We start from the raw sequence: 57,274 nt of genomic DNA, 5'->3' as shown, positions 1-57,274 counted from the left end.
ACGCTGGAGTTCCGGCACGGTCCGAAGTCGATCGTCGAGCCGGGTACGCTCGTCTGTCTGCTCGTCTCCGAGCAGGCTCGGTCCTATGAGCTGAAGGTGGCGGAGGAGATGAAAGGCTACGGCGCATTCGTGCTGCTCGTTACGACGGAGAAAGGCGAGGATACCGCCTTCGCCGACGCGGTGTTCGAGCTCGGCGGAGGCTCGCTGAGCGACGAGGCGCGCGCGGTGCTCTACTTGCCGGTGCTGCAGTACTTCGGATTCTACACGGCGATGAAGCGGGGCGTCGATCCCGACCATCCGAGAAATTTGACGCAAGTCGTGACGATATAATCCAGCGAAGGAGCCGGGCAATGACGCGCAACAAATCCGAAAGGCAGGAGCAGGTGCTCGCCTACCTGGAACGATACGGCAGCATCACCTTGCAGGAGATGACGGACAATTTCGAATGCTCCGAAGCGACCGCCAGACGCGACCTTGACGACCTCGAGAAAGCGGGCAAGGTGATCCGCACGATGGGCGGAGGGGCCAAGTACGCCGGGAGCGGCTTGATCCGCGAAGTTCCTTTTCGCGAGAAGCAGCAGGCGCTGTACCGGGAGAAGGAAGCGATCGCCCGGCTGGCGGCGTCCCTGGTCGAGGAAGGCGACGTGATCGGGCTGACCGGGGGGACGACGACGTTCCTGATCGCCAAGGCGCTGAAAAAAAGGCGCAACATCACCGTCGTCACCAACGCCGTCAACATTGCGATGGAGCTGGCCGACTGCGAGGAGCTGCAGATCGTGCTGACCGGCGGCGTGCTCCGCAACCGCAGCTTCGAGCTGTGCGGGCCGCTGGCGGAGCAGACGGTCAAGGCGCTGAACATCCATAAGATGTTCATGGGCGTCGACGGCGTAACGGAGCAGGGCGTTAGCACCTATTCGGAGCTGGAGGCGAATATCGCCAACCTGCTCATGCAGCGGTCGAAGCTGACGCTCGCCGTGTTCGATCATACGAAGGTCGGCAAGTCGTCGCTCTTTCATGTGGCCGCGCTAAGCGAGCTGCATGCCTGCATTACGGACAGACGGCCTGCCGAATCGGGAGACGGGGCGGCATTGGCCGGCGTCAAGGTGTATGCTGCAGAGGACGACACCGCTTCGGAGAAGGAGAGGTAGACCGGTCATGAACATGACGATCGGAGTGGACGTAGGCGGTACGAATATCGTATGCGGAGCGACGGACGGCCAGGGGCGGGTGCTGCGCAAGCTTAAGCGCCAGACGGAGGCTTGGGCCGGCCATGAGGCGGTGCTGGCGCGAATTGCGGATATGGTCGAGGAAATACGCGAGGCTTTGGGCAATGATTACCGCGCCGTCGGAGTCGGCGTGGGAGTGCCGGGGCTGGTTGATCCCCTCGCAGGGGTGTCGAAGTTCGCCGGCAATTTGAAGTGGCGCGACGTTCCGGTTGCAAGCCTGCTCGAGCGTCGGATCGGCCTGCCGGTATTTATTGATAACGACGTCCGGATGTACGTCTACGGAGAGGCGGTTTCGGGCGCCGGCCGAGGCTACCGCCACGTGCTCGGCATTACGATAGGCACCGGCATCGCCGCCGCCATCGTGAACGGCGGCGAGCTGTACTACGGACATCAAGCGATGGCCGGAGAGATCGGGCACGTCCGGATGGACGGCGTAGAAGAACAATGCGCCTGCGGGCTCAGCGGCTGTCTCGAGACGGTCGCCTCGGCTTCCGGCATGGTCCGGCAGGCGAAGAAGGCGCTCCGCGCCGGCCGGGAGAGCCTGCTGGCCGAGCGGTTCCCGGGTGACGAGCTCGAGAAGCTGACGGCGGCCGATCTGTCGCAGGCGATGGACGACGGAGACGCGCTGGCGTCCGAAATTCTCGTTCGCGCCGGAAGGCTGACCGGCCGCGCTCTGGCCGCCGCTGCTATGGTGCTCAGCCCCGACGCGATTATCGTCGGAGGGGGCGGCGCCTTGGCCGGCGAACGTCTGCTGGGTCCGCTCCGCGAGGAGCTGTACGGGCTGCTGCTGCCCGATTTTCGCGAAGGGCTCCGGGTCGTGACCGCGGAGCACAACGACGATGCGGGCATTATCGGAAGCTCGCTGTATGCCGCTTACCGGAACGGAGCTTGACGGAACGAACGGTTGAACAGATTTCATAAAAACGGAGGAACTCATCATGGCACTGGTATCGTCGACGCCGCTGCTGCAAGCGGCAAGGGAAGGCGGATATTGCATCGGGGCGTTTAACGTCCATACGCTGGAAATGCTTCAGTCGGTCGTCGAGGCGGCCGAAGAAACGAGATCGCCGCTTATTATTCAATCGACCGTAGGAACGGTCAAGCACCTGGGGCCGGATTATATTGCGGCTGCGGCTACGGTCGCGGCCAATCGCAGCTCCGTGCCGATCGCGCTTCATCTGGATCACTGCTCGGATTTCGGCATCATAATGCAGTGCATACGGGCGGGATATACTTCCGTCATGATCGACGCGTCCCACGACCCGTTCGAACAGAACGTCGCGCAAACCCGCAAAGTGGTGGAAGCGGCATCCGCGGTAGGCGTTAACGTCGAGGCCGAGCTGGGCCGAGTCGGCGGCGTCGAGGACGACATCGTCGTCGACGATGCCGACGCGCTGCTGGCCGATCCGGACGAATGCGCCAAGTTCGTCGAGCTGACCGGGGTGCACACGCTCGCTCCGGCGATCGGAACCGCTCACGGCATCTACAAGGGAGATCCGAACATCGACTTCGACCGGATCGGGCGCATCGCGTCCAAGGTGGCTGTCCCTCTCGTGCTTCACGGCGGCTCGGGCATACCCGAGGAGCAGGTGAAGCGGGCGGTTTCCCTCGGCATGTCCAAGATGAACGTCGCGACCGAGCTGCGCATCGTGTTCTCCGACGCGATCAAGGAAGTGTTCGCCCGGAATCCGGACGAGAACGATCCGAGGAAATATATGGTGCCGGCGAAGCAGGCGCTGAAGGCGGCGGCGATCGAGAAGATGCGTCTGTGCGGCTCGATCGGCAAAGCTTGAGCGAAGCGGGGGAACGACCGGTGACGAAGGCGAAAGCGACCATCACGACCGTGACCTTAAATGCGGCCATCGACAAGACGTATTATGTTCCCGTCTTCGACAAGGGCAAAGTGTCGCGAGCGGAGAAGGTGCTGGCTACGGCGGGTGGCAAAGGACTGAACGTGGCCCGGGTGCTGAAGCAGCTCGGTCATGAGGAAGTAACCGCGACCGGCTTCGCGGGCGGCTATAACGGTCAGTTCATTACGAGCCGGGTGAAGGAGGCGGGCATCCGCTCGGAATTCGTCGAGATTCCGGGCGAATCGCGGCTTTGCCTGAACTTTATCGACGGCAGGGACGGCTCTTCCACGGAAGTGCTCGAGCCCGGACCGGTCGTCGGGGAGGCGCATGTTGAAGCGTTTAAGCAAAGGCTGAGGAAGCTTAGCGAGCAGTCCGCGCTTGTCGTCTTCTCCGGCAGCCTGCCCGGCGGAGCGGCTCCGGAGCTGTACGCGGAGCTGATCGCCTTAGCGCGAGCCGCGGGAGCGGACGTCTTCCTGGACTCCAGCGGCGCGGCGCTCGTGCGAGGCGTCGAGGCCGGGCCGTCGTTCATCAAGCCGAATGAGGACGAGATCGTCTCTCTCCTGCCGGAGGCGGGAAACGGCGACGTTCGCGAGGGGATCCGGCGGCTGATGGCGCAAGGCATTCCGGTCGTGGCGGCGACGCTTGGAGCGGACGGGGCTATTGCCGGCGCGGGGGGACGCATCTATCGCGTGCGAATCCCGAGGATCGAGCCGGTCAACACGGTCGGCAGCGGCGATTCGTTCGTCGCCGGTTACGCCTACGGCCATGTCAGAGGCTGGCCGGTCGAGCAGTGCTTGCGATACGCCGCTGCCGCCGGCAGCGCCAACGCGCTGTCCGAGACGACGGGGGACGTCGACCCTGCCCTGCACCGCAAGCTGCTTGACGACATCGCGGTCGAAGCTTGGCCGGACTAATTCGGCCGCAGCAGAGGGCGGGGATTCCCGCCCGATTCATTCGCCCAGAAGCTCGGCGTAGATACGCCGGGCGGTCTGGGCTTCTTCCGTTCCGATGACGAGGGCCCGGCCGTCCTCGAACAGCACGAACGTGACGCCCCCGGGCAGCTGCAGCCGCAAGGAATAGGCGGTCAGCTCGGCGCTGCCGGCTCTGCGAAGCCGCGGCTCCAGCGCCTGGAGATCCAGCGCCAGCGGCCTTCCCGGCATCACCTGCACGGTGCTCCGCCCGCACAGCGAGACGGCCGCAGCCCCGTCGTCCTCCGCCTCTCCCTCCAGCGCCTCGAACTCCCGCCGGCCGCATACCGGGCAGTCGGGATCGCGCGCGCCGCCGACGGCGAGCGATTGCCACTGGCTGCTCCAGAGATCGATCTGCAGCAGCGAGCCGTGCAGCGCATCGGACCGGCCGGACAGCAGCTTGATCGCTTCCATCGCTTGCACGGAAGCGATCGTGTCCACGATCGGAGCGAGCACGCCGGCCGTCTCGCACGTATCCAGCGCGCCTCCCGGCGGCGCGGAGGGGAACAGGCAGCGCAGGCACGGCGTCGCTTCGGGGACGACCGTCAGCGTCATCCCCGAAGCGCCGACCGCCCCGCCGTACACCCAGGGCACGCCGTGCTTGACGCTGAACTCGTTAATCAGATAGCGCGCGCTGAAGTTATCGGTTCCGTCGAGCACGATATCGGCGTCCTCCAGCAGCCGCTCCGCGTTAAAGGCGTTCAAGTCCGCGATGCGCGGAGTGATCGAGATGCCGCCGTTCACGGCGGCGAGTCGGCCCGCCGCCGCCGCCGCTTTAGGCGTGCCGGCCGCGGCGTCGGCCTCGTCGAACAGCATCTGCCGCTGCAGATTGCTTCGATCGACGATGTCGCGGTCGATCAGCGTCAGGCTGCCGACGCCGGCGCGGGCCAGATGGTTCGCGATCGCGCAGCCCAGCGCTCCGACGCCGACGACGGCGGCTCGCGCTTGCAGCAGCCGTCGCTGGCCCTCCGCGCCGATCGCGGAGAAGCGGGCTTGCCGGGCGTAGCGGACATCCAGATCGCCGCCGCCCGTCATCTTCCGCCGCTCCCCGGCTCCGCCAGCGGGTCCCAAGGTCCGAGCTGGTGGCCCTTCCACTCCGTGCCGTCCTCGTAGACTTCCTTTTTCCAGATCGGCACAACCTGCTTCAGACGCTCGATCGCGTATCGGCTGGCCTCGTAGGCGTCTGCCCGGTGCGCGGAAGAGACGGCGATCACCACGCTGATCTCCCCGATGCCGACCGTGCCGATGCGGTGGCTGATCGCGGCAAGCGAGCCCGGCCATCGGGCGGCTATTTCATCTCCGATCGAAGCGAGCGAAGCCTCGGCCATCGGCGCATAAGCTTCGTATTCCAGCGTGACCGTCCGCTTGCCCGCCGTCCATTCGCGCGTCGTCCCGACGAAGGCGATGGCGGCGCCGTGATCCGGATGGGAGACGAGGGACAGCGTCCGTCCGACGTCCAGCGGCCGGCTCGTAATCTCGTATCTCGGCGGCGCGGCGTCGGCCCCGCCGCCCAGCGGCTCCTCCGATGCGCCGCCGGACACCGGCGGCAGGAGGGCGAGCTCGTCGCTCCGCCGCACGGTCGCCGAGTCATGCGCGTAAGCGCGGTTGCGCGCCACGAAGCAAACCGACAGCAGCGCGGCGTGCTCCGGATAGAGCTCGGCCAGCCGCTGCTTGATCCGGCCCGCGGTCAGCTCCTCCTCCTCCCAATTCGGCTGCAGCGAGCGCAGCTCCAGCCTTTCTGCCAGGCCGGCGAACAGTTGGATGTTCCATGAAGAACTCATTGATCCATCTTCCTTCCCCAGACGATAACATTCGCTTCCGCAAGCATACCATATCCCCATTGAAAATGTTATGCTAGAGGGACACGAGAATGGGTGGAAGGGAGAGGTCGGCAGTGGCGGAATTGGTGGACAGATTCGGGCGGAAGCATACGTACTTGCGGATATCCGTAACCGATCGATGTAACTTGCGGTGTCTGTACTGCATGCCGGAAGAAGGGATGACGTTCATGGAGCAGGATCGGCTGCTGTCTTATTCGCAGATCGTCGAGGTGGCTGCGGCCGCCGTTCGGCTGGGCATACGCAAGTTCAGAATTACGGGAGGCGAACCGCTCGTGCGTCCCGGCCTGGACGAATTGATCGGAGGTCTATCCGCACTGCCCGGCGTCGAGGACATTTCCCTGACGACCAACGGACTGCTGCTGAAAAACCAAGCCCGAAAGCTCCAGGCCGCGGGACTGAAAAGGGTGAACATCAGCCTGGATACGATGGACGACGCCCGCTTTCGCTTCATCGCCCGGCGCGGAGAGCTGAGAAAGGTTTGGGAGGGGATCGAGGCGGCCGCGGAAGCGGGACTTGGGCCGATCAAGCTGAACTGCGTGCTGCTGAAGGGAGTCAACGAGGACGAGATCGGCCGCTTCCTGGAGCTGTCGCAGACGAGGCCGGTTCACGTCCGGTTCATCGAGTATATGCCGATCGGACACGACGACGCCGGATGGCGCAGCCACTATCTGCCTCTGGAGCGGGTATTGGAGGAGGTCGACCGGCTGGGCTTCGCGCTCAAGAAGGAGGAGGGACCGCAGGGCAGCGGACCTTCGGAAAATTGGCGAATCGAAGGAGGCGCAGGGACGTTCGGACTGATCCATCCGGTGAGCGACCATTTCTGCAAGAGCTGCAACCGTCTGCGTCTGACCGCCGACGGTCATCTGAAGCCTTGCCTGTACTGGATGGACGAATTGAACGTCAAGCCGGCGCTCGGTTCCCCCGCCGCCCTTGAGAAGCTGTTCCTGAAGGCGATGGATAGGAAACCGGAAAATCACGAGATGGCCGCCGTGCTGGCCGGGGCTCCGCTGAGCCATGAGCCGACGGAGCGGCGCATGTCGCAAATTGGCGGTTAGGAGAGCTTCGATGAACAAGGTAACGGTGACACTGCTGCATACGAACGATCTGCACAGCCATCTCGAAGAAACGTCCAAAATCGCCGGATACGTTGCGGAGGTGCGGGCCCGAACCGATCCGAACGCGCTGATCGTCGTCGACAGCGGCGATTTTCTGGACCGGGCGAGACTGGAGACGGAAGGGACGATGGCCGCCGTCAACCGGGCCGCCATGGAGCAAATCGGCTACGATGCGGTACTGCTCGGCAACAACGAAGGACTGAGCTATACGCCCGACGAATTGGAGCGCATTTTCGGCGGGATGTTCATCCCGTTCGTCTGCGCGAACATGACGCTGTCGGAGACGGGCCGTCCTCCGTCTTGGATGGTGCCTTCGCTAATTTTGGAGAGAGCGGGGCTGCGCATCGGCCTGATCGGATTGACCGCTCCTTTTACCGACTATTACAGGCTGCTGGGCTGGGAAGCCGGAGACCCGGCCGCCGCCCTGAGGGCCGAAGTTGAGCGGCTAAAGCCGGAGACCGACGCCATTGTCCTGCTGTCCCATCTCGGCTTGGGCAACGACGAACGAATCGCGGCGTCCGTGCAGGGCGTCGATCTCATTTTGGGCGGTCATACTCACCATTTGCTCGAGGTGCCGCTGATCGTATCGGACGTGGCGATAGGCGCGGCCGGCAAGTTCGGCGCCTATATCGGCCATCTGGAGCTCGACTTCGGCGCAGACCGCAAGCTCGTCCGGGTGTCCGGCGGCTGTCTGCCGACGGAAGGCATGACGCCCAGCGCGGATATGGAGCGGCTGGTCGCGGCGCATCGCGAGCAGGCCAAGAGCAGAATGGGCCGCCGGCTCGCCAGGCTGAGAGAGCCGCTCCCGTGGCGCCACGATCGGGAGTCGCCGCTGCCGACATTGCTCGCTTCGGCGATTCGGTCGATGACGGGCGCGGAGATCGCTCTTGTGAACGCCGGCCAATTGCTCGAAGGCCTGCCGGCGGGCGATGTCACTGAGGAGAAGATCCATGCGATCTGCCCGTCTCCGATCAACCCGTGCGTCATGCGCCTGCCTGGCCGCCTCCTCCTGAAATCGCTCGAGGAGTGCCTGCTGCCGGAATTTCAGGATTTGGACATTCGCGGGTTCGGGTTTCGCGGCCGGGTGCTGGGAACGTTGTGTCTGGACGGCATGGAGGTGCGGGCGGACCTGCGCCGACCGCCTTATGACCGCATTCTGGACGTGCGGATCGGCGGGGCGGCTCTGGACGAACGAAGGGAGTACACCGTCGCCACGCTGGACATGTTCACCTTCGGAGTCGGATACGTCGCCTTGAAGGAAGGCCGCGACGTTCGCTATTATTTGCCGGAGTTTATCCGCGACGTGCTGGCCCGATCGTTGAACGACGACGGGCTGGTCGCCCGGTCCAAAGAGCCGAGATGGCGGTATAGCGCCGCGCCTTGATCGGCTTCGCTGGCCGGGCTTTTGCAACCGCCTTGTCATTTTAGTCGGGGAGTGATCGTGAAGCATGCTTCATTGGTTCGATTCCATTATTTTGGGGATTATTGAGGGGTTAACGGAATTTCTTCCGGTCTCCTCGACCGGACATATGATTTTGGCGAATAAGCTGCTCGGTTACGAGGAAGCGCCGGAGCAGCTCAAGACGTTCGAGATCGTCATCCAATTCGCGGCCATTCTGGCCATTGCGATCGTCTATCGGGGCAAAATTTTGCAGGTTTTCGGCGTGGGCCGGAAGGAGTCGGTGCGCGGGCTGTCGGTGGACGCCTTCCCAAAGCGCAGGCTGAATCTGATTCATGTCGCGCTGGGCATTGTGCCGCCGCTTGGCGTCGCTTATCTGTTCCGGGACTATATTAAGGAAATCGGCTTTCACGCCGCACCGGTGCTGTGGGCGCTTGTTGCGGGCGGGATATACATGTGGGTGGCGGAGGCGCTATACGATTCCGGCAAAATCAAAAGAACGGCGGAGACGATGGACGATATCTCGTACAAGCAGGCTCTGCTGATCGGCGTGCTGCAGTGCGTGTCCGCCGTCTGGCCGGGCTTCTCCCGCTCGGGATCGACGATCGCCGCCGGCATGCTCGGCGGAGTCAGCTATCGGGCTTCCGCGGATTTCAGCTTTTTTATCGCCATTCCGATTATGACGGTGGCCACCGGATATGAGCTGCTGAGCAACATCGACAACTTTCGATCCGGCCATATCGACGTCGGCTTCCTGCTGACCGGCTTCGTCGTGTCCTTCCTCGTCGCCTGGCTCGTCGTTGTCGTTTTCCTGAAAGGGCTGCAGAGGTTTAAGCTGAAGTATTTCGCCTGGTACCGCTTCGCCTTGGCGGCTCTGTTTTACCTGTTTATCATGAGGTGATCGCCTTCTCCCCGGTGCGGAACAGTGTCGAAGCCTGAAGAATAAGCGAAGTTTCTCCTTGCAGGTCTATTCAATAATAGGAATGGAATACCGATGTAATGAGAAGAGAAATTTTGCCTTCTTGACCGATTTCGATTGCAGAAGGAGGAAGATGACGAAATGCGCATGATGCCGATTTCTCTATGTCGGCCGGGAATGAGACTGGCGAAGCGAATCTATTCCGATGACGGCATCGTGCTGTTAGCCGAAGGAGTCGAGCTTACTTCCAAATTGATCCGGCGATTGGGGGAATCCGGGATCAGTTTTGTTTACATCCAGGATTCAAGGACGGACGATCTGTCCGTTCCCGAATTGCTCAGCGACGAGACGCAGAGACGGACGCTGCAGACGATCCGTACAGTGTTTCGGGAATTCGGAAACTCCTCCGGCCCAAATAAATCCGGCACGTATCCGTATGTCGGACGCAAAATGAAAGAGCTGATGAACCTGATCATGGAAGACCTGGGGCGCAACCAGGACGCTATGATTATGCTGATGAACCTGCATACGGTCGATCATTATTTGTACATGCATTCGATGAACGTATGCGTGTATACGACGCTGCTTGGCATGGCGAGCGGCTACAGCCACGACGAGCTCGTCACGCTGGGCATCGGGGCGCTGCTTCACGATGTGGGCAAAACCCAAATCTCCATGCAGGTGCTGCTCAAGCCCGGAGCGCTGACGGCCAATGAGTTCGACGAGATGAAGCGGCATACGGAGCGGGGCTTTTACCTGCTGAAGGACGAGCCGAACATTCCGATTCTGGCCGCGCACTGCGCCTACCAGCATCATGAGAGGCTGAACGGATCGGGCTATCCGCGAGGCATTAAGGGAGACGAGATTCACGACTTTGCCAAATGGATCGGAATCGTCGATTCCTACGACGCGATGACCAGCAACCGGGTGTACCGCGACGCGATGCTTCCGCATCAGGCGGTGGAAATGCTCTATTCGGGAAGCGGCACGCTGTACGATATGTCTAAGCTGCAGCTGTTCCGCGACAAGGTGGCGATCTATCCGATCGGCCTCACCGTCAAGCTGAACACCGGACAGAGCGCGGTCGTCTGCGACATTAATTCGACGTGCGCCCACCGGCCGATCATTCGGGTGCTGACCGACGAGGAGGGCGTCGAGCTGCAAACGCCGTTCGATATGGATCTGTCCAAGCATCTGAACGTTCTCATCTCCAAAATCGAGCTGAATGCGGAAAAAATAAATACGATGCCGGCATAGTCTCGACAAGGCTGCCCCGCGCGCGGACGATCCGCGTGTCGGGCAGTTTGTTTTTATCGGCCTCGACTATTACAATAAAAGTAATGTAAAGAAAGACAGGAGCATGAACGATGCAGCAAGCGTTATCCCGATCGGCCGCGGCGGCGCCTTACGCCGCCCCTTCCGATCTGCCCTTATTGTCCCCGGATTACGATCCGTGGGATCCGATCCGTTCCCTGCAGCTGTACGGCAGGCACAAGCTGACGAGCGTGGAGCTGACCGTCACCCATCTGTGCAATATGAGGTGCGAGCATTGCGCCGTCGGAGACAGTCTGACGATGAGCGAGGCGCCTCATCTTCCGCTGGATCTTCTCTTTCGCAGGCTGGACGAGGTCCGTCATCTGGAGACGATCAGCATGACGGGAGGAGAGCCGACGTTCCGAATGGAGACGGTCCGCAACGTGCTGCTGCCGGTCTTGAAGTACGCTCGGGAACGGGGAATCCGCACGCAGTTGAACTCCAACGTGACGATGGACTTCGAACGTTATGAGCTAATCGCCCCGTATTTGGACGTCATGCACATCTCTTTTAACTACACGCAGGCCGACGACTTTCACCGGGTCGGCTTTGCCCGCACCGGACGCAGCGTGCGGCCCGAGACGACGGCCAAGCTGTACGACAGAATGATCGACAACGCGAGAAAGCTTGCGCAGGGCGGCTTGCTCGTATCCGCCGAATCGATGATCAACTACCGCACGCATGAGCGCATCGCGGACATCCATCGGCTGATCGTCGAGATGGGCTGCTGGCGGCACGAGGTGCATCCGATGTATCCGAGCTCCTTCGCTTCCTCGCTCCCGGCCATTACCCGGCGGCAGATGATGGACGCGGTTAAGACGCTGCTCGACGCCCGTCACCCCGACGTGTGGATGCTGTTCGGAACGCTGCCTTTTTTCGCCTGCAGCGAAAACGAGGAGGAGCGCCGGCTGATCGCCAGGTTAAGAGACGAGCCTAACGTGACCGTGCGCAACGATCCGGACGGACGCAATCGGGTGAACGTCAACCTGTTCAGCGGCGACGTCTACGTCACCGACTTCGCTTCGATCCCCCCGTTCGGCAATATTCGCACCGAGAAGCTCGACGACGTGTTCGCCAAATGGCAGAACCATCCGATGCAGCAGGCGGTCGGCTGCCATTGTCCCGCAGCCGGCTGCTGCGGCCCCAATCTGCTCGTCCAAGACATGTATTACCGGGACGTGGACTTTACGAAAAGACGGGCGATCCTGTAACGATAACGGGCGCAGAGCGGAACGCTCCCGCGAGAAGATGAGGAGGAGGAGTTCGTTCACTTGGAACCCCAGTGGGATTTGATTTTCTGGAACGTCGTTCTCGTCTTGTTTCTGGTTTTTCTTAACGGTTTCTTCGTGGCGTCCGAGTTCGCCCTCGTCAAGGTGCGGCAAAGCCGGCTTACGCAGCTAAGCAACGAAGGCAACGTGCGGGCAAAGTACGCTCTGAAGGTCAACCAGAGACTCGACGCGTATCTGTCGGCGACCCAGTTGGGCATTACGCTGGCTTCTCTCGGCCTGGGCTGGGTCGGAGAGCCTGCGATCGCCGATCTGATTATCGCTCCTCTGCTGCACGAATTCGGAGTCAGCGACGAGAGGGTCATTCATTCCATTGCGTTCGCCATCGCGTTCTGCATCATTACGTTTCTTCACATCGTCCTCGGGGAGCTGGCGCCGAAATCGCTGGCCATCCAGCGGTCCGTGGGCGTATCGCTCTGGCTGAGCTGGCCGCTGCTGATGTTCTACCGGCTGTTCCTTCCGTTCATCTGGTTTCTGAACGGAGCGGCGAACCGTCTGTTGAAGCTGATCGGCGTCGAGCCCGTCAGCGAGCACGACGCGGCCCATACCGAGGAAGAAATTCGCATTTTGATGGACCAGAGCGCCAAGAGCGGAATTATCGACAAGGACGAGATGACGCTGTTCGACAACGTGTTCGAATTCGCGGATCGTGTCGCCCGCGAAGTCATGCTGCCGAGAACGGATATGGACTGCCTGTTCAAGAACGTTTCGTACGCCGACAACATGAAGCTGGTCTACGCGACCAAGCATACCCGCTATCCGGTCGGAGTCGAGGACAAGGACCAGATTATCGGGTTCGTACATATTACCGATCTGCTGACCGCCGACCCGGACGAGGAGCACGACCTCGAAGAATTCCTGCGGCCGATTCTGAGCGTGCCGGAGTCGATGGAGATCAGCAAGGTGCTCAAGCTGATGCAGCACAGAAAATCCCAGGTCGCAATCGTTATCGACGAGTACGGGGGAACGGCCGGGATGCTGACGGCCGAGACGATTCTCGAGGAGCTCGTCGGCGAGATGCAGGACGAGTTCGACAACGAGATGCCGTCCGTCGTGGTGAAAGGGGAATTAACTTCCGTGGACGGGCGTATGCTGATAGAGGACGTGAACGATCTGTTCGGCCTCCAGATCGAAGACGAAGAAGTCGATTCGATCGGCGGCTGGCTGTTCAACCATCTGGAGGGCAACATTGCCAAGGGGAAGAAGGTCGTCCACGGCGGTTACGTGTTCGAGATTGCGCAGACGGAAAGGCTCCGCGTGCAGCGCGTCCATATCTACAAAAACAAAATCGCATTGGTCGAGCCGCCCGAGAAGGGGACGCGTTCGACCGAAGACAGTCAGTAGCGGCGGGGGAGTCCGGGAAGAGGGGAAAAGGCCGTGCCGATTCGAACCATTGTTCTGATGGCTGCATCGCTCCTTTTTTTGTATCTGCTGTTTACGGTGGGGGCGCCGTTCCTGCTTGCTCTTGTCGTGGCTATATTTCTGGAGCCGCTTACCCTTCTGTTCGTGAACGGGGCGAGGATGAACCGGCTGGCCGCCTCGACGTTGTCCAGCACGCTGTTCACCGTCGTTCTGCTGGGCCTGCTGGGCTTGCTCGGCATGAAGCTGGTCAGCGAGCTCAGAGCCTTCCTGGACAAAATGCCGAGCATGCTGGAGAACGCCAACGCCTACATTCTCAGCTTGATCGAGAGGGCGCAGACGTATTCGAACGGCGGAGTCGCGCCTCTGCCCGATCAGTTGGAAAACTGGGTCGCCAATATGACGGCCGCGCTCAGCCAGCTGTCCACGAAGCTGTCCGGGGTGCTGTTCAGCTTCGCTTCGGGCATTCCGGATTTCTTTATTTTCTTTATCGTCTTCCTGGTAGCCGTCTACCTGTTCTCGCTGAGCCTGCCGACGATGAAGAGCTCCTTCCTGTCTCTGTTCGAGGAAAAATCGAAGCTTCAGGTAGAGGAGGTGCTGGCCAGCCTGCGCAGATCGGTGTTCGGCTTTCTGCGCGCGCAGCTGCTGCTCAGCGTCATCACCTACATGCTGTCGTTCACCGGACTGCTGATCATCGGAACGGGATACCCGCTGGCGATCGCGCTCGTCATCGTCGTCGTTGACATTCTTCCGGTGCTCGGCGTCGGCACCGCATTGGTGCCCTGGGCGACGTTCCAGATCGCCGCCGGCGATCCGTACACCGGCATCGGCCTCATTTTGCTCTTCCTCGTCATTACGGTCGTGCGCCGCATCGTCGAGCCGAAAATTCTCGGGGACGCGGTCGGCATCGGCGCCTTGTCCGCCTTGATCAGCCTGTACGTCGGCTACGAGCTGGTCGGCCTTGTCGGCGTCTTCCTCGGCCCGATCGTCGTCATCGTGTTCATGGCGATGCGCAAGGCCGGGCTGTTCGACTTCAAGATCAAATTCCAATAACCGGCCGGGGCCTGCGGCGGCTGCCGCTGCCGCCCGCTTCCCGCCCGCCATGTTGTCAGGTTAGCAAGCGGTCAAAAGCAGCATAGCAGGAATCGCCCCAGTTGATCAACGCAACAGGAGTTGGATAAGTTCGGGAGATGTTCATGCGCGATAAGCCCTGACGGCCATCGCGAACAAAGGCCAACTCGCGCCAACCACCAGCTCACGCCAGCCCCCCGCTAACCTACGCCAATCCACCAACCGCGCCAACTCGCGCCAATCTAGGCCAATCCACCAACCGCGCCAACTCGCACCAACCTACGCCAATCCACCAACTCGCGCCTACTCTCGCCAATCTAGGCCAATCCACTAACCCATGCTAGCCCACCGACCTGCGCCAATTCACCAACCCATGCTAGCCCACCGACCTGCGCCACCCCACGCCACCCCTCTAATGTAACGGTTGCCAGAGCCGCTAATCGTGCCGTTTTCGCAATATGGAGATTGTAACGGTTGCAGCAGCGGCTATTTCAGCTGAAGACACGCCGTTTCGCTCGATAACCCCAAAATAAGCGCGAAGGCAACCGTTAGCTTTTTGTTTTTCGGGAAAACGATCAATTAAGCGCCACTGTAACCGTTAGACGTTACCGACAGGATGCGCGCCATCGATCGCATACGACAACGGCTTAACCTGTCATTTTTGTCCCCGGCCAGCTCCTCTCCTCCGGTCCCTTGACTGCTCCTCTGTTCCCCTGTTCGTCTCCTTCTTCTACACAAGCTCTGCGCAGCGCCATTCAGCTTTGCTTCGACTGCCTTTCTGCATGCTCCCCGGCCGGTCCGGCGCCAGAAGACGACCTTTCGAAAAAAAATAAAAAAACGTGTCAGAAGCCCAGGACTTCAGGCATAGGATATTAGCGGATATTGGATGCCTATCGTCCCGCGATCGGCACACTATAGAGGAGGTAACAACCGGATGTACGATTCCCAGTGGCGGAGTTGGAAACCCTATGTGGGGCCGCACGACCCGTGTCCCCCGATCCGTGTGAAATGGTATGTCGTTCCGCCGAACCAATATATCCACTTTCAGCCGATGAACTTGCCGCAGTTCCCGCTGGAGGAAGCGCTGCGGCGAGGCACGTTGTGGCCGGCGCTCTACAGCAATTATCCTTCCCGGCGCTCGAATAAAGGGGGGAAAGCGCATGGCTGACCGGTTTGACCGCGACGGACGGGCGGAACGCAACGATTGGAACGAGCGCTTCGACAGGTACGAACGATACGACCGCGACTACCGGGACGGCCAAGACAAAGCTCCGGAGCAGGGCGAAAGGGGCGACGAGGCGTACTGCCGGGACTTGTTCGAGCTGCAGAAGACGGACTTCGCGCTGGTCGAGCTGACGCTGTACCTGGACACCCACCCTACCGATATGCAGGCTTTGCAGCAATTCAACCAGCTCGCCCAGAGGCGGCGCCAGATCGCTCACGAGTTCGAGATGAAGCATGGCCCGCTGATGCAGTTCGGCCACAGCCTCAGTCGGTTCCCGTGGCCATGGAACGATACGCCATGGCCTTGGCAAGTATAGGGAGGGAGCGAGAACATGTGGATTTATGAAAAAAAGCTGCAATATCCGGTCAGAGTCAGCAAATGCGATCCCCGAATGGCCAGGTACTTGATCGAACAGTATGGCGGAGCGGACGGGGAGCTGTCGGCGGCTTTGCGGTATTTGAACCAGCGGTACACGATTCCGGACAAAGTGATCGGCCTGTTGACCGATATCGGAACGGAGGAGTTCGCTCACCTCGAGATGATCGCCACGATGATCTATAAGCTGACGAAGGATGCCACTCCGGAGCAGCTCGAAGCGGCCGGCTTAGGCCCCCACTTCGTCAATCACGACAGCGCGCTCTATTATAACAACGCGGCGGGAGTGCCGTGGACGGCAGCCTACATTCAAGCGAAGGGCGATCCGATAGCGGACCTCTACGAGGACATCGCGGCGGAGGAAAAGGCCAGGGCCACCTACCAATGGCTAATCGACTACACGGATGACGTCGACATCCAGGATTCGCTGAAGTTTTTGCGGGAGCGGGAAATCGTGCATTCGCTTCGATTCAGGGAGGCGGTGGAAATTTTGAAATCCGATCGGGAGCAGAAAAAGGTGTTCTGATCGGTCAAACGGAAGGACGGCGGCTGCGGCTTCCCCGACAGGGGCGCCGTTTCTTTTTTTTCTCGCATTCCTTTAAGCCTACAAAAAAGGAGTAACTTTCCAACCTGACAAACGTATTACTAGGTAGAACCGCCGCTACGAACGACACGGAGGAGGTGAAAGCCGCTTGGAGACGTTGATGATCGTCCTGTTCTGCATAGGCGTCGGTTACGCGGTGTTGTCGGCTTTTGTAGGCGATTTGTTCGGGTTGGACGTTCACACCGGAGAGCTGCCGTTTCTGTCGCCGACTGTGATCGCGACGTTTATGACGGTGTTCGGAGGAGTCGGGTACATGCTGCTGCACAATACCGGGTGGCCCGCTCTGCCGATCGCCGGCTTGTCTCTTCTGATCTCGCTTGGCGTTTCCTCGGTCGTCCTGTTTCTGGTCGTCATCCCTCTGCAAGCGGCCCAAAAAGGGAGCGCGCAGTCCTCGAAGCAAATGATCGGGCGCAAGGCGGAGGTCGTCACTTCGATCGAGGGCGCCAGGCTCGGAGAGATCGTATACGAGCAGGGAGGAACCCGTCACAGCGCTCCCGCCAAGGCTCGCGGAGATGCCGCGATCCGACAGGGGGCCCAGGTCCGGATTCTGGACGAGATCGCCGGAACCTTCGTCGTGGAAGAAGTCTAGCCAGGCGCTTTCGGCGCCCATTCTAAGACAGACTAGAGAGGAGATTATGTCTATGGAAGCCACTCTGTACATTCCGGTCGGAATCGTGCTTGTCGTCATTTTGCTCGTCGTCGTGTTTGCTTCGAGATACCGTACGGTGAAGGCCGACCAGGCGATGATCGTCACCGGGGCGCTGACCCGCGACGGGATGAAGATTGTCAAGGCGGGCGGAACGTTCGTCTGGCCGATCGTGCAGGAAGCGTCGTTTCTGTCGCTGCAGGTGCAGACCGTCGACGTACATACCCCCGAGGTGTATACGATGCACGGGGTCCCGGTCATGGTCGAGGGCGTCGCCCAGATTAAAATCAAGGGAGATATGGAGTCGATGGCAACGGCCGCGGAGCAGTTTCTGGGCAAGCCCGAAACCGAGCTCAAGGGCATCGCGACCCAGACGATGGAAGGTCACCTGCGCGCCATTCTCGGCACGATGACCGTCGAGGACGTCTATAAAAACCGCGAGGAGTTCGCAAGAAACGTCCAGGAGGTTGCGGCCAGCGATCTGAACAAAATGGGGCTGCAGATCGTGTCGTTCACCATTCGCGACGTTCGCGACAAGAACGGGTATTTGGAAGCGCTCGGCCAGCCGCAGATCGCCCAAGTCAAGCGCGACGCCGAGATCGCCAAGGCGAACGCGTACCGGGACGAGCAGATCGCCAAGTCGAAGGCGCTGGAGGACGGGAAGAAGGCCGAGTTCACCGCCGAGACGAACATTGCCGAAGCCCATAAGGAGATGGAAGTGAAGAAGGCCGAGTTCAAGCGCGAGCAGGACAGAAGAAAAGCGGAGGCTGATCAGGCTTACAAGCTTCAGGAAGCGAAGACGCTGCAGTCGGTGAAAGCCGAGGAGATGCAAATTCAGGTCATCGAGCGGGAGAAGCAGATCGAGCTGGAAACGAAGGAGATCGAGCGCCGCGAACGCGAGCTCGTGGCAACGGTGAAGAAGCAGGCCGAGGCGGAGCGCTTCGCGCAGGAGCAGCGGGCGGAGGCCGAACGGTATCAGATCGAAGCGAAGGCAAGAGCCGAAGCGGAGGCGGTCCGACTGGCGGGCAGCGCGAACGCCGACAAGGAGCGCGCGGAGGGAACGGCCGAAGCCGACGTCATCCGGCTCAAGGGGTTGGCGGAAGCGGAAGCGAAGGACAAGATTGCGGAAGCGCTGCGCAAGTACGGCGAGGCGGCCGTCATCGAGCTGATCGTTCAGAAGTTCCCGGAGATCGCCCGGGCTATCGCGGAGCCGCTCGCGAAGACGGAGAAGATCGTGATCGTCGACGGCGGAAGCGGCGGACCGAGCGGCGGAGCCGGCAAGGTGACGGGCTACGTGACGGATTTGCTGGCGAGAATGCCGGAGACGGTAGGCGCGCTTACCGGCGTAGACGTCAATCAATGGCTGCGCAAGCTGGCGCAGGGCGAGAAATCCGTCGAGAAGGACTCTGGGCACTCCTCCTGATCGTAACTTCTGCCCGACGAGCCGTTCGTAAGCGCTCTTGACATCGTATTGCGCATTCGCGAGCAAGCGGCGGAGACGAGCAGCCCGACGGCGATCCGGTGACGCTGTCGATCGGGCGGCGCATTGCCCGGGAACCGGGAGCCATTCCGAGCGGCTGCTCCGCGCGGGCGAGCGCTGTATCGGGCCAAGCGGGAGGGCCGCAACCGCAAGGAAGCGGCGACGCCGAGCCGGGCCTACTTCCCCGCGCCGGAGTAGATTCGGTCGAGTCGGGCAGCTGTCGCCTGCCAGCCGAACTTCCGCAAGCTGTCCTTTCTGGCTGTCCGGGCCATGCGCAGGCGCAAAGCGTTATTGCCGGCCAGCCGGACGATCGCGGCCGCGAACGCCTGGGGCTCGCGATAACGACGCACGAGAATCCCGTTGCGGTTGTGCCGGACGATCTCCTTCATGCCGCCGTTGTTCGAAGCGATGACGGGAACGCCGGAAGCCATTGCCTCCACGTTGACCAGGCCGAAAGCCTCGTGCTTTTGCGACGGGCAAACGAATACGTCGGCTCGTCGGAAGACGCGATGGATGCGGCGGTGCGGAACCGTTCCGAGGAAGCGGGCGTTCACCCCCAGCTTTCCCGCGAGCGAGCGCATGCTTTTTAAGTAACCCGGCCGAGAGGAGCCTCCCGCGATAATCGTTCGAATGGGCCGCGCAACGGAGCGCTGGGCGCGCTTTACCGCTTTCAGCAGGACGGGAACCCCTTTGCGGGGAATGACGCGGCCGGCGAACAGCACCGTGAACGCCCGCTTCCCGCTGCGGGTTCCGGACGGACGGAACCGGCGAGTGTCGACGCCGAGCCATACTTTGCGGATTTTGCCGGAGACGGCGGGAAATCGGACAGCCAGCTGACGCTTGAGCGACTCGCTGTTGGCGATGACGATATTCGCTTGGGCCAAGCCGGCGGCAGCCGCAGAGCGCGTCGCATACGGAGGAGAGACGAACGTCAAGGAATGAAGGAACAGAGAGACGGGCGTGTTCCCGATCAGGCGTTTGATCGGACCTACGAAGCGGGGACGGTTGTCGATCTGCACCAGGTCGAAGCTCTTTCCCCGAATGAAGTCGAGCACATGGGACAGATAGGTCGCAGAGCTGCCGGACGGCACCCTGTAGATCTGTACGCCGTCGATGACCGAATGGCGCGGATAGCGGGCGTGGGCGCGGCTGACGATTGTGACGCATGCCGCCGAGCCAGCTGTTTGGCAAGAGCCAAAATCGTAATTTCGACCGAGCCTCCAAGCGGTGGAGGAACGGGAATTTGTTCTGGAGCGACGACCAGAATGCGCATGAGGAAACACCTGTTTCTTGTTGGGATTTTTCCGTGATTCCCCATAACTTATGTAGAAGGGCGGCAGTTCGCGTAGGACAAATACCGCCGTTAAAGAAAAAAAGTCGAAGGCTTCGAGAGCCCGTCCAATGGAGCCGACAAGCGCTTCCGGCCTCTTCCGGCCGACGAGAGTCGGCTTCGAAGGCCGGAAAGAAAGCGGAGAGGGCCGCTTGACGGACCGGCGAATTGGGGCTTCGCGTCGTTCCAGGCGTAAAAGTTAAGGGGTTTCGGCGTCGGCGAATTCCGGTGAACGATGCTCCGTGCCGACATCGGGAGACGACTTCTGGACGCGCGAGCCTTTTTTCTCCCGATAGGCCCACAGCGCGTATTCGATCGGACGGATGATCGCCTTGCGGTAGACGTCCCGTTCCCCCGCCTGGCTGAACACTTCCCGCGACGGCTTCGGATTGACCTCGATCAGCCAGATTCTCCCGTTACGGTCGATGGCCAGATCCAGCGCCAGCTCGCACAGCGCGCCGTAGGTCGCTTCCAGATGGCGGGCCACGTCGATCCCGAACGCCTCGGCTGTCTGGCGGATCTGCCGGATGTCGCTTTCGCTGCCGACCCATTGGCGCAGCAGGTTGTTCATCGACACCGCCTCGCCTCCTCCGTGCAGGTTGGAAGTAATGCTGCGAAGCGGACCAATTCTCCCCGCGCACCCCGTCACCTCCCACACTCCCGAACCGTTCTTCTGCACAAGCATCCGGTAGTCGTGAACTCTTCCGCTGGGCAGCTTAATGTTCAACCCCTGCTGAACGATGTACTTGTCGCCTCTCTTATCCCAGCTCGCGAGGGCGGACGCCAATCGGTTTCGCGAGATATGTCTGGGCTGGACGATCGACCTGGAGTGATTGCGTCCCTGCAGCAGCAAGGTGCCGTCCCGGGTTCGCTCGATGCGCAGAATGCCTCTTCCTCCGGTCCCGTTGATCGGCTTCAGGTAGACGGTCGGAAACCTCTTCAGCAGCGCCGAGACGTCTTCCGCGGAACGATACAGCTTCGTCGCCGGCAGATGGGGGCGGAACGCCGGCACCTTGCTCAGCGTGCGGTAGACGGTCCACTTGTTGCGAAGCGGCCGATTAATGAAGTGAAGATGAGAATAGCGTTTGCGGAAGGAAAGCAGCTGCTCGAAGCGATAGCTCTTCTGAATGCGGCAGCGATCGTAGATCACGTTGGGAAACCGCACCCAGCGCCGCCTCCATTTTCTCGACTCCGGATGGTACAGCTGAGCGTGGATAAGCCCTTTGGCGTCGTTTACGTCCTGCGGGGTGAAGACGAACACCGTCAAGCCGATCCGCTTGCCAGCCGCGATCATTTTCTCGTAGACGGGCCTTTCCTCCAGCATTTTGGACTCGTTCAAATACAAAGTCAGGATGCCAAGCGAAGGCTGAGCCACAGCCGGTTCACCTCCGCTCGGGCCAAGCTGCCGCCCGCGGCGCGTCATCGCCAGAGCCCCGGGAGGCTGCCTCGTTTAACGTCATGTGGCCACGCCTCCCCGGATTTCGTACCGCTGTCGGTGCAGATAGAGACTGTATTGGAAGATGCGTTCCAGCGATTTGTTGCGAATGTGCGGTTCGTCGAATTTCATCGGCTTGGAGTTCGCCTCGAAGAACCAGACGTGGCCGGTCGTATCCACGCCGAGATCCATGGACATCTCGCACAGCCGGCTATGCGAGGAGCGCTCGATCTGCTTGGCTAGCGTAATCGCCGTGCTTTTGACTTTGCGAAGCACCCGGCTCGCCTTCTCCTGCCCGAACACCGATACGAGCAGCTTCTCGGGCTCGTCGATATAACCTCCCCGCGGCACGTGCGTCGTAATGCTGGAGTCGCCTGCCACCCTTGCGCCGATGCCGGACAGCTCCCACTGTCCGACGCCGTTTTTCTGCACGAGCGCGCGCAGATCGAACGGACGGCTGTTCACGCTGGCCAGCGCGATTCCCTGCTGGACGATATACGGCTCTCCCAGCCGCTCCGATTGCCGGACGACGCGGTCCCACAGCCTTTTGAGCGTCCCTGTGCGTAAAGTGCGGCTGCCCTTCTCTTCCTGGATTTGCAGACGGTAGGGCAGCCTTTTTTCCGGTTGGACGGAGACGGTCATAATGCCTACGCCGGCTTTGCCGCGGACCGGCTTGAGATAGAGCAGCCGGTGCTTCCGGAGCAGGCCGCTCAGCACGAGCGAGTCGGTCAGCCTTTTCGTTTCCGGGATGTACGGCCGCGTTCTTCGGCTCTCGTTCAGCCACTGGAAGAGCGACCATTTGTTGAAGAAGCGCCGGTTGAACAGTCGAATGTCGGGCTGCTTCGCGAGTGCGGCCAGCTTCTTCTTGACTCTCGGCTGCCGTTCGTCTTCCCGCTGAGGAATCCGGTTGTACACGATATGAGGACGGGGGAACCACGCCTGCACCCAGCTTTCGTCGGATTCGCGGTACGTAAAGCCGAGTACCTTGTGCGCCTGGAGCTTCAAGTTTTTAACGGTGACCACGTACGTCAAAATGCCCATCTGATGTCCGGTCTTGATCAAATCCGCGAAGTTGCCCCGATTGCCCCGAAAATGCTGAATATCGTCTTCTATGGTCAGAATCGCGACGACCGGTTTATCGGCCGTCGCTTCCGTCGTGACCGGCTTCGGCGAGAGAGACTTAGGAATCGTCAAGATTCATCCCTCCTGCGAAATTTGCTTAAATACAGGCAGTGTTCAAGAATATACTCCAGCGAGGCTCTGCCCTGATCCTTCAAGGCGGGATGCTTGAAGATCGATCTTCCGGGCTTGGCGTTCGCCTCGAACATCCACACGTCGCCGTCGCGGTCGATGCCGATATCGAGGCCGAGCTCGCCGAGCTGGTGGGAATAGTTCCGTTCGATCGCTTCGGACAGCCGGACGGCGACCGTTTTGGCTTCCTTCAATACCTCTTCCGCTCTGGCCCCGAAGGTGCGGCCGAGCGCCTGCTCGGGCGTCATGAGCGAGCCGCCGTTCTTGATGTGCGTCGTGACGCTGCCTCTGCCGGCTTTTTTGGCCCCGATTCCGGCGACGACCCATTCGTTGCGTCCATCCTTATGCATGTGGAACCGGAAGTCGATCGGGCAATTGTCGATCTCGACGAGACGAATGCCCTGCTGCGCGACATAATGGCTCAGGGAGCCCCCATGACGCGCTCTCAGCATTTTCATTAGGCTCCCGAAGTTGCTGAACCGAAGCAGCACGTTGCCGCCGCCTTTGCGATAGCGGATGAAGTACCCTTTGCGGGGATGATAGGTGAGACGATAGATGCCGGCCCCCAGACTTCCCGCGCTTGGCTTGTAATACAGAAATTGATGCTTCTCGAGCAGCTCTCTGATTTTATCCGGCCCCGGATTGTTGACGGATTCGGGCAGATGCCGGAGCGCCTCCGGATCGTTGTCGAGCAGCTTGTAGACGTCGGCTTTGTTAAAGAAGCTCCAGTTAAAAAACGGTATTTTCTTGCGGATAAACCGTTCGCGGAGCGACCTGATCGTCATGCCCGTCTCCGCCCGGCGGCTGGGAAGCCGGTTGTAGACGACGTCGGGGAACGGCACGATGCGCCGCGTCCATCCGCCTCCCCCGTCGAGAAACCAGCCGTGAATTTTCTCTTGCTGCCAATTGATGTCGCGCGGCCGGAACGCGAACAGATAAGCCCGTTTTCGTCCGAGGTGCAGCAGCTGCTTGACGAATCCGGTCCGGACTCCGAACGGAGACGAGGAGGAGCCCGCGCCGTCGGTCAACACCCCAATCAAGGGGCCGAGCTGGATCTCGTCGCCTTCCTCGCCTACGAGATGGACGCTTCCCGACTTCGGGACTCTGACCGAGCGGCGCAGTCCTGCGGACACGTAGACATGATGGCCTTTTCGTTTGACGGTTCGAACCGCGGCGGGCACGACGTCTTTGCCGAGCTTGACGTTAACCGATTTACGTCCGCCCAGCTTAAGCAGCTTCGCAAGCGGGCTGGAGAACCATACGATACGTTCCGGCTGCTGTGTGAAATGGACGTTACAGATGGTCAAACTCATGAATTACCCTCCCAGGTGAAGCGCAACCGCTACCCTGCGGCGATCGCCGCGCGTCGGTTGTCGCAAGTCGAAGCAAGATGGATTTGGCATAGGACAGAGGCTGCTCCGCGGCGGCGAAGAACGCTTCTTGGCCGGCGGATCCCATGGCGGCGCGTCCGGGCTTGGAGTTGGCTTCCAGAAACCAAAGCTTGCCGCTCCGTTCTATTCCGTAGTCCAACCCGATTTCGGCGAATCTCCCAAAAGTTTGTTCCAGAAGCGAGACGATGGCCGAAGACCGCTTGGCGATCTCCTCCAGCAGTTCCTTACCCCGACGTTCTCCGAACTGAGAGACGAGCGTCTTGTCGGCCGCGATGGCGATTCCGCCGCCGTGCAGGTTGGCCGTAACGGAGGAAGGCGATCCGACCCGGGCGGCAGCCCCGGTCAGCGTCCATCTTCCGCGCCGGTTTTTCTGCATTAGCGCGCGCACATCGAAGGGCTCGCCCGCGCACGTCCGCAAATCCAGCATCGGCTGCATCAGGTAGGCTCTTCCGGCGATCCAGCGATCTACCTTCCGCAGCGCTTCGGTCTCGCTGACGCCGCTTCTCCTCAGCGGACGGTTGCGATCGTCTCTTCCGCTCAGCGTCACCGTTCCTCCCTGCTGCCGCAGAATCGCCATCACCCGCTTGCCCTGGCTGCCGGCGACCGGCTTGAGGAAGGCGGCGCCGCGATGCTCGCGCAGCCAGGAGGCCAGGGAGGAAGCTCCCCGGTAAGGAGCTGTCGGCGGAAGAATGCCGGCCAGCGTCCGATCCTTCGCGAGCGCTTCGTATACGGCCCCTTTGTGCGGCAAGCTTCCGTTCAGAAAGACGAGCCGTTTCGCCGATTGAATCGCCTGCAAGGCTTGTCGGTAGCGTCGTCTTTCTTGCTCCGATTCCGGCCAAGCGCGGTCGTACACGACGGAAGGCAGCTTTCGCCGTTCCGGCGCCCACTCGCTCCGCCTCTCGTTCCAGACCCAGCCTCTGACGGAATCGTCCTGCGAATTCCAGGTCCAGGGAGCGAAGGCGAACAGCGGCATGCCCAATCTAGCGGCGATGAGACACAGGCGCCGGAGGTAGCGGCTTTCGGCGAACGGAGGAAGCCCTTGGCGCTCGCATACGAGAACGCCGAGCTCTATCGGCGAAGACGGCGCGAATACCGTCTTAAAAACCGGAAATGTAGCGGGCATATTGAATCAGCATCCGTACCGATGGACGGATTTTTCCTTCCTTAAGCGGTGTGTTGTCGTTCTTTGACGGCTTGGAATTGACTTCGAGCAGCCATACGCGTCCTGACGTATCGAGCGCCAGATCGATGCCGAGCTCCGCAAAGTGGGCGGGAATATACATGTCGATGCCTCTGGCGATGTCCAGTGCGGCTCTCGACAGGCGCAAGGAAGCGTCTCCCCGAAACTGCGCGGGAAGATTGGATTTGGCGACGGATTCCCGGACGGTCGACAGCGTGCCGCCTCTGGCCAGATTGGACACGAAGTGATGGCTTCCCGCCGTCCTGGCGACGATCGAGGTGATCGCCCATTTGCCGCTGGCGTTTTTCTGCGCGAGCGCCCTGTAGTCGACCGGTCGGCCCCCGATCTCGATCAGATGCAGACCTTGCTGGATCTGATAGCGGACGCTTTTGATTTTGCCGGAGATCGAGGAGAACAGCTTCGCCAGACTGCCGAACGATTGCCGTTTCGTGCCGAAGGCGGTGGCGTAAGACGCCTGCCAGTTGTCCGGACCGAGACGGGAGATGCGAATGATGCCTTTGCCAAGGCTGCCTCTTACCGGCTTGAGGAATACGATGCCGTATTTGGAGCACATGCTCCTGAGCATTGCATAGTTTTGCAGCGAATGGGATTCCGGCAAGTACTTCTGCAGGCCGATGTCTTTCTTGAGCGCGTCGAACACTTCCGACTTGTCGAGAAACTTCTCGTTAAACACGTGCGCGCCGAAGCGGCGTTTAACCTCTCCCACGAACTTCTGAACGGTCGGTCTGTTCTCCAGCTTGCGGGAGGTGAGACGGTTGTTGACGACGTCGGGCGCCGGAAGCGTCATCCTGTGCCAGCCTTTGGCGTACACCCAGCCTTCCACCGAGGAAGGACTTGACCCGATGCCGTTCGGAGTGAAAAAATACACGTATGCGCCCTGGCTCCGGCAGGCATCCGTCAGCTCGCGGCAGAACATCGTAATGTCCCCGAACGGTTTATCCGGCTGATGGGGATGGTCTCGGCTGACCAGCACGCCGATGAGCGGACCGAGGGAGAGCGTACGTGTCCCTGTCTGGTACAGCAGGCGCAGCGGCGTTCCGGAGTAAATGCCCATTCGGCGGGCCAGCGTCTGGCTGATGCGGAGCCCTTCGTACCGGGGAACAGGGACGACGGTGACGGAGTGGCGGAAAGAACCGAAATGCAGGGTAAGGTGCTGCTGGGCGGGTATTCTCCACTGCTTCATCAGGGATTCCCCCAGCATCAGGACGTCGTCGGACAGTATGCCGGAGCTGATGACTTGGACGTCGATTTTCGGGGTGGACATGTTTCGTACTCCTTCCACCTTAGCGAATGTCGTGGAGAAGGCTCTTCAGACTCCTTCCCGGGGGCTAGCGAGAATACTCCATCATATGAGGACATCTATCCATCGGTGATTGCCCCGGTTGGATTGGGACGGGCGAGGACCGAAAGCTGAGATGGGGGACTGACGGCTGTCCGGGACCCGGCCCTGATGGCCGTCAGAGCCGGTAAAAGATTGATTTGACTAGGGAGTTGCGGACGATGAACGATCGGATCAAGGAGTTGGGCGGAGGTTGGCTGCAGGTCAAGGTGCCTCTTCCGTATTCTTTAAAATGGGTAAATGCTTATTTGCTGCCCGAGGGGGACTCGGGCTGGACGTTAATCGATCCGGGCCTTCGATTGGACGAAACGATCGCGTTCTGGGAGGAGACGGCGGACAGCGGGAATGTCGCGTGGGATCGCATCGTGAATATTGTCGTCACCCACCACCATCCGGATCACTACGGAATGGCCGGCTGGTTTCAGAAGCGCACGGGCGCGCCGGTCTGGATGTCCCCGGTCGCGCTCGCTTCCGCGAACCGGCTGTGGGGAGAGGGAGAGACGTTCTCGGAGGAGCTGACAGAGGCATTCGTTCGTCACGGGCTCGTCGGAGAGCTGGAGGCGGACATGCGGGCGCACCTGGCCGGCTTCCGGGACAAAGTGTCTCCCCGGCCCGAAGAGGTTCGTCTGCTGTCGCCGGGCGAGACGTTCGTCATGGGAGACGTCCGCTGGGAGGTGCTCGGCGGAGAAGGGCATGCCCCGGGGCATCTGCTGTTCTACGACCGGGAGAGCGGAAGGCTGCTTGGCGGGGATCAGGTTCTGCCCGACATTTCGCCGAACATCGGCTGGATGCCGGGGGGAGATCCGGATCCGCTGCTGTCTTTCCTCGACAGTCTGAGACGGCTGAGGCCGCTGGAGGTGAGCCGGGTATATCCGGGGCATCGGGATCCGTATGTCCGATTCCGCGAGCGCATCGACGAGCTGCTCGACCATCACGAGCGCCGCATGCGCAAAATGGCGGAGCTGATCGGCGCTGCGGAAGTTACCGCCTTCGGCCTGTGCGAGCTGCTCTTCGGCGCTCGGCTGAGGAGCAACACGCACAATCTGCGCTTTGCTCTGGCGGAGACGATCGCCCATCTCGTGCGAATGGAAGCGGAAGGGCAGGCGGTCCGATTCGAAAGGGAGGACGCCGCCGGCTCGCCGGTGACGTACTGGCGGCTGCCGTCGGAGCAAGGTGCCCCCTCCCCGATGCGGTCAGATTAAGCAAACGGTCGTAAAGCAGCCTGGCAGGATCGGGCGATCTGCATCGTCTGATCCCCGTTGAGAGAGATTTGAAACGGAATCGCAAGTCGGTTCGCATGATTCGAAAATCAACGCAGCTGGAGTTGGATGAGTTTCGGGAGATGTTCATGCGCGCGGGGAGTCCCGACGGTCATCGCGATCAAAGGCCAACTCGCGCCGACTTGCGCCAACTTGCGCCAGCTTGCGCCAACTCGCGTCGACTCGCCTCAATTCGCGCCAACCCACCAACCTACGCCAACTCGCGCCGACTTGCGCCAACCCGCTAACGTAACGGTTGCCAGCGCCGCTAATTGTGCCATTTTCGCAGTACGGAGGTTGTAACGGTTGCAGCAGCGGTTATTTCAGCTGAAAACGCGCCGTTTCGCTCGATAACCCCAAAATAAGCGCGGTGGCAACCGTTAGCTTTTCCTTTTTCGGGAAAACGACCGATTAAGCGCCACTGCAACCGTTAGACGTTGTCTGCAGGATGCGCGCCGTCGATCGCCTACGACAACGGCTTAACCTGCCGGCGTAGGGGTCTCTCCCTCCCCGCACGCCTCTGCCGCAACCGGCTCCAGTCGGAACGCGCGCCATCGGCGATCCGTATGACCGAGCTGTTAAGGTATGAGGACAAAAAAGGGCGGCGCAGAGATCCCTCTACGCCGCCAGATGATCGATTTTCACTTCCGCCTCCAGCAAGCTAACTGAAAGCGAACTACAACCTGCCGGTAAGACAGCCTCTTAAGCGGTACGCCGGCTTGCCGGCTATTCCCGCTCCTCCTGCTTCCGGTGAGCGATCCGGCTCGAAGCGGCCGCCGCGATGGCGCCGACGATATCGTCGAGGAAAGTGTTTGTGACTCCTCCGCTTTTGTCGTTCAGCTTCTTCAGAACGCCCGGCTTCAGCTTGTCGATATATCCGAAGTTGGTCAAGCCGATGCTGCCGTATACGTTCACGATGCTCAAAGCCAATATCTCATCGCACCCGTAAAGCCCTTCGTCGTAAGCAATCATATCCTGCAAAGGCTGAAGCAGCTTGCCTTCCTCGGCCAGCAGATCGAGCTGAATGCCGGTTAGCACCGCATTCTGCACCTCCCGCTTGGACAGCACAGCATCGACGTTCTGCACGCATTCGGCCAACGTCAAATCCGGGAAATAGTCTTTTTGCAGCAGCATGACCAGCTGTCCGATCTGCTCCTTGGTGACGCCGCGCTTCGTCAGCCATTCCTCCGTCGCTTTGGCGACCTCTTTGCTATTCAGGCGGTACACATTCGGTTGGGACATCCTCAACACCTCTTTCCGAAGCCTGACGGCCTCCGTCTGAACTCGATGGGGACAAACTAACATATTTGCATGCAGGGCTCGTATACATAGTACTACAAATAGAGTTCCGGTGGAACGGCGGCCTATTCGACGAACCGAATTATGAGGGAGGATTAATCATGAGAACGAGATCGCACCGATTGGCCAAGCTGAGAAAATGGGGGCTGCTCCTGCTCGTCGTCCCCTTGCTGTCGGCTTGCAGCATGTGGGGCGGAAGCCGGGAGGACGATGCCGCAGGCGAGCGCATCGATCCTCCTCCGGCCGATCTGGAGCAGGCCTGGCTTCAGGGCGCCGAGGAATCCGCAGTCGCGGACGCCGGCGAGATGATTACCGTATACTTGCTCGACCGCAACGGATACTTGGCGCCGATGTCTCTGCGCGCCGATCGGGAGACGTCGGCTCCGGTCGAGAGCGCGGAGAAGGCGATCGCCTGGATGACGGCCAACAAACAGCTGGCGGATCAATTGCCTCCCGGCTTCGTAGCCGTGCTGCCGGAAGGAACGAGGGTGGCTGCGGTGACGGAGAATGCCGCCGAGCAGACGATATCGGTCGATTTCGCCGCCCCGTTCCCCGGGATCGCCGCCTCGCGGGAGCGCAAAGTAATCGAAGCGCTCGTCTGGACGCTGACGGAGCTGCCCGGCATTGAGAAGGTGAAGCTGTCGATCGGGGGCAAGCCAATTCGCTCGATGCCTTCCTCCGGACTGCCGGTCGACACGGTGCTCACCCGGGGGCTGGGCATCAATCTGGAGAAAATCAAGGACATTCAACCGACCTATGCAATGGGCGTAACGCTGTATTTCGCATCGCAGTCCGCCGAAGGAGAAGGTTACTTCGTTCCGGTTACCCGGCTCGTTCACCGTCAGGAGGACGCGGCCAAGGCTGCGCTTGAGCAGCTGATCGCCGGTCCGCAGGATACGAAGTCGCTTCGGGCGGTGATGGCGCCGGATATGTCGATCGAGAAGCTGGTGCGCATGGCCGACACCGTCAACGTCAACTTGAAGGATTCGAGCGGGATGCCCAAGTCCGAAGTCCCTTCCAGCATGATGGAAGCGCTCGTGCTTACGCTGACCGAAGCGGCCGACCTGCCCCAGGTGAGGGTCGTCATGAACGGAGACGATTCCTTCCTGGACTCGGACAATCGGACCTACGATCGACCGGTCACCCGTCCGCTCTACATTAATTCGCTGTCCCGGTAACGGACGAATCGCCGCTGCGCCTCCTCGGCTTCGAAGCGAGGCGCGGCTTTTGTGATTCAGAAGGATGCGCTATACTGATCGGATTCACCTCCGACATAATACGCGATCCCGCCGATCCCAGGGACGGGTGAGCCGTTTATGGTTGGTCCGGGCAGCGACCGCCTTCCTTCGTAGAGTGCCCCTCGCGGCGGCTCGTTCATCCGCGTGCGCGGCCGATCGTCGCCTGTTCGTCCTTGATTCGCCGATCGATATCGGCGTTCGGGTGCTTTTGCGTGCAACCTCTGGTAAAATGGGTGAGATTGAGGAATTGGGAGGTTAATCGATGAGATCCGATGGCAGACAAGGGAGCGAACTGCGGCCGTTCTCGGTTGCGCTTCACCCGAATAAATACGCGGAGGGCTCCGTTCTGATTGAGGCCGGGAATACGAAGGTGCTGTGCACGGCATCCGTGGAGGAGAGAGTGCCTCCGTTCCTGAAAGGGCAGGGCAAGGGTTGGGTAACGGCGGAATACGCCATGCTGCCCCGGGCAACGCACACCCGCAATCAGCGGGAAGCGGCCAGAGGCAAGCTGACGGGAAGAACGATGGAAATTCAGCGCTTGATCGGGCGGGCGCTGCGCTCCGTCGTCGACCTGCAGGCGCTCGGGGAGAGAACGATCACGCTCGATTGCGACGTTCTGCAAGCGGACGGAGGAACGAGAACGACTTCGATTACCGGCGCTTACATCGCGCTGGCTCTGGCGATACATAAGCTGTCCGCTACGGCTGCGTTCGAGAAATACCCGCTTACCGATTACTTGGCCTCGATCAGCGTGGGCGTCATTCAGAACCAGCCCGTCGTCGATTTGAATTACGAGGAGGACTCCAAGGCGAAGGTCGATATGAACGTGGTGATGACCGGGGAGGGCGCTTTCGTCGAAGTGCAGGGCACGGGAGAGGAGTCTCCGTTCACGAGGCAGGAGCTGGACCGGATGCTGCTTCTGGCCGAAGACGGGATCCGGCAGCTGATCGCGCTGCAGAAGGAGACGCTGGGCGAAGCCGGAGCGCGGATCGGAGGCGGAAAACGATGATTCGCCGGGGAGACGAGCTGCTGATTGCGACGAGAAACAAGGGCAAATCAAAGGAGTTTCGCGAGGCTTTCCGCGAGATTGGCGTTACGGTCAAGGATTTGAACGAAGTCGCGGGGCTGCCGGACGTCGAGGAGACGGGAACCACCTTCGAGGAGAACGCGACGATTAAGGCGAAAGCGATCGCCGCCCTCGTCGGCATGCCGGTGCTCGCCGACGACTCCGGGCTGTGCGTGGACGCTCTGAGCGGAGCGCCCGGCGTGTACTCGGCCCGCTACGCCGGCGAGCCGTCGAACGATGCCGCCAACAACGAGAAGCTGCTGCGCGAGCTGGACCGGATTGGAGCGGCGGCCGTCATCTTGCCGGAGGCGGGGGATGGGTTCGCTACGCTAAGCGCCGCCCGGTTCGCCTGTTCGCTTGTGCTGTACGACCCGTCGGACGAGAGCCGTTTGGCGGCGGAAGGTGACGTCGAAGGGCGGATTCTGAACCGCCCTCGGGGATCCGGCGGATTCGGCTACGATCCGCTGTTCTGGATCCCTTCCTTGGGCCGGAGCATGGCGGAGCTCGCGCTGGAGGAGAAAAACGCGATCAGCCACCGCGGGCAAGCGTTGAGAAAGCTGCTGACGATGCTCGAAGGAAAAGCGTAAGGGAAAAAGCTCGCCTTCTGCGACAGGTTCGCGGAAGGCGGGCTTTTTTGCGGCTATAACAGCAGCTTCACTTGATAATGTCTCAACCAGAAGTCCACCTGCAGCAAATAAGCGAACAGCTGCGGACCGGACATCAGCTGGCCGAACCAGGGCAGATGCGAACTGGCCCCGCTCGCGGCGGCGAGCTCGCGGACGCGGCCGGCGTCGATCAGCGGAAGCAGCGGGGAGGAGGGATCGTCGAGCCGCTCGAGAAGCCGGGTTCGCACGGCCGTCAAGTAGTTCGGGTTGTGCGTCTTCGGATACGGGCTTTTCTTGCGATACAGCACGTCGTCCGGCAATACGCCTTCGAGCGCTTTGCGCAGAATGCCTTTCTCCCGCATGCCCGCCGTCTTGATCTCCCAGGGGATGTTGAACACGTACTCGACGAGGCGGTGATCGCAATACGGCACCCGAACCTCCAGCCCGACGGCCATGCTCATTCTGTCCTTGCGGTCGAGCAGCGTCGGCATGAAGCGGGTAATGTTCAGATAGGACATGCGTCGCATTCTCCGGCGGTTCTCGTCCTCGCCCGGAAGCTCCGGAACTTCGGCGACGGCTTGCGCGTATCGATCGGCCAAATATTCCTCCGGCCTGAGCTTTGCCCTAAGCTCCGGGGATAGCAATCCGGCCCGCAGCTCCGTCGCAAGCGACCAGGGGAATGTGTTCGACTTCAGCGCCTCCTCGCGGTGAAACCACGGATAGCCGCCGAAGATTTCGTCGGCGGCCTCGCCGGACAGCGCTACGGTCGCCTCCTTCTTGATCTCCCGGCAGAACAAATACAAGGAGGCGTCGATATCCGCCATGCCGGGCAAATCTTTGGCCAATACGGCGGCTTCGAGCGCTCCCGTCAGCTCCGGCGTATCGAACTGCTTCGGATGGTGAACTGTCGACAGATAGCCGGTCATCCGCTCGATCCAAGGGGCGTCCGCATTCGGCTGAAAATCGTGAGCCTTGAAATGTTTGTCGTTGTCAACGTAGTCGACCGAGAACGTATGAACCTGGCCTTGCCCCGTCCTTCTGTAATAGTCGACCGCCAGGGCGGTCAGGGCGCTGGAATCGAGCCCTCCGGACAGCAGCGTACAGATCGGCACGTCGGACATGAGCTGGCGTTCGACCGTATCCGCAAGAAGTTGCCGTACCGCCTCGGCCGTCTGCTCGACATCCTGCTCATGATCGAGGCTTTCCAGCCGCCAGTAAGCGTACTGCTTCATGCCGTCGCGATCGTATTGGAGGCAGTGCCCCGGCTTCAACTCTCGAATGTCCTTCCATACGCCGTGCCCCGGCGTGCGCGCCGGGCCGATGACGAACAGCTCCGCCAGCCCTTCCGCGTCAATCGCCGCCTCCGCGTCCGGATGGGCGAGAATCGCCTTCGGCTCCGAGCCGAACAGCAGGCGGCCCTCCTCCCGGCGATAGAACAGCGGCTTGACCCCGAGCCGGTCTCTGGCCATAAACAGTCTTTGCTCCGCCGTATGCCAGACCGCGAACGCGAAAATGCCGTTCAGCTTTTCGACGCTGCCCGGTCCCCATTCCACATACGCCTGCAGCAGCACCTCCGTATCGCAGGTCGTACGGAAGCGATAGCCGAGCGTCTCCAGCTCCCGGCGAAGCTCCGGCGCGTTATACAGCTCTCCGTTGTACACAAGCACGCAGTCGTAACTGTCCGAGCCTTTGGCCGGACGAATCATCGGCTGGGCTCCGCCCGCAGGGTCCATCACGCTCAGCCGGCGATGTCCGAAAGCGCAATAGCGGGAAAGCCACGTGCCGCTGGCGTCCGGGCCGCGCTGTTCGAGCGTTTCGGTCATTTTCTCGATCGTATCCGCCTGTTTCGTCAAATCCGCGTTCCAGTCCACCCATCCGGTAATTCCGCACATCGGTCTTCCCCTCCTTTCCCTAAAACAGATCACTAAGATGGATATGCGAAAAAAGGCATAAGATGTATGTCCCCGGGGAGAAAATACGTGAAGACTACGGCCCGCATGCGGGAGAAAGGAGCCCATGCCGCGTGAACGACGCCCAAACGACGGTGGACGAGAGAAGGACCTATTACGTCTCGGTGGGACCCGGACAAATTCTGGAGGATCCCGAAGCGGCTTCCTTCGAATTCGAGATTCGCGCCAACGAGGCGGAAATCGACAAGCTTCAGGAGCTGTTTCAGGAAGCGCAGGACGCGGACGAGGATGAAATTTTCAACTATAGCGGTTCTCCGACGATATCCGACACCCCCGATAACGAGACGTATGCCGCGCTGTCCAGAACGATATACCGCATGCTGCACGAGCTTGGCACCGACGAGACGAAACGCCATATCGAATCGATGAACATCCTGTAGCGGAGGAGGTGAGAAAGCGGTGGCAGAGGCATTCAAAAAGAACAAAGGCAATCAGATCGCCAAGAAGGGCGAGGAGTTCGTCGAGGAAACCTTAAAAGTCAATCACGCTCATTCGGGGCAGAACAATCCGGTCGTTCCCGATCGGATCCTGAGAGGCTGACGAACGTCAGGCCGCTCCGCCGGTCAGGACGGAGCGGCTTCTCTTCGTAAACAAGCCGCCGATTTTACTTCCAGGCGACAAGGATTGCGCCCAGCGCAATGAGCGCCACGCCAATCGAATTGATCCACGAAATCCGTTCTCCGAGAAAGAGGAAAGCGAGAACGACGGCCAGCACGACGCTGAGCTTGTCGATGGGTCCGACCTGGGACACTTTGCCTCCTTTCAGCGCCATAAAATAAAACAGCCAGGACAGCGCGCCGGCCACTCCGCTGAGCACGATAAAGGCCATAGCCTTCTTCTGGACGAAAATTTCGCCGAGCTGGGCGAATTTTCCCTGAACGAAGACGACACCGAGCAGGAAGAGAGCCATAATGACCGCGCGGATGGCGGTCGCCGAGTTGGCGTCGATATCTTTTAATCCGATTTTGCCGAAGATGGCGACAAGAGCCGCCGCCACGGCCGATAGCAGCGCGTAGACTAACCACATTCCCATATCCCTTTACTCCTCCATGCCCGCCGCTTGGGCAGAGACGAGGGGCAGCGGGCGTTTTTACAGCTTGTATCGATCTTATCCTGTCGGCGAACCGATTTCAAATCCATAGCGACAGAAAAGGTATTGCGAAGCGGGGCGGTGTGTGCTAATATAAATTTTGCGTGTCTCAGTAGCTCAGCTGGATAGAGCAGCGCCCTTCTAAGGCGTCGGTCGGGGGTTCGAATCCCTCCTGGGACGCCATTCCCAAGCTATCCTTTACGATGGAACGCATAGATAAAAGCCCGTAACCCTGAAGCGATGGGATACGGGCTTTTGGCTTGGAGCGGACGTCCGTCCGAACCGGCAGAGGATATTAATCCTCCTGCTGTTCAGGCTCGGACATAAACCATAAAATATGGGTGCAGCGCTGGCAGACGAGGATGGTGGCGTTCCGGTTGGCCCAATCCAACCCGAAGAAGGTTGCGCCTCTCGAATTTAATTGCCGGTAGTCTTTATCGAAGGTATCGTTTCCGCAGCAGGGGCAGATCGTCCGAACGCCGGCGGCGCTGAATTTCATAATTCACGGCTCCTTTTAAAGCAGGTTGTTATTCCTTAGTATGTACGCATCGGCGAACGAATCGTTCCGCTCCCCGGACAAATCCCCGCCGAAGCCGGGCGGCCGCAGCGGGGATTCTCGGCAAGCACATTCGTCATCTAACCGAGGATACTGGAAGATCTCCTGCAGAATTTAGGGAGGCTTAGCTTTTACCAGATGCCAGCACCGGCACGCAAGATAATGACGAGCAGGATGAACAGCACCAGTGCGAATGCCGCTGCGCCCATTCCGCCGCCATAGCCAACTCCTGCGCCTCCAACCGGATAACTCATGCAATCACCACCCAACTGCGAAGATTGAAGTCACGAGATAGCTTATGTAGAGGCTGGCGCACGGTCAGTGCATTCGCACAGATTGCGAACAATCCACTCTTGCCCACGCCAACCTGCCGGATCGGTCATATAGAGGCGTCCGCCTGGGCCGGACGATTGATTTTCGACCGTAAACCGTGCTATGATATTTCACGCAGCATGCCTCTTATACGCGGGTGTAGTTCAATGGTAGAACGCCAGCTTCCCAAGCTTGAGGCGAGGGTTCGATTCCCTTCACCCGCTCCATAGCCCGACCGCCGAGACCCTCTTGAGATCAAGGGGTCTTTATTGCGTCGCAGGGGCCGCTGGCCATACCAAGAGGCAGGTATCCGCATCCTTTGCAAGCGCCGGCTTGGCCGAAGACTTCGGTCTCTTTTTATTTTGGAATTCGTTCATGCTATAATTTTGAAGACAATGTGCGAATCAATGCCGGTACCGGTGGAGGGGAACTGCCCACATGACGGATCGACCGAAGGACAATCTGGTGCTGTTTCCGAAGACGCTGGATTACTATCAGATACAATTGACGAAAATGCTGGAAACGGAGCGCTACGGGGATGCCAAGGCTTTGCTGGCGTTCCTCCTTCAATGCCGGGGCGAGGCGGAACGGCACCATACGGAGTGGCAGGCGCTGCTCGGTTGGCTGGACGCCGCGTTCCCTGCGGCGGAGGGCAGCCTGGATTACGACGCTCTTCTGAAGAACGAAGAGGGCGAAGAGAACGAGGAAGAAATCTTCAAACGGAGATTATCGGAGCGCAGCCAGTCCGACGCCAACTACATCCCGGAGCTGCTGGCCTCGCTGTACAACGGCGACGATCCGGGACAGCAGATGCTCATCCTTAGCCAATTGCAGCACGTGCTTCACCCGGATATCGACAGCTCCCTGAGGCAATGGCTGGCCCGGGAAGAGTATATTCCCCCTCTGCAGTTTCGCGCCTTGCAGGCGATCCGGAATCAAGGGGGAAGCGGGCCGGTTGCGTTCTGGAGAGACGGGGAGAGCTTAACGGTAGAGGCGGCGGATACGCCCTTAAGCTTCTCGGAATTCCCGCCCGGCATGCATCAGGTGCTGGAGAGGGTGAGGCAGTCGGCGGAGGTGTCGGACCCTACGCTATCCTATTTCGCGGAAGAGACTTGGAAGGATTGCGCCGAGCTGGCTTACGGAACGCCGGTGTTTCAGAGCATGGCCGCCGACGACGACGGATCGTCCGACGTCTGGGCCGCCGCCCTTCACCAGCTGTTGCTGGAGAAGCTGCACGGTAAGCAAGGCGACGAAGCGATCCGGGAGCAGTACGGAATTACGGGCGAGCTTCGTTTTCGCTACGAACAGGCGCTTCGTTGGCTGAGAAGCTACGCGATGGATCCGCAAATGTCCGAATAAAGCCAAATGCGCCTTGAACCGATCGCAATGTTGTTCTATAATGGAATGGTTTATGTGATTTGTCGCAGAGTGGCGGCAAGACGTTACGGAGGGGAAAGCATAATATGACAGCAAACTGGGAAAAGATAGAGAAGAACCTTGGCGTTCTTGAAGTCGAAGTAGACGCGGAGGAAGTCGCTCGCGCGTTGGACAAGGCATTCCGCAAAGTCGTTCAGAAGGTTAACGTGCCGGGCTTCCGCAAAGGAAAAGTGCCGCGCGCGATTTTCGAAGCACGCTTCGGCGTGGAGAGCCTGTATCAGGATGCGATCGATATCCTGCTGCCGGAAGCGTACACGAAGGCGATCGACGAAGTCGGCATCGAGCCGATCGACCGTCCGGAGGTTGACGTTGAGCAGTTCTCCAAAGGCCAGTCCTTCAAGTTTAAAGCGAAGGTGCCGGTCAAGCCGGAAGTGAAGCTCGGAGAATACAAAGGCATCGTCGTTCCCGTTGAAAGCGCGGAAGTGACGGAAGAGGAAGTGAACGCAGAGCTGGAGCGTCTGCAGCAGCGCCACGCCGAGCTGGTCGTCGTGGACGAGGGTCCGGCTCAGATGGGCGATTTTACTTCCATCGATTTCGAAGGATTTCTGGACGGCGTTCCGTTCGAGGGCGGCAAAGGCGAGAAATACTCGCTCGAGCTGGGCTCCGGTTCCTTCATTCCCGGCTTCGAGGAGCAAGTGGTCGGCCTGAACATCGCTGAGGAGAAAGACATCAACGTCACGTTCCCCGAGAACTATCAGGCGGAGAACCTGGCCGGCAAAGCGGTCGTGTTCAAAGTGAAGCTGCACGAGATCAAGCGCAAAAACCTGCCGGAGCTCGACGACGAGTTCGCCAAAGACGTCAGCGAGTTCGATACGCTCGACGAGTTCAAAGCCGATCTGACGAAGAAGCTGGGCGAACGCAAAGCCAAAGACGCGGAAGCGGCTCGCGAAACCGCGATCGTCGACAAAGCGGCGGAAGCGGCGGAGCTGGAAATTCCGGAAGTGATGATTAACACCGAGATCGACGCCATGCTGAAGGACTTCGAGAACCGCCTTCGCCAGCAAGGCATGACGCTCGACCTCTATTATCAGTTCAGCGGCCAAGACGAAGCGGCGCTGAAGGAGCAAATGAAAGGCGATGCCGAGAAGCGCGTACGCAGCAATCTCGTGCTCGAGGAGATCGCCAAAGCGGAAAACCTCGAAGTATCCGAAGAGGACGTAAGCGCGGAGCTCGACAATCTGTCGAAGCTGTATAACCGTCCGGCGGAGGAACTCCGCGGCATCTTCTCGGCGAACGGCTACCTGGACAGCCTGAACGCGGATCTGAAAGTCCGCAAAGCCGTGAAGTTCCTTGTCGAAAACAGCAAATCCGAGTAACGGCGACGATTCGGATGGACAATAGCGGTCTTATGCTTTCCGAATCGTCAAATCAAGGCACGTGCAACCCGCGTGCCTTATTTTTCACTCCGCATACATACGCAGTCCCGCACCGTCCGAACGACGATCGCCCGAAAACGGCTCGTCAACATGACATTCCGATTTGAACGTGTTAAACTATTACCGAGATTCGAACGTCTAATGAGAAAAGGGGTTGGTAACATGTTAGTGCCTATGGTCGTCGAGCAAACGAATCGCGGAGAGCGGTCGTACGATATTTACTCCCGGCTCTTGAAGGACCGCATTATTTTTCTCGGAAGCGCGATTGACGACGATGTCGCCAATCTCATTATCGCTCAGCTGCTGTTCTTGACAGCGGAAGACCCGGAGAAAGATATTCATCTGTACATCAACTCCCCGGGCGGCTCGGTAACGGCCGGCATGGGAATTTTCGATACGATGCAGTTCATCAAGCCCGACGTTTCCACCATATGCGTGGGAATGGCCGCCAGCATGGGGTCCTTGCTCCTGACGGCTGGCGCCCCCGGCAAGCGCTTTGCGCTTCCGAACAGCGAGATTATGATTCACCAGCCGCTGGGCGGGGTAAGAGGCCAAGCATCGGATATTAAAATTCATGCGGACTGGATCGTCAAGACGAAGCAGAAGCTGAATCAGATTTACGTCGAGCGTACGGGGCAGCCTTACGAGAAGATCGAACGCGACACCGACCGCGACAACTTTATGAGCGCCGAAGAGGCGGTCAGTTACGGTCTGATCGACAAGGTCATCACTCAGCCCGCGGCCATCGACAATCCGCAATCGTAAAGCAAGCAACGACGTCCCGCAATCGAACAAGCGGTTGACTAAGGAGGGTGTACATGTTTAAATTCAGCGACGAGAAAGGCCAATTGAAATGCTCGTTCTGCGGCAAGTCGCAGGATCAGGTGAGAAAGCTGGTTGCCGGTCCCGGCGTATATATATGCGACGAATGCATAGAGCTTTGCACGGAGATCGTAGAGGAGGAGCTCGGCCATGAGGAAGAGCTCGATCTGAAGGACATTCCGAAGCCGAAGGACATTCGCAACATTCTGGACCAGTACGTCATCGGCCAGGAGCAAGCGAAGAAGTCTCTGTCGGTGGCGGTATATAATCACTACAAGCGCATCAATTCCCAAGCGAAGATCGAGGACGTCGAGCTGCAGAAGAGCAACATCATGCTCGTAGGGCCTACAGGCTCGGGGAAGACGCTGCTCGCCCAGACGATGGCGAAAATTTTGAACGTGCCGTTCGCGATCGCCGACGCGACTTCGTTGACGGAGGCCGGGTACGTCGGCGAGGATGTCGAGAACATCCTGCTGAAGCTGATCCAGGCGGCCGATTACGACGTGGAGAAGGCGGAACGGGGCATCATCTATATCGACGAGATCGACAAGGTGGCCCGCAAGTCCGAGAATCCTTCGATTACGCGCGACGTATCCGGAGAAGGCGTGCAGCAGGCGCTGCTGAAAATTCTCGAAGGCACGGTCGCTTCCGTACCGCCGCAAGGAGGACGCAAGCATCCGCATCAGGAGTTCATCCAGATCGACACGACGAACATTCTGTTCATCTGCGGCGGCGCGTTCGACGGTCTGGAGCAGATCATTAAACGTCGGATCGGCAAAAAAGTGATCGGATTCAGCTCCGTACTGGAAGGTCAGAAGGAGATGAAGCCGGGAGAGTATCTGTCCCTGGCTCAGCCGGAAGACCTGCTGAAGTTCGGCCTGATTCCGGAATTCGTCGGCCGTCTGCCGGTCATCTCCACGCTGGAGCCGCTTGACGAGCCGGCGCTCGTCCGCATTCTGTCCGAGCCGAAGAACGCCCTTGTCAAGCAGTATCAGAAGCTGCTCGAGATGGACAACGTCAAGCTGGAGTTCGAGAGCGGCGCGCTGGAGGAGATTGCTCGGGAGGCCATCAAGCGGAATACGGGCGCTCGCGGTCTTCGGGCCATCATCGAAAGCGTCATGCTCGAGGTGATGTACGAGGTGCCTTCGCGAGAGGACGTCGTCACCTGTCTCGTGACCGCCAAGGCGATCAAGGACAAGATGGCGCCGGAGCTCACGACGAAAAAAGGCAAGAAAAAAGAAGAAAGCGCGTAACGGGAGCAGGACGAAAGCCGCCATCCAGGCCTTTCGGCCGCCGCGGAGTTCGCCTAGATTGCCGGTTCCACCCCGCTATGCGGGGTGGACTTTGGCGTATACAGGGGAGAAGCACTTATGTATAAACGTACGGATACCGTCGCCGTCCAGGTGGGCGATCTGACGATCGGCGGCAACAACAAGGTCGTTCTGCAGAGCATGTGCACGACGAAGACCGCGGACGTCGAGGCTACCGTCGCCGAGATCCATCGGCTGGAGGAAGCGGGCTGCCAGCTCGTGCGCGTCACCGTCAACAATAAGGAAGCGGCGGAAGCGATCAAGGCGATCAAGAAGCGGATCCGCATCCCGCTCGTCGCCGATATTCATTTCGACTACAGATTGGCCCTGCTGGCGATCGAGAACGGTATCGATAAAGTCCGGATCAATCCGGGCAACATCGGCCGCCGCGAGAAGGTGGAAGCGGTCGTCAAGGCGTGCAAGGAGCGCAACATCCCGATCCGCATCGGCGTGAACGCGGGATCGCTGGAAAATCATCTGCTGGAGAAGTACGGTTACCCGACCGCCGAAGCGATGGTGGAAAGCGCGCGGTATCATATCGGCATATTGGAAGAGCTGGATTTTCACAATATTATCGTCTCGCTTAAAGCTTCGGACGTTCCGATGGCTATCGAGGCGTATACGAAGGCGGCTGAAGTGATCCGCTACCCGCTGCATCTCGGCATTACGGAAGCCGGCACGTTGTTCTCGGGCACGGTCAAGAGCTCCGCCGGGCTTGGCGTGCTGCTGGATCGCGGCATCGGCAACACGATGAGAATTTCTTTGAGCGCGGACCCGGTAGAGGAAATCAAGGTGGCCAGGGAGCTGCTCAAGGTGTTCGGACTGATTACCGACGCGCCGACGCTCATTTCCTGTCCGACCTGCGGACGGCTCGATATCGACCTGTTCGCCGTCGCGAACGAGGTGGAGGAGTATTTGTCCAAGCTGAAGGTGCCGATCAAGGTGTCCGTCCTCGGATGCGCCGTCAACGGTCCGGGAGAAGCGCGCGAAGCCGACATCGGCATTGCGGGCGCGCGCGGGGAGGGCATGCTGTTCCGCTACGGCGAGATGATTCGCAAAGTTCCGGAGGCGGAGCTCGTCAGCGAGCTTAAGAAGGAGATCGATCAGATCGCCGCCGCGTACGCGGAGACGGGGGTTATACCGGGGAGGAGACATGGCTAAGCTGAAGAAGCTGGCGGTTGCCGCGCTGGGACGGGGATGGCTTGCAGTCTCCCCCTGCGCCAACGGGAAGGCCGTCAGGATGACCCTTCCTCTCATGCCGCTCATACCGCCCATGCCGCCAACGGAGATCTCCGGGAGGTGACCGCTTCTGCGGAAGAGCTGCCGGCTTTCCTGGACGAGCAGCCCGAGACGGTCCGGCCGGCCTATCGGATTGCCGGCGCGCTCGACGACACCTGCAGCGGATGCGGCGTCTGCGTTCAGATCGCCGTCGTAACGGCCCAGACGAAGCAGCAGGGCAAGTCGGATCTGGACATTCGCCAGTACGTCGACAGCTATTATCAAACCGGATACGCCAAGCCTACGGACACGCCGATGCCTGCGGCATAAGCGGGAGTCGGCGTCCGACCGGTTCTAAGGATGTGAAGAAATTCGTCTTCGATAAACGATCGATCCGGAGCATGAGCGACCCCGCGACGTATTTGCGCGGAGAGGCCTATTATCGTTCGGGACAGGTGCTGTCCGTTCGAACGGAGGCGGGCGAATCGGCCGGCTACAGGGCGGCCGTCAAGGGAGCCAGCCGCGAGAAATACGAGGTCGAGGTGGAGATCGGCAAGGACGGGGACATTCGGGCTTCCTGTAATTGCGACGCATACGCTCCTTTGTCCTATTGCAAGCATGTGATCGCCGTACTGTTCAAGCTAGCGGAAGAGCAACAGGAGGGGCCGCCTGCCGAGGAGGAAGCGATATCCGGGAAGGATATCCATCTGACGAAGCAGGTTATCTTTTTGTTCGATCGGGCGTTGAGCCGCCGAACGGAAGCCGCCTTGCAGACGCTGGAGGAGGAGGCATGGGAGAAGCGGACGCTGGAGGTCGAATTCGCCTTTAAGCTCGTCAAGAGCTTCGCCGGCCGCACAATGTTCGCCGTCTCGATGAAAGTCGGACCGTCCCGCATGTACGTCGTTCAGAAAATCAAAGATTTTCTGAAGCACATCGAGAACGGCACGCAGATGGCGTTCGCCAAGCACTTCGCGTACGACCCGTCCGAGCATGTCTTCAAGAAGCATGACGAAGCGCTGATCCGGCTGCTGGCGGAAGCGATGCATGCCGAGGAGACTTACAAGGATCTGCTTCATTCCTTATCCTCGTACTCGTACCGGGAAGAAAGAATATTGGCCGTTCCTCCCGCCGTCTGGGAGAGGATGCTGCCCGAATTAAAGCATGCGAACGCCAGCTTCGAGGACAAGACGGGCGTCCACGGAATGGAGCTCGTCGAAGGGGAGCTTCCGATTACGGCCCGTCTGGACCGGGCGGGCGACGGGTATCAGCTGGCGTTCGAGGGCCTGGATCACACCGTCTTCATGCCCGATTACGGAATCGCCGTCGCGGGAGGGTTGCTGTTCCGAGCCGGGACAGAGCAGCTCGCGCGGCTCGCGGAGCTGAAAAAGGTGTTTCAATATGAGCCGGGCACGCGGCTGCTCATCTCGGCCGAACAGATCGAGCCGTTCATCGACCGCGTCGTCCGCGAGCTTAAGACGATGATCCGGGTCGAGATCTCGCCGCATATCGCCGACCGAATCGTCAGCCCTCCGCTTAACGCCCGCCTTTATCTGGATATGGAGGACGACAGGCTGCTCGCGCGGCTGGAATATGTCTACGGCGACATCGTAATGACTCCTCTGCCTCAGAAGGCGGTTAAGAACGCCCGGGAGGACGTCATTCTCATGCGCGATCTCGATCGGGAGAACCGAATCATGGCGCTGATCGAACGCGCTTCCTTCAAGTTCAACGGAAAAGACGTCTATCTGGATCAGGAGGAGGAGATGTACGATTTTCTGTACGGCATCCTTCCCCAGCTCGGAGAAGATGTGGACGTCTATGCGTCGGATGCGGTGCGGACGGTAATGCGCGAGGTCGAGCACGAGCCGAAGACGAGGATGGACGTCGATGCGGGAACGAACTGGCTCGAGGTTTCCTTCGACATGGAGGGATTGGACGAAGGGGACATACGCGGCCTGCTGCGTCACCTGATGGAGAGGAAGAAGTATTACCGGCTCCCCGACGGACGGTTTCTGTCGCTGGAGCAGGAGAGCTTCCGCGACATTATCGGCCTGTTCGAGGATCTGGATCTCCATCAATCGGAGCTGAGCGGAACCCGGATGCGCATGCCGGCCGTTCGCGGCTTCCGGCTGATGGACCGCTTCGGGGCGGCGTCCCGGGGGGTTCAGGTCGGCAAAACGCTTCGCCGGCTGTGGGACAATCTGCGCCATCCCGACAATCTCGACTTCGACATTCCGCCCGGGCTGGAGCCGATTTTGCGCGATTATCAGAAGTTCGGCTTCCATTGGCTGAAGACGCTGGCTCATTACCGGCTGGGCGGCATCCTGGCCGACGATATGGGACTGGGGAAGACGATTCAGAGCATCGCGTATATCGTCTCCGAGACTGCGGAGGCGGCAGGAGAGGGCGACAGAGGCGAGTCGGCCCCGGTGCTGATCGTCTGCCCGGCTTCGCTGATCTACAACTGGGAGAGGGAAGTTCGGCGCTTTGCGCCGGAGCTGAGAACGGTCGTCGCGGCCGGAGATCCGCAAGAGCGCGGCGATCTGATGGAAGACGGCTTGCAAGCGGCGGACGTCTGGATCACGTCCTATCCGCTGCTGCGCCGGGACATCGAATGGTACGAGACGAGAACGTTCCGCAGTCTGTTCCTCGACGAGGCCCAGGCGATCAAAAACCACGCCTCCTTGACGTCGCATGCGGTCAGAAGGCTGCAAGCCGGGCAGCGGTTCGCGCTTACGGGAACTCCGATCGAGAATTCGCTTGAGGAGCTGTGGGCTCTTTTCGAGGCGGTGTTCCCCGGTCTGTTCGGCAGCCGGAAGGCGTTTCTGGAGCTGCCTCGGGACAAGGTCGCCCGAATCGTTCGTCCGTTCATTCTTCGCAGGCTCAAGGCGGACGTGCTGAAGGAGCTGCCCGACAAAATCGAAAGCGTTCAGCCCTCCGAGCTGACCGCGGATCAGAAGCGGCTGTACTTGGCCTATCTGGAGAGGCTGCAATCGGACGTCGCGCGGAATTTGTCGGAGGACGGGGGCTTCCAGCGCAATCGAATGAAAATATTGGCCGGCCTCACCCGTCTTCGGCAGCTTTGCTGCCATCCGGCGCTGTTTCTCGACGGTTACGAGGGCAGCTCCGGCAAGCTGGAGCAGCTTCTGGAGCTGATCGAGGAATGCCGCAGCGGGGGCAACCGGATGCTGGTGTTCTCCCAATTTACTTCGATGCTGGACATCATCCGGCAGGAGCTGGACGAACGGGACGCCTCTTATTTCTATCTGGACGGTTCCACGCCTTCGGCCGCCAGAATGGAGATGTGCGACGCCTTTAACGGCGGGGAGCGGGACATCTTCCTCATCTCGCTGAAAGCGGGCGGAACGGGACTGAACCTGACCGGAGCGGATACGGTTGTCCTGTTCGATCTCTGGTGGAATCCGGCGGTGGAGCAGCAGGCGGCGGATCGCGCCCACCGCATCGGGCAGAAGAAGGTCGTTCAGGTGTTCAGGCTGGTCGCGCAGGGGACGATCGAGGAGAAAATGCTGCAGCTTCAGCAGCGCAAGAAGGATCTGATCGAAGAGATCGTTCGCCCCGGCGAAACGGCCCTGTCTTCGTTAACCGAAGACGACATTCGGGAACTGCTTGAGATCACATGACTATCCGTGCCGACATTCGGGCAATACTACCAAGTATAGCCTGGGCGTCGGTTTTTTTGTCGCGTCGACTTCTATGGAGCGGTTCGCCCGGAGGCAGGATCGGGGAGGATGATAGCAGATGAACTTAAGCATGATTTTGATGCTGATTCAAGTTTTTTTTGCCGTTGTAATCGGCATTTATTTTTGGAACCTGCTGCGCAATCAGAAGAGCAATCGCAGCGCGGTGGACCGCGAGTCGCGCAAGGAGATGGACAAGCTGCGCAAGCTTCGCTCCATCTCCTTGACCAAGCCGCTGGCGGAGAGAACGAGGCCGGACTCGATAAGCGACATCGTCGGGCAGAAGGAAGGGCTGAGGGCGCTCAAGGCCGCCCTGTGCAGCAGCAATCCGCAGCATGTGCTCGTCTACGGTCCGCCGGGCGTCGGGAAGACGGCGGCCGCTCGCGTCATTCTGGAGGAGGCGAAGAAGAACAAGCAGTCGCCTTTCCGGTTCGACGCCAAGTTCACCGAGATCGACGCTACGACGGCCCGCTTCGACGAGCGGGGGATTGCCGATCCGCTCATCGGATCGGTTCACGATCCGATCTATCAGGGAGCGGGCGCGATGGGCGTGGCGGGCATTCCGCAGCCGAAGCCCGGCGCGGTGACGAAGGCTCACGGAGGCATACTGTTCATCGACGAGATCGGGGAGCTTCATCCGATCCAGCTGAATAAGCTGCTTAAGGTGCTGGAAGATCGCAAGGTCTATTTGGAGAGCGCGTATTATCACGCGGAGGACACGAACATCCCGCTGTACATTCACGATATTTTCCAGAACGGTCTCCCGGCCGATTTCCGTCTCGTCGGCGCGACGACAAGATCGCCGGGCGAGCTTCCTCCGGCGCTTCGCAGCCGGTGCATGGAAGTCTATTTCCGGCCTCTGCTGCCCGCAGAGATTGCGCAAATCGCCGAGAACGCCATCCAGAAGATCGGCTTCGCGCCCCTTCCCGAGGCGCTGGAGGTCGTGAAGAGATATGCGACGAACGGGCGGGAGGCGGTCAATATCGTTCAACTGGCCGCGGGCCTCGCCCTGTCCGAGAATCGCGAGCAGCTGACCGCCGCCGACATCGAGTGGGTCGTCAACAGCAGCCAGCTTCCTCCCAGACCCGACCGCAAGGTGCCTGCCAAGCCGCAAGTCGGGCTCGTTAACGGACTGGCCGTCTACGGGCCGAGCATGGGGGCGCTGCTGGAGATCGAGGTGTCCGCCATCCCGGCCGAGCGGGGCAAGGGGCAATTCAACATCACGGGCGTCGTGGAGGAGGAGGAGCTCGGGGGCGGCCAACGGACGCTCCGACGCAAGAGCATGGCCAAGGGCTCGCTCGACAACGTGCTGACCGTTCTGCGAAGCCACGGGTTCCAGCCGGAAAATTACGACCTGCACGTTAATTTCCCGGGAGGCACGCCCGTGGACGGCCCGTCCGCCGGCGTCGCGATGGCTGTGGCGATCGCCTCCGCCCTGACCCGGGAGCCGGTCGACAACAAGCTGGCGATGACCGGGGAGATCAGCATTCACGGGGCAGTCAAGCCGGTCGGCGGCGTCGTGGCCAAAGTCGAGGCCGCCTTCCAATCCGGAGCCGACAAGGTTATCATCCCGAAGGAGAACTGGCAGGCGATCTTCGAGGGCATCGAGGGCGTCCAGGTCATCGCGGTCGACCGGATGGAGGACGTATTCCGGCACGTCTTCGGCGATGCCGCCGCATGGGCGGCAGCGGAGCGCCGGACGATCGAGCTGCCGGTGGCGGCTGATTCCTTCGCAGCCGCTCCGGCGGGCTCGGTGCTGCACGCCGGGAAGCTGCCGCCGGCGGCTCCTCCCGCCGTTCCTCCGGCTGATGGCGGCTCCTCCCGCGACAGAACGATAACCGGATAGCGGAAGACGTAACGACCGGCAGCCGCCCCAGGGGGGCGGCTGTTTTTGCGGCGAGCGACGGTATTTGATACAATGACGAAAGGTTTTGAATTCGTTCCAGAACAGCGAGGTGCGTCATTATGGGTCCGAGCAAACAGAAAAGCCGTTCCATACCCCTGCTGCCTTTAAGAGGGCTGCTCGTATATCCGAGCATGGTGCTCCATCTGGACGTCGGGCGGGAGAAGTCCGTCAAGGCGCTGGAGCAATGCATGGTCGACGATCATATGATTTTGCTGTGCTCCCAATCGGAGGTCAACATCGAGGAGCCGACTCAGGAGGACATCTACCGGATCGGAACCATTGCCAAAGTCCGCCAGATGCTGAAGCTGCCGAACGGAACGATCCGCGTGCTGGTGGAAGGCGTAAGCCGGGCGGAGATCGAGCAGTACTTGCCGAACGACGACTTCTACGAGGTGCTCGCCCACGAGCTTCACGAATCCCAGACCAACGATTCGGAGCTGGACGCGCTGATGCGCGCCGTGCTCAGCCAGTTCGAGCATTACATTAACCTGTCCAAGAAAGTGACCCCCGAGACGCTCGCGGCGGTATCGGATATTGACCAGCCTGGCCGGCTGGCCGACGTGATCACGAGCCATCTGTCGCTCAAGATCAAAGACAAGCAGGAAATTCTCGAAACCGTCGAGATTCGTCCTCGGCTTGAGAAGCTTCTTGACTTTCTCGGCAACGAGCGGGAAGTGCTGGAGCTGGAGCGCAAGATCAGCCAGCGCGTCAAGAAGCAGATGGAGAAGACGCAGAAGGAATATTATTTGCGCGAGCAGATGAAGGCCATACAGAAGGAGCTCGGCGACAAGGAAGGCCGGGCGGGCGAAGTCGAGGAGCTGCGCTCGCAGATGGCCGAGGCGGAGCTTCCGGAGAAGGTGGCGGCCAAAGCGGCCAAGGAGATCGACCGTCTGGAGAAGATGCCGGCGTCGTCCGCCGAGGGAGGCGTCATCCGCACTTACGTGGAGTGGCTGCTGACGCTGCCCTGGAAGAAGATGACGGAGGACGATCTGGACATCGCCAAAGCCGAGCAGATATTAAACGAGGAGCATTACGGTCTCGACAAGCCCAAGGAGCGCGTGCTGGAATATTTGGCCGTCCAGAAGCTGGTGAAGAAGCTGAAAGGCCCGATTCTCTGTCTGGTCGGACCTCCCGGCGTCGGCAAGACCTCGCTGGCGAAGTCGATCGCCAAGTCGCTGGGCCGCGAGTTCGTTCGCATCTCCCTGGGCGGCGTCAGGGACGAAGCGGAAATTCGCGGCCATCGCCGCACTTATGTCGGCGCCATGCCGGGCCGCATTCTGCAGGGCATGCGCAATGCGGGGACGGCCAATCCCGTGTTTCTGCTGGACGAGATCGACAAGATGGCGATGGATTTTCGCGGGGATCCGGCCTCCGCGCTGCTGGAGGTGCTCGACCCGGAGCAGAACGCGACGTTCAGCGACCATTACGTCGAGGTGCCGTTCGATCTGTCCAACGTCATGTTCGTCACGACGGCCAATGTCGTGCATCACATTCCCCGTCCGCTGCTGGATCGGATGGAGCTGCTGCAAGTACCGGGCTATACCGAGCTAGAGAAGGAACAGATCGCCGAACGCCACCTGCTTCCGAAGCAGAAACGGGACCACGGGCTGGAGGAGGACCAGCTCGTCGTGGAGCGGGACGCCCTGCTGTATCTGATCCGCCATTACACCCGCGAATCGGGCGTGCGGAACATGGAGCAGCAGTTGGCCTCGGTCTGCCGCAAGGCGGCCAAGGCGATCGTCTACGATCCTTCGGCCGCGCCGATCGCCGTCGACACGAAGAAGCTCAAGGAGCTGCTCGGACCGCCGAAATTCCGCTACGGCATGGCGGAGCAGGAGGATCAGATCGGTTCCGTTACGGGGCTGGCATGGACCGAGGTGGGCGGCGATACGCTCGTTATCGAAGTGACGATCATGCCCGGCGCCGGCAAGCTGACGCTGACGGGACAGCTCGGGGACGTCATGAAGGAATCGGCTCAGGCGGCGTTCAGCTATACCCGCAGCCGGGCCAAGGAATTCGGCATCGATCCGCAATTTCACGAGAAGCACGACATTCACATTCATATCCCGGAAGGCGCCATTCCGAAGGACGGTCCTTCCGCCGGCATTACGCTGGCGACCGCGCTCGTCTCGGCGCTGACCGGCCGCAAGGTGTCCCGCGAGGTCGCCATGACCGGCGAAATCACGCTCCGCGGCCGCGTGCTGCCGATCGGGGGGCTGAAGGAGAAGTCGCTTGCCGCTCACCGGGCCGGCATCAAAAAAGTGCTTCTTCCGAAGGATAACGAGCGGGACCTGCGCGATATTCCGGACAGCGTCCGGGAGAGCATGACGTTCGTTCCCGTCTCCCATATGGACGAGGTGCTGCGGGAGGCGCTGACGGAGCCTCTGGGGGCCGCCGGGGAACCGGAGGCCGAAGGGAACCGCGGCGACGCGCCCGGGCCGGCCGGGAAGCTCCAGCCTCCCGTCGACGACAAGCCGGAGGATGCGCCGCCTCTGGGCACGCACTGACAGGCACGCACTGACAGGATAGGAGAATAGGACTTCGATGAAAATCAAGACGACCGAATTTATGATCAGCGCCGTCGGCCCGAGCCAATATCCGGAGGAAGGACTCCCGGAGGTGGCTCTGGCCGGCCGCTCCAACGTGGGCAAATCCTCGCTGATCAACAAAATGCTGCTGCGGCGCAATCTCGCGCGCACGAGCCAGCAGCCGGGGAAAACGCAAACCTTGAATTATTACCGGATCAACGGAGAGCTGATCTTCGTTGATTTTCCCGGTTACGGGTACGCCCGCGTGTCCAAGACGGAGCGCGAAGCCTGGGGCCGAATGATCGAGCGCTACTTGCGGGAGCGCGAGCCTCTGAAGCTCGTGCTTCAGCTCGTGGACGTGCGGCATCCCCCGTCCGCGGACGACGTGCGCATGTACGAGTGGCTATCCCATTACAGCCTCCCGATGATCGTGGTGGCGACCAAGGCGGACAAAATCTCGCGGTCGCAATGGCCGAAGCATATGAAAACGATCCGGCACAACCTGGGCATGCCCGGGCATGTGCCGCTCGTTCTTTTCTCGTCGGTGACGGGACAGGGAAGGGACGAATTATGGAGCTTAATCGCGCATGCGGCAGGAATACCGTTAGAATCCCCCTCTGAACCCCCTAAACACGCACAGGAAACCGAGGATAACGGGTAAAAGATCGTCAGGATCGCGTGAGGAATCGATTTTTAACCGTTTTTTCCGTAAATATCGCTTTCGGCAGGGAGGAAACGGCTTGCGATTTCGCGTATAATAAACGATAGAAAGCGCGTAACACAATCGCAAGACAATGGGAATTGAGGAGATTTTATGGCTCAACGCGTAGCCACGGAGTATGTCAATGCCAACCTGCAGTTGACGGAAGCCGAGATGTCGGAACTCATCTCGATTTGCGAGCTTCAACAGCTTCATCTTCAAGTGTTTGTATTGGAGAACGGCAATCAGGAAGTCGTGCTGGAGGACGAAAGCGGCGGAGAGTCGATTCGGCTTAACTTCGAACGCGTGAACGGACAGTTCCGCTGCGCGTTGACTTGCCGGGTCGTTCATCCGAAGCTGACTAACGCGCTGCGCAAGCTTGTCGCGACCTTCCACGGGGATGCGGTCGTGAATCGGATTTATGAAGGTTTTACGATGATTTACCACTATATTCAAGGCAAAGTCGCCCGGATCGTAGAGTGCAAGGGAACTGTCCTGCGCACGGTTTTCGAACATCGGGACACGGTCGGCCGGTTGGAGTCGCTGTTTCATCTGCTGTCCGTCGAAGAGGAGATCGCCCGTCTGCGTCATTCGGTCAACGACCTTCTGGATCTGCGCAACCAGACCGAGGATTCCGAATTGATCGGCGAGATCGATCGCAGCCTGAAGTACCATAGCCGCTTGCTGTTTGCGCTCGAAGCCTGACCGGCTTCGCGCCGCACGGCATCCCGAAGAGAGCCGAGACGCTCTCTTTTTTTCTTTCCGGCGGGGCAAGGGGGATGCACGTTAACCGCAGCCGCGCATAGACTGTGTTGCAGCCTGCCTCGGGCCGCGGGAGGAGCGTCCTGGCGAGCCGTTCGCGGCCGCCGGGCGCGCGTTTAAAATTCCTTGACGGGTCGCGGAAAACGGCGATTTTCCCCCCTTCAAAAAAAACTATTGCATTTACCCAAGATAGATGTTATTTTTAGATTCGTTGACAACACAATACATTAGGAACCAGGATTCACTCAAGGAATGCGGTGAGAGCAAATTCCCTCCAAGTGAATGACGTAGGTCCTAGCGGATGAAATCAGTTTTACAATTTTATTCCTAGGAAGGGGGAACCGAAAGGTGGAATACTCTACTTTCGGACGGCACGTTGCGGTTGACACATGGGGAGGAAACATTGATTTACTGAACAGTGCGGAACTTCTCCAATCGCACATGGTGGAAGCAGCGGAAGCATGCGGCGCGACCGTACTCTCGGTTCAAGCAAAGCAATTCGAGCCTCAAGGCGCAACCGTATTGGTGATGCTCTCGGAGAGCCACATCTCCATCCACACGTATCCTGAGAGAGGCTTTGCCGCGATCGATTGTTATACGTGCGGCGAAACCGTGGATCCGCAGCTTGCAATCGACTATCTCGTCAACGTATTGAAACCGGAGAAAACGTACGCGAAAAAGCTGATCCGGGGCATTGGCGAACTGCAAGTCGAGGAACCGGTAATCAAGCAGATCGAGCTCGTCAAATAAGCACGCAATGAAGCCGTGAGCAGCCCGCTCGTGGCTTTTTCTTTTTCGTGATTCAGCAAGGATAAAATACGCGATCCTGATCGGAATCCCCTCCGACATCTACGTGATCCCGCCGATCCTAAAGACGGGAAAGTCGTTTATGCTTGTTCGCATACGATTCGGGCGTTTCGACGACAATAGGAAAATAAGCGTCGCCTTGGGTTTCATAAAGTTTTCATATTTGGCGGGGAAGTGCCCGTTTAACTGTGCTATAATAGTCGTTGATATACAGGCCAGTCCTTACTCCAGTCAGAAGAAAGCCGGGTGATTGCCATGCATCTGATCGTCGTCGGATTGAATTATCGTACCGCTCCAGTGGAAATTCGCGAGAGGTTCGCGCTGTCCGAACGGGAGATGCCGCTTGCTCTGCAGGCGCTCCGGCAAACGACCAGCATTCTCGAAGGGGTTATCGTGGCAACCTGCAACCGGACGGAAATCTATGCGGTCGTGGATCGCCTGCAGCTGTGCGGACATTACATTCGCTCGTTCATGGAGCAATGGTTCGGCATTCCGCGCCAGCAATTCAACAGCCATCTCTACATGTACGAGGACGACCGCGCGGTGGAGCATCTGTTCCGCGTCGCCAGCGGTCTCGATTCGATGATTATCGGGGAAACGCAAATTTTGGGCCAGGTCCGCGACGCGTTTCTGCTCGCCCAGGAGCATCAAGTGACCGGAACGCTGTTTAACCGTCTGTTCAAGCAGGCGATCACGCTCGCCAAGCGCGCGCATTCCAGCACGTCGATCGGCGAAAGCGCGGTATCGGTCAGCTACGCGGCCGTAGAGCTGGGCAAGCGGATATTCGGACGCTTCGACGACAAGAGGGTTATGATCGTCGGCGCGGGCAAGATGAGCGAATTGACGGCGCAGCATCTGCACGCGAACGGGGCGAAGGAAGTGTTCGTCGTTAACCGCACCTTGGAGAAGGCGCATGAGCTGGCCGGCAAGTTCCAGGGAACGGCTCTGGCATTGAACGAGGCGATCGCTCGTCTGGCCGAGATGGACATCGTCATTAGCAGCACCGGCGCCGATCAGTTCGTCCTCTCCCGCAAGCAGGTGCAAGCGGCGATGGCCGCCCGCAAGAAAAAGCCGCTTTTCCTGATCGACATCGCGGTGCCGCGGGATATCGAACCGTCTTGCGGGGATTTGCCGAACGTCTTCCTGTACGATATCGACGATCTGGAAGGAATCGTGGAGACGAATCTTGCGAAGAGGCGCCAGGAGGCGGCCCTGATCGAGGAGATGATCTCGCTGGAGCGGGAGGCGTACCAGCAGTGGTACGCGACGCTGGGGGTCAGTCCGCTCATCCGTGCGCTGCAGGAGAAAGCCGCCTCGATCCACGACAGCACGCTGGACAGTCTGATGCGCAAGCTGCCGGAGCTTGACGAACGGCAGCTGAAGGTGATCCGCAAGCTTACCAAAAGCATCGTCAATCAAGTGATTCACGATCCGATCTTGCGGATTAAGGAGCTGGCTGCGGAGAAGCGCAGCGAGGAAGCGATGAAGCTGTTCGTGCAGCTGTTCGCGCTTGAAGAGGAAGTGGCCCGGCTTAAGGCGGAAGAGAAAGCCGGGGAGAAATCCCGTAAAGCAAGCTCCGCGCCCGTCCTGGAAGTCGACAAGCTGCTGACGCAGCTGGCGGGAGCGCTGCAATAAACGCAAGCGGAGGCTGGAGGCGCTGCCCTCATGATTACGCAGGATTGGTTAACCGATGCCGTTCTTTATATTTACGCCCTGAGTCTGTTGTTTTTCGTCTCCGATGCCGCGTCCGGCAACCGGAAAGCGAAAAAGGCGGGAACAGGGCTGCTTGTTTTTGTATGGATCCTTCAGGGCGCTTTTTTGCTTTCCTTCCTGATTGAGAGATTTTCCGTTCCCCAGCTCACGACGAAGGATTATCTGTTTTTCGTCTCCTGGATGCTCGTGTCGGTATCCTTCCTTATTAACCGCCTGATTCGCGCGGAGCTTCTCGTGCTGCTCGTGAACGTCGCCGGCTTCTCGGTGCTGGCGCTGAACCTGATTCAGCGACCGCAGCACACCGCCGCGCTCGAGCCGTGGGAGGTGGCCAGAAGGCTGTTGATCATGCATGTCAGCCTGATCACGCTTTCCTTCGCGCTGCTTACGATCGCCGCGCTGCTCGGGGCGATGTACTTATTCCTCCACCGCAGGCTGAAGACGAAGAAATGGACGCACGTCATCCGCAATATGCCGAGTCTGGAATGGATCGACCGTTGCGCGTTCCGGCTGGGGGCGATCGGCGTTCCGCTGCTTCTGCTGTCCCTCTCGACGGGAACGGCGGCGCTCATCCTGGACCACAATCCGGAGAAGCTGTTGGACGGGAGGGTCGTTCTGTCGTTTATGGCCGGCCTCGCCTATATTGTGTATCTATTGCGCAAAATCGGTTCCAAGGACGACGGAATCAAGCTGGCGATCTGGAATCTGCTCGGCTACGCTTTGCTGGTCGTCGGGTTTTTCGCCGGTTCGATGACTTCCTTTCACCGGGTCGTATAGGTTCGAGCCGGACTATGCTCAGATGAGGGGGAACGCAGATGCCGGGATGGTATCCGCTGCTGCTTAGGCTTGATGGGCGCAAATGCGTCGTCTTCGGAGGAGGAGCCGTCGCTCAGCGCAAGACGGGCGGACTGCTGGAGGCGAATGCGGACGTCCATGTCGTCAGCCCGCAGATAACCCCGGCGCTGCTCGAGTGGTCGCGGCTCGGCCGGCTGCGCTGGTCGGAGCGGGAAGCGGAAGAGAAGGATATGGAGGGGGCGACCCTCGTGTTCGCCGCCACGGATCGCCCCGAGGTGAACGCGCGCCTGGCCGAGGCGGCAGCCGAGAGAGGCATTCCGGCAAATGTGGCCGACGACGGCGAGAACGGGGATTTCATCGTGCCGGCGGTGCTGCGCCGGGGCGGTCTCGTTCTGACGGCGAGCGCCTCGGGAGCCGGTCCGGCGCTGCCTGTCCGCATTGTCGGGGAACTTGCCGAAAGGTACGGGCCGATCTACAATGAGAACGTCGAGGTTCTCAGAACGATTCGCCGCATCGTCAAGGCCGAGGTCGAAGATCCGGCCGAACGCCGGGCTCTGCTCGCCGCGGCCGTCACGGACGAGGCGCTTGCCGAGTGGCGGGCGGCCTCCTGGCTGCACGATGCGGACAAACTCGTCGCAGCATTGCGGCAACTCGCGAAACGATCGGAAAGGAAAGATGCTTAATGCGCAACATCATTGTCGGATCCAGGCAGAGCGCGCTCGCGCTGACGCAGACGAATCAAACGATACAATCATTGAAGGAGCTGTGCGAGAGGGACGGCCTGCCGTATACGTTCGAAGTAAAACCGATCGTCACGAGAGGCGACCGAATTCTGGACGTCACCTTGTCGAAGGTGGGGGGCAAAGGTCTGTTCGTCAAAGAAATCGAGGAAGCGATGCTGGGCGGAGAGATCGATATGGCGATTCACAGCATGAAGGATATGCCGTTCGAGCTGCCGGAAGGACTGGTCATCGGGGCGGTTCCGCGGCGCGAAGATCCGCGGGACTGCATCGTAACGAGGAGCGGCAAGCCGCTGAAGGAGCTCCCGCACAACGCGAAGATCGGTACGAGCAGCCTGCGCCGCTCTGCGCAGCTGCAAGCGTACCGGCCGGACTTCCGCATCGAGTCGATCCGGGGCAATATCGATACGAGACTCCGGAAGCTGGACGAGGAAGGCTTCGACGCTATTCTGCTGGCGGCGGCCGGCCTGCACCGGATGGGCTGGAAGGACCGGATTACGGAGTACTTGCCGCCGGACGTCTGCCTGCCTGCGGTCGGCCAAGGGGCGTTGGCCATCGAGTGCCGAAGCGGCGACGAGGAGCTGCTGCTCCTGCTGGACCGTCTGAACGATACGGCCACCGCACGAACCGTGAAGGCCGAGCGGCGGCTGCTCGGGCTGCTTAACGGAGGCTGCCAGGTGCCGATCGGCGCTTATGCCCGACTGGAGTCGGAAGATCCGGAGGGCGGGATGGTGCTGGAAGGGCTTGTCGCTTCGGCGGACGGAAGCCGGCTGCTCCGGGAATCGGCGTCGGGCCGCGAGCCGCTTGAAGTCGGCTCGGCGGCGGCGGAGGCTTTGCTTCGCCGCGGTGCCGATCGTCTGCTGGCGGAAGCGAGGGAATAGACCGCGATGGATAAAGGGAAGGTATACTTGGTCGGAGCGGGTCCGGGCGATCCGAAGCTGATCACGATCCGGGGACTCGAAGCGCTGAAGCGCTCCGACGTCGTCGTGTTCGACCGTCTGGCGGGTCCGCACCTGCTGCAATATGCGAGACCGGATGCGGAGCGAGTCTATGTAGGCAAGCTGCCCGATCGCCACACGATGAAGCAGGAGGAAATCAACCGTCTGCTGGTCGACTTGGCGCTGCAGGGAAAAACGGTCGCCCGTCTGAAGGGCGGGGACCCGACAGTGTTCGGCCGCGTAGGAGAAGAAGCGGAACTGCTCAGACGAAACGGCATCCTATACGAGATCATTCCGGGCATTACGTCGGCGATCGCGGTTCCGGCGTATGCGGGCATTCCCGTAACCCACCGCGATTTCGCTTCCTCCTTTTCCGTCATAACCGGGCATGAAAGCCCGGACAAGCTGGATCATTCGATCTACTGGGATAAGGTGACGAATGCGACGGGGACGCTCGTTTTTCTGATGGGCGTCGCCAAAATCGGGTATATCAGCGCACAGCTGATC

The 57,274-nt window shown here is 60.1% G+C and carries 53 protein-coding genes and 2 tRNA genes (2 of these 55 only partly in view); 42 read left to right on the top strand and 13 right to left on the bottom strand.

The window, feature by feature from the left end:
- The 5 genes in view from ACFO3S_RS19665 to ACFO3S_RS19645 are tightly spaced (at most 46 nt apart) and all read left to right on the top strand, a layout consistent with a single transcriptional unit that may run on beyond the window.
- Positions 1–330 carry the 3' portion of an SIS domain-containing protein gene (locus ACFO3S_RS19665; RefSeq protein WP_378099578.1) on the top strand. 720 nt of this gene lie to the left of the window's left edge, so only the last 330 of its 1,050 coding nucleotides appear in the window; its start codon lies off the left edge, out of view; the stop codon is at positions 328–330.
- Between the two features lie 20 nt (positions 331–350).
- Positions 351–1,148, top strand: a complete 798-nt coding sequence (locus ACFO3S_RS19660) for a DeoR/GlpR family DNA-binding transcription regulator (RefSeq protein WP_378099576.1) — start codon at positions 351–353, stop codon at positions 1,146–1,148.
- Between the two features lie 7 nt (positions 1,149–1,155).
- Entirely contained in the window at positions 1,156–2,118 is a 963-nt protein-coding gene (locus ACFO3S_RS19655; protein WP_378099574.1) for an ROK family protein, read from the top strand.
- Between the two features lie 46 nt (positions 2,119–2,164).
- Positions 2,165–3,019 carry a class II fructose-1,6-bisphosphate aldolase gene (fba, locus tag ACFO3S_RS19650; protein ID WP_378099572.1) on the top strand — a complete coding sequence of 285 codons (855 nt, stop codon included), beginning with the start codon at positions 2,165–2,167 and terminating at the stop codon, positions 3,017–3,019.
- Between the two features lie 20 nt (positions 3,020–3,039).
- The gene (locus ACFO3S_RS19645) at positions 3,040–3,990 is read left to right on the top strand and encodes a 1-phosphofructokinase family hexose kinase (RefSeq protein WP_378099570.1); all 951 of its coding nucleotides are present in this window, start codon (positions 3,040–3,042) and stop codon (positions 3,988–3,990) included.
- A 36-nt stretch (positions 3,991–4,026) separates the two neighbouring features.
- Here ACFO3S_RS19645 and ACFO3S_RS19640 read toward each other — a convergent pair whose 3' ends face one another.
- Positions 4,027–5,079, bottom strand: a complete 1,053-nt coding sequence (locus ACFO3S_RS19640; RefSeq protein WP_378099568.1) for a ThiF family adenylyltransferase — start codon at positions 5,077–5,079, stop codon at positions 4,027–4,029.
- Positions 5,076–5,825 (bottom strand): molybdenum cofactor biosynthesis protein MoaE, encoded by a 750-nt coding sequence (locus ACFO3S_RS19635; RefSeq protein ID WP_378099566.1) that lies wholly within the window; start codon positions 5,823–5,825, stop codon positions 5,076–5,078. Before ACFO3S_RS19635 ends, ACFO3S_RS19640 begins: the two co-directional genes overlap by 4 nt.
- 113 nt (positions 5,826–5,938) lie before the next feature.
- Between ACFO3S_RS19635 and moaA the strand changes: the two genes are divergently transcribed.
- The 12 genes from moaA (at position 5,939) to ACFO3S_RS19575 (ending at position 18,621) form a co-directional block, all read left to right on the top strand.
- Positions 5,939–6,940 carry a GTP 3',8-cyclase MoaA gene (gene moaA / locus ACFO3S_RS19630; protein WP_378099564.1) on the top strand — a complete coding sequence of 334 codons (1,002 nt, stop codon included), beginning with the start codon at positions 5,939–5,941 and terminating at the stop codon, positions 6,938–6,940.
- A 10-nt stretch (positions 6,941–6,950) separates the two neighbouring features.
- Positions 6,951–8,384, top strand: coding sequence for a bifunctional metallophosphatase/5'-nucleotidase (locus ACFO3S_RS19625; RefSeq protein ID WP_378099562.1), 1,434 nt, complete (start codon positions 6,951–6,953; stop codon positions 8,382–8,384).
- A gap of 64 nt (positions 8,385–8,448) precedes the next feature.
- A complete protein-coding gene (locus ACFO3S_RS19620) occupies positions 8,449–9,300 on the top strand; it encodes an undecaprenyl-diphosphate phosphatase (protein ID WP_378099560.1) in 852 nt (283 codons plus the stop codon).
- Between the two features lie 159 nt (positions 9,301–9,459).
- Positions 9,460–10,575: an HD-GYP domain-containing protein gene (locus ACFO3S_RS19615; protein ID WP_378099558.1), complete on the top strand. Its 1,116-nt coding sequence runs from the start codon at positions 9,460–9,462 to the stop codon at positions 10,573–10,575.
- Positions 10,576–10,685: 110 nt separating this feature from the next.
- Positions 10,686–11,843 carry a radical SAM/CxCxxxxC motif protein YfkAB gene (gene yfkAB, locus ACFO3S_RS19610; RefSeq protein WP_378099556.1) on the top strand — a complete coding sequence of 386 codons (1,158 nt, stop codon included), beginning with the start codon at positions 10,686–10,688 and terminating at the stop codon, positions 11,841–11,843.
- 60 nt (positions 11,844–11,903) lie between these two features.
- A complete protein-coding gene (locus ACFO3S_RS19605) occupies positions 11,904–13,262 on the top strand; it encodes a hemolysin family protein (RefSeq protein ID WP_378099554.1) in 1,359 nt (452 codons plus the stop codon).
- Between the two features lie 33 nt (positions 13,263–13,295).
- The gene (ytvI, locus tag ACFO3S_RS19600) at positions 13,296–14,330 is read left to right on the top strand and encodes a sporulation integral membrane protein YtvI (RefSeq protein WP_378099552.1); all 1,035 of its coding nucleotides are present in this window, start codon (positions 13,296–13,298) and stop codon (positions 14,328–14,330) included.
- Between the two features lie 952 nt (positions 14,331–15,282).
- On the top strand, positions 15,283–15,516 hold the full coding sequence (locus ACFO3S_RS19595; protein ID WP_378099551.1) for a spore coat associated protein CotJA: 234 nt from the start codon (positions 15,283–15,285) through the stop codon (positions 15,514–15,516).
- A 145-nt stretch (positions 15,517–15,661) separates the two neighbouring features.
- On the top strand, positions 15,662–15,889 hold the full coding sequence (locus ACFO3S_RS19590; protein ID WP_378099624.1) for a spore coat protein CotJB: 228 nt from the start codon (positions 15,662–15,664) through the stop codon (positions 15,887–15,889).
- Between the two features lie 15 nt (positions 15,890–15,904).
- On the top strand, positions 15,905–16,474 hold the full coding sequence (locus ACFO3S_RS19585) for a manganese catalase family protein (RefSeq protein WP_378099549.1): 570 nt from the start codon (positions 15,905–15,907) through the stop codon (positions 16,472–16,474).
- Between the two features lie 166 nt (positions 16,475–16,640).
- Complete coding sequence (locus ACFO3S_RS19580; protein ID WP_378099547.1) at positions 16,641–17,141, top strand: NfeD family membrane protein; 501 nt, start codon at positions 16,641–16,643, stop codon at positions 17,139–17,141.
- Positions 17,142–17,193: 52 nt separating this feature from the next.
- Positions 17,194–18,621, top strand: coding sequence for a flotillin family protein (locus ACFO3S_RS19575; protein ID WP_378099545.1), 1,428 nt, complete (start codon positions 17,194–17,196; stop codon positions 18,619–18,621).
- Between the two features lie 233 nt (positions 18,622–18,854).
- Here the strand turns inward: ACFO3S_RS19575 and ACFO3S_RS19570 are convergent, their stop codons facing one another.
- From ACFO3S_RS19570 to ACFO3S_RS19545, 6 genes are all read right to left on the bottom strand, one after another.
- On the bottom strand, positions 18,855–19,769 hold the full coding sequence (locus ACFO3S_RS19570; RefSeq protein ID WP_465251409.1) for a glycosyltransferase family 4 protein: 915 nt from the start codon (positions 19,767–19,769) through the stop codon (positions 18,855–18,857).
- Positions 19,770–20,207: 438 nt separating this feature from the next.
- Entirely contained in the window at positions 20,208–21,383 is a 1,176-nt protein-coding gene (locus ACFO3S_RS19565; RefSeq protein ID WP_378099542.1) for a YheC/YheD family endospore coat-associated protein, read from the bottom strand.
- A gap of 81 nt (positions 21,384–21,464) precedes the next feature.
- A complete protein-coding gene (locus ACFO3S_RS19560) occupies positions 21,465–22,637 on the bottom strand; it encodes a YheC/YheD family endospore coat-associated protein (RefSeq protein WP_378099540.1) in 1,173 nt (390 codons plus the stop codon).
- Positions 22,634–24,007, bottom strand: coding sequence for a YheC/YheD family endospore coat-associated protein (locus tag ACFO3S_RS19555; protein ID WP_378099538.1), 1,374 nt, complete (start codon positions 24,005–24,007; stop codon positions 22,634–22,636). The genes ACFO3S_RS19560 and ACFO3S_RS19555 overlap by 4 nt, the downstream gene beginning before the upstream one ends.
- A complete protein-coding gene (locus tag ACFO3S_RS19550) occupies positions 23,988–25,208 on the bottom strand; it encodes a YheC/YheD family endospore coat-associated protein (RefSeq protein WP_378099537.1) in 1,221 nt (406 codons plus the stop codon). The genes ACFO3S_RS19555 and ACFO3S_RS19550 overlap by 20 nt, the downstream gene beginning before the upstream one ends.
- Positions 25,183–26,550: a YheC/YheD family endospore coat-associated protein gene (locus tag ACFO3S_RS19545; protein WP_378099535.1), complete on the bottom strand. Its 1,368-nt coding sequence runs from the start codon at positions 26,548–26,550 to the stop codon at positions 25,183–25,185. The genes ACFO3S_RS19550 and ACFO3S_RS19545 overlap by 26 nt, the downstream gene beginning before the upstream one ends.
- A 236-nt stretch (positions 26,551–26,786) precedes the next feature.
- Between ACFO3S_RS19545 and ACFO3S_RS19540 the strand changes: the two genes are divergently transcribed.
- Positions 26,787–27,827, top strand: coding sequence for an MBL fold metallo-hydrolase (locus ACFO3S_RS19540; protein WP_378099533.1), 1,041 nt, complete (start codon positions 26,787–26,789; stop codon positions 27,825–27,827).
- 783 nt (positions 27,828–28,610) lie between these two features.
- On the opposite strand, the gene ACFO3S_RS19535 is transcribed toward ACFO3S_RS19540, so the two are convergent.
- A complete protein-coding gene (locus tag ACFO3S_RS19535; RefSeq protein ID WP_378099531.1) occupies positions 28,611–29,126 on the bottom strand; it encodes a phosphatidylglycerophosphatase A family protein in 516 nt (171 codons plus the stop codon).
- A 158-nt stretch (positions 29,127–29,284) separates the two neighbouring features.
- Between ACFO3S_RS19535 and ACFO3S_RS19530 the strand changes: the two genes are divergently transcribed.
- From ACFO3S_RS19530 to ACFO3S_RS19520, 3 genes are all read left to right on the top strand, one after another.
- Positions 29,285–30,361: a GerMN domain-containing protein gene (locus ACFO3S_RS19530; RefSeq protein WP_378099529.1), complete on the top strand. Its 1,077-nt coding sequence runs from the start codon at positions 29,285–29,287 to the stop codon at positions 30,359–30,361.
- A 322-nt stretch (positions 30,362–30,683) separates the two neighbouring features.
- A complete protein-coding gene (rph, locus tag ACFO3S_RS19525; protein WP_378099527.1) occupies positions 30,684–31,430 on the top strand; it encodes a ribonuclease PH in 747 nt (248 codons plus the stop codon).
- Positions 31,427–32,074 (top strand): XTP/dITP diphosphatase, encoded by a 648-nt coding sequence (locus ACFO3S_RS19520; protein WP_378099525.1) that lies wholly within the window; start codon positions 31,427–31,429, stop codon positions 32,072–32,074. The genes rph and ACFO3S_RS19520 overlap by 4 nt, the downstream gene beginning before the upstream one ends.
- A 53-nt stretch (positions 32,075–32,127) precedes the next feature.
- Here ACFO3S_RS19520 and asnB read toward each other — a convergent pair whose 3' ends face one another.
- Positions 32,128–33,984 (bottom strand): asparagine synthase (glutamine-hydrolyzing), encoded by a 1,857-nt coding sequence (gene asnB, locus ACFO3S_RS19515; RefSeq protein ID WP_378099523.1) that lies wholly within the window; start codon positions 33,982–33,984, stop codon positions 32,128–32,130.
- Positions 33,985–34,115: 131 nt separating this feature from the next.
- Between asnB and ACFO3S_RS19510 the strand changes: the two genes are divergently transcribed.
- Both ACFO3S_RS19510 and ACFO3S_RS19505 read left to right on the top strand, forming a co-directional pair.
- Positions 34,116–34,442 (top strand): hypothetical protein, encoded by a 327-nt coding sequence (locus tag ACFO3S_RS19510; protein WP_378099521.1) that lies wholly within the window; start codon positions 34,116–34,118, stop codon positions 34,440–34,442.
- 19 nt (positions 34,443–34,461) lie between these two features.
- Complete coding sequence (locus ACFO3S_RS19505; RefSeq protein ID WP_378099519.1) at positions 34,462–34,602, top strand: hypothetical protein; 141 nt, start codon at positions 34,462–34,464, stop codon at positions 34,600–34,602.
- 64 nt (positions 34,603–34,666) lie between these two features.
- Here the strand turns inward: ACFO3S_RS19505 and ACFO3S_RS19500 are convergent, their stop codons facing one another.
- Positions 34,667–35,095 carry an EamA family transporter gene (locus ACFO3S_RS19500; protein WP_378099517.1) on the bottom strand — a complete coding sequence of 143 codons (429 nt, stop codon included), beginning with the start codon at positions 35,093–35,095 and terminating at the stop codon, positions 34,667–34,669.
- A gap of 163 nt (positions 35,096–35,258) precedes the next feature.
- Between ACFO3S_RS19500 and ACFO3S_RS19495 the strand changes: the two genes are divergently transcribed.
- Positions 35,259–35,335, top strand: a tRNA-Arg gene (locus ACFO3S_RS19495).
- A gap of 112 nt (positions 35,336–35,447) precedes the next feature.
- On the opposite strand, the gene ACFO3S_RS19490 is transcribed toward ACFO3S_RS19495, so the two are convergent.
- Both ACFO3S_RS19490 and ACFO3S_RS19485 read right to left on the bottom strand, forming a co-directional pair.
- The gene (locus ACFO3S_RS19490; RefSeq protein ID WP_378099515.1) at positions 35,448–35,651 is read right to left on the bottom strand and encodes a hypothetical protein; all 204 of its coding nucleotides are present in this window, start codon (positions 35,649–35,651) and stop codon (positions 35,448–35,450) included.
- 188 nt (positions 35,652–35,839) lie between these two features.
- Positions 35,840–35,962 carry a sporulation protein YjcZ gene (locus ACFO3S_RS19485; protein ID WP_378099514.1) on the bottom strand — a complete coding sequence of 41 codons (123 nt, stop codon included), beginning with the start codon at positions 35,960–35,962 and terminating at the stop codon, positions 35,840–35,842.
- A 211-nt stretch (positions 35,963–36,173) separates the two neighbouring features.
- Between ACFO3S_RS19485 and ACFO3S_RS19480 the strand changes: the two genes are divergently transcribed.
- From ACFO3S_RS19480 to cobA, 18 genes are all read left to right on the top strand, one after another.
- Positions 36,174–36,247: transfer RNA gene (locus tag ACFO3S_RS19480), tRNA-Gly, on the top strand.
- Positions 36,248–36,458: 211 nt separating this feature from the next.
- On the top strand, positions 36,459–37,379 hold the full coding sequence (locus tag ACFO3S_RS19475) for a hypothetical protein (protein ID WP_378099512.1): 921 nt from the start codon (positions 36,459–36,461) through the stop codon (positions 37,377–37,379).
- A gap of 104 nt (positions 37,380–37,483) precedes the next feature.
- Positions 37,484–38,773, top strand: coding sequence for a trigger factor (gene tig, locus ACFO3S_RS19470; protein WP_378099510.1), 1,290 nt, complete (start codon positions 37,484–37,486; stop codon positions 38,771–38,773).
- Between the two features lie 222 nt (positions 38,774–38,995).
- Complete coding sequence (clpP, locus tag ACFO3S_RS19465) at positions 38,996–39,598, top strand: ATP-dependent Clp endopeptidase proteolytic subunit ClpP (RefSeq protein ID WP_378099508.1); 603 nt, start codon at positions 38,996–38,998, stop codon at positions 39,596–39,598.
- 53 nt (positions 39,599–39,651) lie between these two features.
- Positions 39,652–40,908: an ATP-dependent protease ATP-binding subunit ClpX gene (gene clpX / locus ACFO3S_RS19460; RefSeq protein ID WP_378099506.1), complete on the top strand. Its 1,257-nt coding sequence runs from the start codon at positions 39,652–39,654 to the stop codon at positions 40,906–40,908.
- Positions 40,909–41,025: 117 nt separating this feature from the next.
- Positions 41,026–42,126, top strand: a complete 1,101-nt coding sequence (gene ispG / locus ACFO3S_RS19455; RefSeq protein ID WP_378099504.1) for a flavodoxin-dependent (E)-4-hydroxy-3-methylbut-2-enyl-diphosphate synthase — start codon at positions 41,026–41,028, stop codon at positions 42,124–42,126.
- 36 nt (positions 42,127–42,162) lie between these two features.
- Positions 42,163–42,513: a PCYCGC motif-containing (lipo)protein gene (locus tag ACFO3S_RS19450; RefSeq protein WP_378099502.1), complete on the top strand. Its 351-nt coding sequence runs from the start codon at positions 42,163–42,165 to the stop codon at positions 42,511–42,513.
- Positions 42,514–42,584: 71 nt separating this feature from the next.
- The gene (locus tag ACFO3S_RS19445) at positions 42,585–45,824 is read left to right on the top strand and encodes a DEAD/DEAH box helicase (protein ID WP_378099500.1); all 3,240 of its coding nucleotides are present in this window, start codon (positions 42,585–42,587) and stop codon (positions 45,822–45,824) included.
- Positions 45,825–45,942: 118 nt separating this feature from the next.
- Positions 45,943–47,727 carry an ATP-dependent protease LonB gene (gene lonB, locus ACFO3S_RS19440; protein ID WP_378099498.1) on the top strand — a complete coding sequence of 595 codons (1,785 nt, stop codon included), beginning with the start codon at positions 45,943–45,945 and terminating at the stop codon, positions 47,725–47,727.
- Between the two features lie 119 nt (positions 47,728–47,846).
- A complete protein-coding gene (gene lon, locus ACFO3S_RS19435; RefSeq protein WP_378099496.1) occupies positions 47,847–50,294 on the top strand; it encodes an endopeptidase La in 2,448 nt (815 codons plus the stop codon).
- A gap of 37 nt (positions 50,295–50,331) precedes the next feature.
- Positions 50,332–50,976: a ribosome biogenesis GTP-binding protein YihA/YsxC gene (gene yihA, locus ACFO3S_RS19430; protein WP_378099494.1), complete on the top strand. Its 645-nt coding sequence runs from the start codon at positions 50,332–50,334 to the stop codon at positions 50,974–50,976.
- A gap of 153 nt (positions 50,977–51,129) precedes the next feature.
- The gene (locus ACFO3S_RS19425) at positions 51,130–51,720 is read left to right on the top strand and encodes a non-ribosomal peptide synthetase module (RefSeq protein WP_378099492.1); all 591 of its coding nucleotides are present in this window, start codon (positions 51,130–51,132) and stop codon (positions 51,718–51,720) included.
- 405 nt (positions 51,721–52,125) lie between these two features.
- The gene (gene speD / locus ACFO3S_RS19420; protein WP_378099490.1) at positions 52,126–52,527 is read left to right on the top strand and encodes an adenosylmethionine decarboxylase; all 402 of its coding nucleotides are present in this window, start codon (positions 52,126–52,128) and stop codon (positions 52,525–52,527) included.
- Between the two features lie 312 nt (positions 52,528–52,839).
- Entirely contained in the window at positions 52,840–54,219 is a 1,380-nt protein-coding gene (gene hemA / locus ACFO3S_RS19415) for a glutamyl-tRNA reductase (protein WP_378099622.1), read from the top strand.
- A gap of 30 nt (positions 54,220–54,249) precedes the next feature.
- The gene (gene ccsA / locus ACFO3S_RS19410; RefSeq protein WP_378099488.1) at positions 54,250–55,071 is read left to right on the top strand and encodes a cytochrome c biogenesis protein CcsA; all 822 of its coding nucleotides are present in this window, start codon (positions 54,250–54,252) and stop codon (positions 55,069–55,071) included.
- 38 nt (positions 55,072–55,109) lie between these two features.
- Positions 55,110–55,772: a precorrin-2 dehydrogenase/sirohydrochlorin ferrochelatase family protein gene (locus ACFO3S_RS19405; protein ID WP_378099486.1), complete on the top strand. Its 663-nt coding sequence runs from the start codon at positions 55,110–55,112 to the stop codon at positions 55,770–55,772.
- Positions 55,772–56,710 carry a hydroxymethylbilane synthase gene (gene hemC, locus ACFO3S_RS19400; RefSeq protein WP_378099484.1) on the top strand — a complete coding sequence of 313 codons (939 nt, stop codon included), beginning with the start codon at positions 55,772–55,774 and terminating at the stop codon, positions 56,708–56,710. The genes ACFO3S_RS19405 and hemC overlap by 1 nt, the downstream gene beginning before the upstream one ends.
- Positions 56,711–56,716: 6 nt before the next feature.
- Positions 56,717–57,274 carry the 5' end (the start) of a uroporphyrinogen-III C-methyltransferase gene (gene cobA / locus ACFO3S_RS19395; RefSeq protein ID WP_378099482.1) on the top strand. Its footprint extends 993 nt past the window's final position, so 558 of the gene's 1,551 nt are visible here — the first part of the coding sequence; the start codon lies at positions 56,717–56,719; the stop codon falls past the right edge of the window.

It is taken from the genome of Cohnella hongkongensis (genome assembly GCF_042654645.1).
In the GTDB taxonomy this organism is placed as follows: domain Bacteria; phylum Bacillota; class Bacilli; order Paenibacillales; family Paenibacillaceae; genus Cohnella; species Cohnella hongkongensis.
Note: the sequence above shows the minus strand (reverse complement) of the source record. Positions and strands in the feature narration are given on the sequence as shown.

What these genes read in the sequence shown, in the direction of transcription:
- ACFO3S_RS19555 (WP_378099538.1), bottom strand. Translation starts at nt 24,007, where the DNA reads ATGAGTTTGACCATCTGTAACGTCCATTTCACACAGCAGCCGGAACGT.
- ACFO3S_RS19530 (WP_378099529.1), top strand. Translation starts at nt 29,285, where the DNA reads ATGAGAACGAGATCGCACCGATTGGCCAAGCTGAGAAAATGGGGGCTG.
- rph (WP_378099527.1), top strand. Translation starts at nt 30,684, where the DNA reads ATGAGATCCGATGGCAGACAAGGGAGCGAACTGCGGCCGTTCTCGGTT.
- ccsA (WP_378099488.1), top strand. Translation starts at nt 54,250, where the DNA reads ATGATTACGCAGGATTGGTTAACCGATGCCGTTCTTTATATTTACGCC.
- ACFO3S_RS19520 (WP_378099525.1), top strand. Translation starts at nt 31,427, where the DNA reads ATGATTCGCCGGGGAGACGAGCTGCTGATTGCGACGAGAAACAAGGGC.
- ispG (WP_378099504.1), top strand. Translation starts at nt 41,026, where the DNA reads ATGTATAAACGTACGGATACCGTCGCCGTCCAGGTGGGCGATCTGACG.
- ACFO3S_RS19595 (WP_378099551.1), top strand. Translation starts at nt 15,283, where the DNA reads ATGTACGATTCCCAGTGGCGGAGTTGGAAACCCTATGTGGGGCCGCAC.
- fba (WP_378099572.1), top strand. Translation starts at nt 2,165, where the DNA reads ATGGCACTGGTATCGTCGACGCCGCTGCTGCAAGCGGCAAGGGAAGGC.
- ACFO3S_RS19405 (WP_378099486.1), top strand. Translation starts at nt 55,110, where the DNA reads ATGCCGGGATGGTATCCGCTGCTGCTTAGGCTTGATGGGCGCAAATGC.
- ACFO3S_RS19655 (WP_378099574.1), top strand. Translation starts at nt 1,156, where the DNA reads ATGAACATGACGATCGGAGTGGACGTAGGCGGTACGAATATCGTATGC.
- ACFO3S_RS19490 (WP_378099515.1), bottom strand. Translation starts at nt 35,651, where the DNA reads ATGAAATTCAGCGCCGCCGGCGTTCGGACGATCTGCCCCTGCTGCGGA.
- ACFO3S_RS19635 (WP_378099566.1), bottom strand. Translation starts at nt 5,825, where the DNA reads ATGAGTTCTTCATGGAACATCCAACTGTTCGCCGGCCTGGCAGAAAGG.
- asnB (WP_378099523.1), bottom strand. Translation starts at nt 33,984, where the DNA reads ATGTGCGGAATTACCGGATGGGTGGACTGGAACGCGGATTTGACGAAA.
- hemA (WP_378099622.1), top strand. Translation starts at nt 52,840, where the DNA reads ATGCATCTGATCGTCGTCGGATTGAATTATCGTACCGCTCCAGTGGAA.
- ACFO3S_RS19625 (WP_378099562.1), top strand. Translation starts at nt 6,951, where the DNA reads ATGAACAAGGTAACGGTGACACTGCTGCATACGAACGATCTGCACAGC.
- ACFO3S_RS19500 (WP_378099517.1), bottom strand. Translation starts at nt 35,095, where the DNA reads ATGGGAATGTGGTTAGTCTACGCGCTGCTATCGGCCGTGGCGGCGGCT.
- ACFO3S_RS19450 (WP_378099502.1), top strand. Translation starts at nt 42,163, where the DNA reads ATGGCTTGCAGTCTCCCCCTGCGCCAACGGGAAGGCCGTCAGGATGAC.
- ACFO3S_RS19535 (WP_378099531.1), bottom strand. Translation starts at nt 29,126, where the DNA reads ATGTCCCAACCGAATGTGTACCGCCTGAATAGCAAAGAGGTCGCCAAA.
- clpX (WP_378099506.1), top strand. Translation starts at nt 39,652, where the DNA reads ATGTTTAAATTCAGCGACGAGAAAGGCCAATTGAAATGCTCGTTCTGC.
- ACFO3S_RS19425 (WP_378099492.1), top strand. Translation starts at nt 51,130, where the DNA reads ATGGCTCAACGCGTAGCCACGGAGTATGTCAATGCCAACCTGCAGTTG.
- hemC (WP_378099484.1), top strand. Translation starts at nt 55,772, where the DNA reads ATGCGCAACATCATTGTCGGATCCAGGCAGAGCGCGCTCGCGCTGACG.
- yfkAB (WP_378099556.1), top strand. Translation starts at nt 10,686, where the DNA reads ATGCAGCAAGCGTTATCCCGATCGGCCGCGGCGGCGCCTTACGCCGCC.
- ACFO3S_RS19445 (WP_378099500.1), top strand. Translation starts at nt 42,585, where the DNA reads ATGAGCGACCCCGCGACGTATTTGCGCGGAGAGGCCTATTATCGTTCG.
- ACFO3S_RS19475 (WP_378099512.1), top strand. Translation starts at nt 36,459, where the DNA reads ATGACGGATCGACCGAAGGACAATCTGGTGCTGTTTCCGAAGACGCTG.
- ACFO3S_RS19660 (WP_378099576.1), top strand. Translation starts at nt 351, where the DNA reads ATGACGCGCAACAAATCCGAAAGGCAGGAGCAGGTGCTCGCCTACCTG.
- ACFO3S_RS19545 (WP_378099535.1), bottom strand. Translation starts at nt 26,550, where the DNA reads ATGTCCACCCCGAAAATCGACGTCCAAGTCATCAGCTCCGGCATACTG.
- ACFO3S_RS19585 (WP_378099549.1), top strand. Translation starts at nt 15,905, where the DNA reads ATGTGGATTTATGAAAAAAAGCTGCAATATCCGGTCAGAGTCAGCAAA.
- tig (WP_378099510.1), top strand. Translation starts at nt 37,484, where the DNA reads ATGACAGCAAACTGGGAAAAGATAGAGAAGAACCTTGGCGTTCTTGAA.
- lon (WP_378099496.1), top strand. Translation starts at nt 47,847, where the DNA reads ATGGGTCCGAGCAAACAGAAAAGCCGTTCCATACCCCTGCTGCCTTTA.
- ACFO3S_RS19485 (WP_378099514.1), bottom strand. Translation starts at nt 35,962, where the DNA reads ATGAGTTATCCGGTTGGAGGCGCAGGAGTTGGCTATGGCGGCGGAATG.
- ACFO3S_RS19615 (WP_378099558.1), top strand. Translation starts at nt 9,460, where the DNA reads ATGCGCATGATGCCGATTTCTCTATGTCGGCCGGGAATGAGACTGGCG.
- ACFO3S_RS19550 (WP_378099537.1), bottom strand. Translation starts at nt 25,208, where the DNA reads ATGCCCGCTACATTTCCGGTTTTTAAGACGGTATTCGCGCCGTCTTCG.
- lonB (WP_378099498.1), top strand. Translation starts at nt 45,943, where the DNA reads ATGAACTTAAGCATGATTTTGATGCTGATTCAAGTTTTTTTTGCCGTT.
- clpP (WP_378099508.1), top strand. Translation starts at nt 38,996, where the DNA reads ATGTTAGTGCCTATGGTCGTCGAGCAAACGAATCGCGGAGAGCGGTCG.
- ACFO3S_RS19640 (WP_378099568.1), bottom strand. Translation starts at nt 5,079, where the DNA reads ATGACGGGCGGCGGCGATCTGGATGTCCGCTACGCCCGGCAAGCCCGC.
- ACFO3S_RS19575 (WP_378099545.1), top strand. Translation starts at nt 17,194, where the DNA reads ATGGAAGCCACTCTGTACATTCCGGTCGGAATCGTGCTTGTCGTCATT.
- ACFO3S_RS19540 (WP_378099533.1), top strand. Translation starts at nt 26,787, where the DNA reads ATGAACGATCGGATCAAGGAGTTGGGCGGAGGTTGGCTGCAGGTCAAG.
- yihA (WP_378099494.1), top strand. Translation starts at nt 50,332, where the DNA reads ATGAAAATCAAGACGACCGAATTTATGATCAGCGCCGTCGGCCCGAGC.
- ACFO3S_RS19620 (WP_378099560.1), top strand. Translation starts at nt 8,449, where the DNA reads ATGCTTCATTGGTTCGATTCCATTATTTTGGGGATTATTGAGGGGTTA.